At 63.9% G+C, this 57,671-nt stretch carries 42 protein-coding genes (1 of these 42 running past the window's edge); 13 read left to right on the top strand and 29 right to left on the bottom strand.

The window, feature by feature from the left end; genetic code table 11:
- A partial coding sequence (locus GSQ75_RS18285) for a protease pro-enzyme activation domain-containing protein (RefSeq protein WP_216840710.1) occupies positions 1–1,962 on the bottom strand: 1,962 nt, incomplete at its 3' end.
- A gap of 878 nt (positions 1,963–2,840) precedes the next feature.
- Here GSQ75_RS18285 and GSQ75_RS18290 point away from each other — a divergent pair.
- Positions 2,841–4,076 (top strand): TIGR03862 family flavoprotein, encoded by a 1,236-nt coding sequence (locus GSQ75_RS18290; protein ID WP_158756318.1) that lies wholly within the window; start codon positions 2,841–2,843, stop codon positions 4,074–4,076.
- Positions 4,077–4,094: 18 nt separating this feature from the next.
- Here GSQ75_RS18290 and GSQ75_RS18295 read toward each other — a convergent pair whose 3' ends face one another.
- The 8 genes from GSQ75_RS18295 to GSQ75_RS18330 form a co-directional block, all read right to left on the bottom strand.
- A complete protein-coding gene (locus tag GSQ75_RS18295; protein WP_158756319.1) occupies positions 4,095–5,549 on the bottom strand; it encodes an efflux transporter outer membrane subunit in 1,455 nt (484 codons plus the stop codon).
- Positions 5,550–5,551: 2 nt separating this feature from the next.
- Entirely contained in the window at positions 5,552–8,857 is a 3,306-nt protein-coding gene (locus GSQ75_RS18300) for an efflux RND transporter permease subunit (protein WP_158756320.1), read from the bottom strand.
- Entirely contained in the window at positions 8,854–11,973 is a 3,120-nt protein-coding gene (locus GSQ75_RS18305) for an efflux RND transporter permease subunit (protein ID WP_158756321.1), read from the bottom strand. Before GSQ75_RS18305 ends, GSQ75_RS18300 begins: the two co-directional genes overlap by 4 nt.
- Positions 11,974–11,990: 17 nt before the next feature.
- Positions 11,991–13,259, bottom strand: a complete 1,269-nt coding sequence (locus GSQ75_RS18310; protein ID WP_158756322.1) for an efflux RND transporter periplasmic adaptor subunit — start codon at positions 13,257–13,259, stop codon at positions 11,991–11,993.
- 227 nt (positions 13,260–13,486) lie between these two features.
- Positions 13,487–14,269, bottom strand: coding sequence for a glutaminyl-peptide cyclotransferase (locus GSQ75_RS18315; RefSeq protein WP_158756323.1), 783 nt, complete (start codon positions 14,267–14,269; stop codon positions 13,487–13,489).
- 46 nt (positions 14,270–14,315) lie between these two features.
- The gene (gene dbpA / locus GSQ75_RS18320) at positions 14,316–15,695 is read right to left on the bottom strand and encodes an ATP-dependent RNA helicase DbpA (RefSeq protein ID WP_158756437.1); all 1,380 of its coding nucleotides are present in this window, start codon (positions 15,693–15,695) and stop codon (positions 14,316–14,318) included.
- Positions 15,696–15,710: 15 nt separating this feature from the next.
- Complete coding sequence (locus GSQ75_RS18325; RefSeq protein ID WP_158756324.1) at positions 15,711–17,156, bottom strand: DUF2867 domain-containing protein; 1,446 nt, start codon at positions 17,154–17,156, stop codon at positions 15,711–15,713.
- Positions 17,157–17,193: 37 nt separating this feature from the next.
- Positions 17,194–17,514, bottom strand: a complete 321-nt coding sequence (locus tag GSQ75_RS18330; protein WP_158756325.1) for a metalloregulator ArsR/SmtB family transcription factor — start codon at positions 17,512–17,514, stop codon at positions 17,194–17,196.
- Positions 17,515–17,713: 199 nt separating this feature from the next.
- Between GSQ75_RS18330 and folB the strand changes: the two genes are divergently transcribed.
- The gene (gene folB / locus GSQ75_RS18335; RefSeq protein ID WP_158756326.1) at positions 17,714–18,073 is read left to right on the top strand and encodes a dihydroneopterin aldolase; all 360 of its coding nucleotides are present in this window, start codon (positions 17,714–17,716) and stop codon (positions 18,071–18,073) included.
- Positions 18,073–18,561, top strand: a complete 489-nt coding sequence (gene folK, locus GSQ75_RS18340) for a 2-amino-4-hydroxy-6-hydroxymethyldihydropteridine diphosphokinase (protein WP_158756327.1) — start codon at positions 18,073–18,075, stop codon at positions 18,559–18,561. The genes folB and folK overlap by 1 nt, the downstream gene beginning before the upstream one ends.
- Before the next feature lie 31 nt (positions 18,562–18,592).
- On the opposite strand, the gene GSQ75_RS18345 is transcribed toward folK, so the two are convergent.
- Together GSQ75_RS18345 and GSQ75_RS18350 are read right to left on the bottom strand one after the other, a co-directional pair.
- Positions 18,593–19,339: a pteridine reductase gene (locus GSQ75_RS18345; RefSeq protein WP_158756328.1), complete on the bottom strand. Its 747-nt coding sequence runs from the start codon at positions 19,337–19,339 to the stop codon at positions 18,593–18,595.
- 72 nt (positions 19,340–19,411) lie between these two features.
- Complete coding sequence (locus tag GSQ75_RS18350; RefSeq protein WP_158756329.1) at positions 19,412–20,197, bottom strand: hypothetical protein; 786 nt, start codon at positions 20,195–20,197, stop codon at positions 19,412–19,414.
- A 210-nt stretch (positions 20,198–20,407) separates the two neighbouring features.
- Between GSQ75_RS18350 and GSQ75_RS18355 the strand changes: the two genes are divergently transcribed.
- On the top strand, positions 20,408–22,573 hold the full coding sequence (locus GSQ75_RS18355) for a TonB-dependent receptor (RefSeq protein ID WP_158756330.1): 2,166 nt from the start codon (positions 20,408–20,410) through the stop codon (positions 22,571–22,573).
- 134 nt (positions 22,574–22,707) lie between these two features.
- Positions 22,708–23,901, top strand: a complete 1,194-nt coding sequence (locus GSQ75_RS18360; RefSeq protein WP_158756331.1) for an SAM-dependent methyltransferase — start codon at positions 22,708–22,710, stop codon at positions 23,899–23,901.
- A 9-nt stretch (positions 23,902–23,910) separates the two neighbouring features.
- Here the strand turns inward: GSQ75_RS18360 and GSQ75_RS18365 are convergent, their stop codons facing one another.
- From GSQ75_RS18365 to GSQ75_RS18375, 3 genes are all read right to left on the bottom strand, one after another.
- Positions 23,911–25,527: a hypothetical protein gene (locus GSQ75_RS18365; RefSeq protein ID WP_158756332.1), complete on the bottom strand. Its 1,617-nt coding sequence runs from the start codon at positions 25,525–25,527 to the stop codon at positions 23,911–23,913.
- 236 nt (positions 25,528–25,763) lie between these two features.
- Positions 25,764–27,992 carry an LTA synthase family protein gene (locus tag GSQ75_RS18370; RefSeq protein ID WP_254058648.1) on the bottom strand — a complete coding sequence of 743 codons (2,229 nt, stop codon included), beginning with the start codon at positions 27,990–27,992 and terminating at the stop codon, positions 25,764–25,766.
- Between the two features lie 74 nt (positions 27,993–28,066).
- Complete coding sequence (locus GSQ75_RS18375; RefSeq protein WP_158756333.1) at positions 28,067–29,302, bottom strand: multifunctional CCA addition/repair protein; 1,236 nt, start codon at positions 29,300–29,302, stop codon at positions 28,067–28,069.
- A 132-nt stretch (positions 29,303–29,434) separates the two neighbouring features.
- Between GSQ75_RS18375 and GSQ75_RS18380 the strand changes: the two genes are divergently transcribed.
- Entirely contained in the window at positions 29,435–30,022 is a 588-nt protein-coding gene (locus tag GSQ75_RS18380; protein ID WP_158756334.1) for a flagellar basal body-associated protein FliL, read from the top strand.
- Here the strand turns inward: GSQ75_RS18380 and GSQ75_RS18385 are convergent, their stop codons facing one another.
- Together GSQ75_RS18385 and GSQ75_RS18390 are read right to left on the bottom strand one after the other, a co-directional pair.
- Positions 30,023–30,961 carry a complex I NDUFA9 subunit family protein gene (locus GSQ75_RS18385; RefSeq protein WP_158756335.1) on the bottom strand — a complete coding sequence of 313 codons (939 nt, stop codon included), beginning with the start codon at positions 30,959–30,961 and terminating at the stop codon, positions 30,023–30,025.
- Between the two features lie 24 nt (positions 30,962–30,985).
- On the bottom strand, positions 30,986–33,031 hold the full coding sequence (locus tag GSQ75_RS18390) for a transglycosylase SLT domain-containing protein (RefSeq protein WP_158756336.1): 2,046 nt from the start codon (positions 33,029–33,031) through the stop codon (positions 30,986–30,988).
- Between the two features lie 132 nt (positions 33,032–33,163).
- On the opposite strand from GSQ75_RS18390, the gene GSQ75_RS18395 reads away from it, so the two are divergent.
- Complete coding sequence (locus tag GSQ75_RS18395; protein WP_158756337.1) at positions 33,164–34,762, top strand: glycoside hydrolase family 17; 1,599 nt, start codon at positions 33,164–33,166, stop codon at positions 34,760–34,762.
- On the opposite strand, the gene GSQ75_RS18400 is transcribed toward GSQ75_RS18395, so the two are convergent.
- The 5 genes from GSQ75_RS18400 to GSQ75_RS18420 form a co-directional block, all read right to left on the bottom strand.
- On the bottom strand, positions 34,706–35,116 hold the full coding sequence (locus GSQ75_RS18400) for a hypothetical protein (RefSeq protein WP_254058649.1): 411 nt from the start codon (positions 35,114–35,116) through the stop codon (positions 34,706–34,708). The two genes, GSQ75_RS18395 and GSQ75_RS18400, sit on opposite strands and share 57 nt — an antisense overlap.
- A complete protein-coding gene (locus GSQ75_RS18405) occupies positions 35,113–35,922 on the bottom strand; it encodes an endonuclease/exonuclease/phosphatase family protein (protein WP_158756338.1) in 810 nt (269 codons plus the stop codon). The genes GSQ75_RS18400 and GSQ75_RS18405 overlap by 4 nt, the downstream gene beginning before the upstream one ends.
- 138 nt (positions 35,923–36,060) lie before the next feature.
- Entirely contained in the window at positions 36,061–36,711 is a 651-nt protein-coding gene (locus GSQ75_RS18410) for a thiol:disulfide interchange protein DsbA/DsbL (protein WP_158756339.1), read from the bottom strand.
- Between the two features lie 69 nt (positions 36,712–36,780).
- A complete protein-coding gene (locus GSQ75_RS18415; protein ID WP_158756340.1) occupies positions 36,781–37,656 on the bottom strand; it encodes a thiol:disulfide interchange protein DsbA/DsbL in 876 nt (291 codons plus the stop codon).
- Positions 37,657–37,764: 108 nt separating this feature from the next.
- Positions 37,765–38,544, bottom strand: a complete 780-nt coding sequence (locus GSQ75_RS18420; RefSeq protein WP_158756341.1) for a c-type cytochrome — start codon at positions 38,542–38,544, stop codon at positions 37,765–37,767.
- Positions 38,545–38,660: 116 nt separating this feature from the next.
- Here GSQ75_RS18420 and yihA point away from each other — a divergent pair, with 116 nt between their 5' ends.
- Complete coding sequence (gene yihA, locus GSQ75_RS18425; RefSeq protein WP_158756342.1) at positions 38,661–39,320, top strand: ribosome biogenesis GTP-binding protein YihA/YsxC; 660 nt, start codon at positions 38,661–38,663, stop codon at positions 39,318–39,320.
- A gap of 15 nt (positions 39,321–39,335) precedes the next feature.
- On the opposite strand, the gene GSQ75_RS18430 is transcribed toward yihA, so the two are convergent.
- Positions 39,336–39,827, bottom strand: a complete 492-nt coding sequence (locus GSQ75_RS18430) for a GAF domain-containing protein (RefSeq protein WP_158756343.1) — start codon at positions 39,825–39,827, stop codon at positions 39,336–39,338.
- Between the two features lie 118 nt (positions 39,828–39,945).
- Here GSQ75_RS18430 and bioD point away from each other — a divergent pair, with 118 nt between their 5' ends.
- The 5 genes from bioD (at position 39,946) to GSQ75_RS18455 (ending at position 46,558) form a co-directional block, all read left to right on the top strand.
- Positions 39,946–40,623: a dethiobiotin synthase gene (bioD, locus tag GSQ75_RS18435; RefSeq protein ID WP_158756440.1), complete on the top strand. Its 678-nt coding sequence runs from the start codon at positions 39,946–39,948 to the stop codon at positions 40,621–40,623.
- A 52-nt stretch (positions 40,624–40,675) separates the two neighbouring features.
- Positions 40,676–41,023: a hypothetical protein gene (locus tag GSQ75_RS18440; RefSeq protein WP_158756344.1), complete on the top strand. Its 348-nt coding sequence runs from the start codon at positions 40,676–40,678 to the stop codon at positions 41,021–41,023.
- A gap of 114 nt (positions 41,024–41,137) precedes the next feature.
- Positions 41,138–43,351, top strand: a complete 2,214-nt coding sequence (gene dcp / locus GSQ75_RS18445) for a peptidyl-dipeptidase Dcp (protein ID WP_158756345.1) — start codon at positions 41,138–41,140, stop codon at positions 43,349–43,351.
- Positions 43,352–43,499: 148 nt separating this feature from the next.
- On the top strand, positions 43,500–45,332 hold the full coding sequence (locus GSQ75_RS18450; RefSeq protein ID WP_158756346.1) for a monovalent cation:proton antiporter-2 (CPA2) family protein: 1,833 nt from the start codon (positions 43,500–43,502) through the stop codon (positions 45,330–45,332).
- 98 nt (positions 45,333–45,430) lie between these two features.
- Positions 45,431–46,558 carry a glycosyltransferase family 9 protein gene (locus GSQ75_RS18455; protein ID WP_158756347.1) on the top strand — a complete coding sequence of 376 codons (1,128 nt, stop codon included), beginning with the start codon at positions 45,431–45,433 and terminating at the stop codon, positions 46,556–46,558.
- Here the strand turns inward: GSQ75_RS18455 and GSQ75_RS18460 are convergent.
- From GSQ75_RS18460 to GSQ75_RS18490, 7 genes are all read right to left on the bottom strand, one after another.
- On the bottom strand, positions 46,534–49,989 hold the full coding sequence (locus GSQ75_RS18460) for an ankyrin repeat domain-containing protein (RefSeq protein ID WP_158756348.1): 3,456 nt from the start codon (positions 49,987–49,989) through the stop codon (positions 46,534–46,536). The genes GSQ75_RS18455 and GSQ75_RS18460 overlap by 25 nt on opposite strands.
- Positions 49,990–50,063: 74 nt before the next feature.
- Complete coding sequence (locus GSQ75_RS18465) at positions 50,064–50,357, bottom strand: YcgL domain-containing protein (RefSeq protein ID WP_158756349.1); 294 nt, start codon at positions 50,355–50,357, stop codon at positions 50,064–50,066.
- An 84-nt stretch (positions 50,358–50,441) separates the two neighbouring features.
- A complete protein-coding gene (locus GSQ75_RS18470; protein ID WP_158756350.1) occupies positions 50,442–51,857 on the bottom strand; it encodes a coniferyl aldehyde dehydrogenase in 1,416 nt (471 codons plus the stop codon).
- Between the two features lie 90 nt (positions 51,858–51,947).
- Positions 51,948–54,452 carry a TonB-dependent receptor gene (locus tag GSQ75_RS18475; RefSeq protein ID WP_158756351.1) on the bottom strand — a complete coding sequence of 835 codons (2,505 nt, stop codon included), beginning with the start codon at positions 54,450–54,452 and terminating at the stop codon, positions 51,948–51,950.
- A gap of 64 nt (positions 54,453–54,516) precedes the next feature.
- A complete protein-coding gene (locus tag GSQ75_RS18480; protein ID WP_158756352.1) occupies positions 54,517–55,671 on the bottom strand; it encodes an SO2930 family diheme c-type cytochrome in 1,155 nt (384 codons plus the stop codon).
- A 17-nt stretch (positions 55,672–55,688) separates the two neighbouring features.
- Positions 55,689–56,927 carry a parallel beta-helix domain-containing protein gene (locus GSQ75_RS18485; protein WP_158756353.1) on the bottom strand — a complete coding sequence of 413 codons (1,239 nt, stop codon included), beginning with the start codon at positions 56,925–56,927 and terminating at the stop codon, positions 55,689–55,691.
- A 129-nt stretch (positions 56,928–57,056) separates the two neighbouring features.
- Positions 57,057–57,671, bottom strand: partial view of an AraC family transcriptional regulator gene (locus tag GSQ75_RS18490; protein WP_158756354.1) — the 3' portion only. The gene runs 465 nt beyond the window's last position; only the last 615 of its 1,080 coding nucleotides appear in the window; its start codon lies beyond the right edge, outside the window; it ends in the stop codon at positions 57,057–57,059.

The following is a 57,671-nucleotide window of genomic DNA, read 5'->3' on the forward strand; positions in this document are numbered from 1 at the left end:
GGTATCGGTGAAGTTGGCGGTCGGTGTGCCACCCGTGGCGCCACTGGAGACCGTTACCGATTGGGTCGAGGAACTGGTCTTGCCGCTGACGCTGTCGGTGACCGTCTCGGTGACGCTGTAGGTACCGGCGGCGGCGTAGGTGTGGCTCGGGCTGGCGACAGCGGAGGTGCTGCCGTCACCGAAGGTCCACGCGTAGGTGCCGATGGTGCCACCCGAATCGGTGGACGTGTTGGTGAAGGTCGCCGTCAGGCCGCTGGTCGTATCGGTGAAGCTGGCGGTCGGCGTGCCGCCGGTGCTGCCGCTGCCGCCAACGTTGCTGGACAGCCCACTGACGATGATGCTGCCCCAGCCGGTGGTGTAGTCCCAGCCCACGGCGGCCGTCTCACCGTCATTGTTGCCGGAGGTGATGTCGTGGAAGTCCGTCGCATAGTTGGCAGCGGCGGCCTTGTACAGCAGCGGAGCCTCGAAGCCGAGTGCGCCGCCATTGGCGCCCTGGATGCGCGCCCATGAGCCAACGTTCAGCGGCGAAGCGAGGCTGGTACCGCCGATCTGCTGGTTCGCCTGACCGTCGACGATGACCAGTGCGCCGGAATCCGGGCTGGCGTCGAAGGCAATGTCGGGAACGCCACGATACTTGGAGGTGCCGTTCTGGCCCACGCCTACCTGCCAAGTCGGAATCGGCTCGAACGTGCTGGGGCTGCCGCCGGTGGCACCCTCGTTCTCGCTGAGGTTGTTCCACACCGTCTCGCTGGTCCAGGTGGTGGTGCTGGTGGTGTACAGCTCGGTGCCGCCAGCCGCGACCACATACTGCGAGCTGGCCGGCCAGCTCGGGGTGATGCCGCTGGTGCATTCGTTGGCGCCGGAGTCACCGGCGGAGACCGAGAAGGTCTGACCCTGTGCCACGGCCTGCTTGAAGACGGCATCTTCTGCGGTGGTCGTACCCGCCGACTTCGCATCGGTTTCGCACTCGCCCAGCGAGACGTTGATGGCAACGGCCTTGTCATCAGTCACGGCCAGGTTGTAGTCCGTGGTGAGGGCGGCGTCGGAGAGCGAGGCAGCATCGTAAAGGATCAGGCTTTTCAGGCCGCCCGACATCGCAATGATGTCCTGGGTGTCCAGATCCCATTCGCCGTCGCCGCTGGCCGAGACGGAACCGGTATTGCCGGTGCCTTCGATGGTCGGGACGAGGGACGTCAGGCCATTGGTGCTCTCGAAAGACTTGATGTCACTGAGCACATCGCTCATCTGGCCCGAAACCACGTTGCCGATCGTGATCGACGTGGCGGCGGGAAGGCTGCTGGCGCCGTAGATCTTCGGGAAATCGAGCGGGTTGTGACCCACGGCCGTGCCGCTGGCCATTGGATGGGCAATGTTCGTCTTAGCCCGGCGCGCGAAGATGTGCGACATGTGCACCGTATCCAGACCCACCACGGACTTCACGATGCCCTGCAGCGAGGCGGGAATCATCGCGTCGGTGGTGTTGCGGAAAGCATTGCGGCCGTCGTGGGTGCGCACAAGCTCGAATGAGGTGTTGAATGCAGCGCGCGCCGAGTCGGCGGTGGCGTCAGCCGTCACCAGCAAGCGGTTCGGGGTGATGGTGACATTCTTGAAACCGGCCTTGGTCAGGTAATCCGCGACTGCCTGTGCCTGTGCCTGGGTCGGCGAGTACTGCGCGGCGAATTGTGCCGGGCTCATCGAGCGCTCGGCCGCCGGCGTATCGTGCTGCTGGGCCTTTGCGATAAAGCTGTCCAATTGCGATTCGTTGCGGAAATTGAGCGCGACCACGATCTGCATCGGCTGTGCGGCGGGCAGGGCGCCGATGGCGGCGTCGCCGTTGCGCAGTGGATTGGCATGCTGCGCCGGTAGCGCGACGAAGGCGCTGCTGGCAGTGGCGGAGACCGACGCGGCAGCGGCCATGCCGATGGCTGCAACCAGTAACTTGAGACGAAAATGGCTTGGCATTTAGAACTCCCAAAGTTTTTTGAGGACGCACAAAGCCACTGGGGCCGCATGGGACCTCATGAATGAAATACCGTGGACAGACACGGCATCACTAAGTTGTGTTGGATTTCTCTGCGATCCTGCGAGTACTGCGGCTCACCTTCCCCATATATCCCTCAGGGCTTGCACGCAGTTTCACCGGTAACGTCAAAACAGGATTTTCATGACGTTGTGACAGGATCATTCGTCAAACTCCCAATCGACGAACCAATCGACGGTATGGCCCATGACAGAGGAGCGTCAATAGGACTTTTTGAGGTGACCGGTGATTGCAGTCACATAATCAATAAGGCCGGACTTGATAGGCTTGCCGCAATTATTTTCGGTGGCCGTGGCGCTGGCGCAGTGGAGTGAATGCATGTGCACATGACCTTGCCGCATTCGCAAAAATTGCCATTTATTACAATCAATATCAATTACATAGAAAATTTTTCCAGACAGAATTGGGTCGCTCCGGCGCGGTGGTTCTGCCGAACAGAAATGTCACCAGCCGCAGCCGAGGCAACTTGCGCATAACGCAATTGCATGCGTTTAGAACGAGATTATCTCGCCGCGCGCCGCAATATATTGCATGCGATTATGTGAAGTGAGTGCTTCCGCACTGCCTGAAAATCGGTTGTGACGGATTTACCCGGTTCATTTTTAATTCAGCTGCTCATGGTCCACCATGAACGGAAGAGGATGGCAAGACAGATCATCTGGCCGACCCGTTATTCCGGCAGCCGCGTTCTGGTGGGCATCCGATGGATGCAGGCGGATCAAGGCGGGGCAGCTGATCCAGCGTGACGGTGAGCCGGCGCCCCGCTCATTCCGAGCAGGCGGCATGCGACCATGCACTGATGACCCGGACTACCCATCCCCGACTGGCGATCATTGGCGGCGGCCCGGCGGGCCTGATGGCGGCCGAAGCTTCGTGCGCAGCGGGCGTGACCGTCGATCTGTACGATGCGAAGAGTTCGGTCGGGCGAAAATTTCTGCTGGCTGGCAAGGGCGGTCTCAACCTCACCCATGGTGAAGCGCCGGCGCGCTTTGTCGAGCGTTACGGTTCACGCCAGACCGAGATCAAACAATGGCTCGATGCGTTCGATGCGGAGGCATTGCGGGCGTGGGCACGTGGACTGGGCGTGGAGACGTTTGCCGGCAGCTCCGGTCGGGTATTTCCGAAAGACCTGAAGGCGGCGCCCCTGCTGCGCGCCTGGCTGCATCGCCTGCGTGTTTCCGGAGTGGGCTTCCACATGCACCATCGATGGCTGGGCTGGCAGGCGCACGGTGCCTTGCACTTCGCCACGCCGCAGGGCGAACGCGTGGTGCCGGCGGATGCGGTGCTCCTGGCGCTGGGTGGCGCCAGCTGGCCGCAGCTCGGTTCCGATGGCGCTTGGGTGACCCCGCTGCAACAGGCCGGGATCGACATCGCACCACTGCAACCGGCGAACTGCGGGTTCGAGCTGGCGTGGAGCGAACACCTGTCCAGTCGCTTTGCGGGCGCACCGCTCAAGCCGGTGGTGGCGCACTGGACAGATCGCCGCGGCGTGGCCCATGCGCGCCAGGGCGAGTGCGTGATCAGCGAATACGGCATCGAAGGCAGCCTGGTATATGCGATCGGTGCCGAACTGCGCGAGCAGATCGCCGAGCGTGGCGATGCCGTGCTGAAGCTGGATCTGGTGCCGGGCTATACCGAACCCGTACTTGCCGATCGCCTGGCAGCTCCACGCGGCAAGCACAGCATCGGTGACTGGTTGCGCCGTCGCGCCGGACTTGATCCGGCGAAGTGCGCGTTGGTGTTCGAACTGATCGCGAAATCGATCTTGGCCGATCCAGTAGCGCTGGCAGCGCAACTCAAGTCATTGCCTTTGCGCCTGCGTGCACCGCGACCGGTCGCCGAGGCGATCAGCACGGCCGGCGGTGTGCGGCTGGAGGGGCTGGACGACAAGCTGATGCTGCGCATGCGCCCCGGGGTATTCTGCGCGGGCGAGATGCTGGACTGGGAGGCACCCACCGGCGGTTACCTGCTCACCGCCTGCTTCGCCAGCGGACTGATTGCCGGCCGCGGCGCGGCGCACTGGCTGGGAAAGTAGTCGGCACGCGTGCTGTTCTCAGTGCTGGGTGGATGACGTCAGCGAGGACTTCGGTGGCTCGCCAAGTTCGCTGGCCGACCAGCCGCCACCCACATCCCCGATCAGCGACACCGCATCAAGCAGGCGTTGCTGCTGCACGCTGAGCGCGCTCTGCTGCGTGCTCAGCTGGATAGCCCGGGCAGTGGCTGCGGTGGTGTAGTCCACGGTGCCGGCCTGGTACTCGTTGAACGCGATCTCGGCGCCGCGGGTGGCGTCGTGTACGGCCGTGTCCAGCACCTCGGCCTGCTGGGCGAGAATGCGCAGACCGGAAAGGTCATCCTCCACATTCTGGAACGCGGTCAGCACGGTGCCACGATAGTTGGCGACTGCGGCTTCGTAGTTTGCCTTGGCCGCGGCAACCTCGCCATGGCGTGCACCGAAGTCGAACAGGGTTTCGCTCGCGTCGGCGCCCAGCGACCAGACATGGTTGGCGATGTGCAGCAGGCCCGCCAGCGGCGATTGCGAGAAACCGTCGGCTGCCGACAGCGAAAGGCTCGGGTAATAGGCGGCAATGGCGATGCCGATCGCGGCGTTCTGCGCGGCCATCTGGCGTTCGGCGATCGCGATATCCGGGCGGCGCTGCAGCAGGGTCGAAGGTACGCCGGCCGGAACCGTGGGCAGCGTCGGCAAGGTCGTGCTGTGCGGAATGTCGAGTTCTTCCGGGTTCTTGCCGACCAGCACTGCAATCGCGTGGGCGTACTGCGCACGGGCGACGCCAAGCGCGAGCAGACTGGCCTGCGCGTTCTCCAGTTGGGTCCGCGCACTGATGACATCGGAAGGCGCGATGGTGCCGGCGGTGCCCTGGTTGGCAATCACGCGCAGATATTCCGTATAGGCATCGACGGTCTTCTGCAGCAGGTCGATGTTGGCGTCGCTCACACGCAGTTCGATGACTGCCGTGGCCAACGCGGTTTGCTCGGACAGGGTGGCGTTGGCCAGGGTCGCCTCGCTGGCCTGGGCGGTCGCCTTGTTCTCCTCGATGGTGCGACGGACCTTGCCCCACAGATCCGGCGCCCAACTGACATTGCCTTCGAGCGAGCCGGCGCTGCTGATCGATCCGTTGCCGTTGTTGCCGAGACTGCTGCTGGCGCTGCGCTGCCTGGTCGCCGAGCCGGTGACGCCGATCGTGGGAAACAGGCTGCTGCGTGCCACCTGCACCTCGGCGAGCGCAGCCTGATAGTTGGCGTAGTCCTGGCGCACGGTCTGGTTCGAGACCGATACCATTGGCTCGAGCTGGTTGAGCAGCGGATCGTTGAAGCCGGTCCACCAGTCGCCCTTCGGCGCTTCGGCCGCCGGCGCCGCCGCCGTCCAGCCGGGCAGTTCCTTGTATTGCGGCGGTGTCGCCACCTGCGGGCGATGGTAGTCAGGGCCGACCATGCAGCCGCCGAGCAACAGTGCCAAAGAGGCAGCCATTGTGGTGTGGAGAATCTTCATGTTCATGCGCTCGCGTCCGATCTGTTCCACGGCAGGGTGGCGGACCACTTGGCCAGTCTGGCGCGCAAGCGGTCGAGGTAGATGTAGATCACTGGCGTGGTGTACAGCGTGAAGACCTGACTGAAAATCAGACCACCCATGACGGTAATGCCCAGAGGTTGTCGCAACGATGCGCCCTGGCCGATGCCGATGGCCAACGGCACCGCGCCGAGCACGGCAGCGGCGGTGGTCATCATGATCGGCCGTAGACGCACCACGGCCGCGTCGTGAATGGCTCTCTGCGGCTCATAGCCTTCGTCGCGCTGCAGGTGAATGGCGACGTCGATCATCATGATCGCGTTCTTCTTGACGATGCCGATTAGCAGAATGATGCCGATCATCGCGATCACCGAGAACGGCGTACCGAAGATCAGCAGCGCAAGGGTGGCGCCGATGCCTGCCGATGGCAGTGTAGAGAGGATCGTGATCGGATGGACGGTGTTCTCGTAGAGCATGCCGAGCACGATATAGACGGCTGCCAGTGCGGCGAGGATCAGCAGTGGCATGGTCGACATCGACTGCGCGTAGACCTGCGCGGCACCCGCGAAGCTACCGTGGATGGAGGCGGGTAGTCCCAGCTGCTGCGAAGCCTGGTTGATTGCGTCCGTGGCCTTGCTCAGCGAACCGCCAGGCGGCAGGTTGAAGGAAATCGTGGCGGCGACCAGGCCGCCCTGATGGCTGACCTGGGTGGCCGTGTGATTGCTCGTATATGTCGCCAGCTGCGGGAATGGCACCAGGGTCTCGCTCGACGTGCTGTCTGCGCTGCCGCTGGAGCTGCCACCTTTGGCATTGGAGATGGCGTTGGTGAGCTGGTTGGCCTCGGCATTGGCGTTGAGCGCATTGGACGAGGATGTGCTGCCTTGCGTCCCGCTCACCGCTGTCACCTGCTGGACCGGCTGCACGAGGCTGCTCGATATCTGCGTCTGCTGGGTTCCACTCGCATTGCCTGCAGCGGTGCTGAAACGCATGCGGTCGAGCATCTGCGGGTACTGCCAGTATTTCGGCGCGACCTCCATCACCACGTAGTACTGGTTGAGCTGGTTGTAGACGGTCGACACGGTGCGCTGGCCGAAGGCGTCGTACAGCACGCTGTCGATCTGGTTCGGTGCAAAACCATAGCGAGCGGATGTGGCGCGATCGAAGTTGACATAGATCTGCAGGCCGTTCTGCTGCAGGTCCGAATTCACGTCCGTCATCTGGGTGCGGTCCTTGCCCAGCGCGGTCACCAGTGCGGGCACCCACTTGAACAGCGCGGTGGGGTCGTCGCTGGTCAACGTGTACTGGTATTCGGCGGCGGACGAGCGGCCGCCAATATGCAGATCCTGCGCTGCCTGCAGAAAGAGCTTTGCGCCGGACACTGCATTGAGTTTCGGGCGCAGGCGATCGACCACCTGCGCTGCGGACAGCTTGCGCTCGGCCAGCGGCTTGAGTTCGATGAACACATTGGCGGTGTTGAGTGCACGACCACCGGTAAAACCCGCCACCGAGGCGACTGCGGGATCCTTCTGCACGATCGCCTGCAACTGCGCGAGCTTCTGTTCCATCGCTTGGAACGAGATGCTCTGGTCGGCAATGATCTGGCCCATCAGGATGCCGTTGTCCTGTTCCGGGAAGAAGGTCGAGGGCACCAGCTTGATCAGCAGGACATTGAGCACGATCAGGCCGATCAACGTAAGTCCGACCAGCAGCGCATGATCGAGCACGGTGGTGAGGGAACGGGAATACGCGTTCTTGAAGCGCTCGAACTGCCGTTCGTACCACAGTGCCCAGCGCGCCTTGGAGTGCAGCGTCTTGCGGTTGAGTACATAGGCCGCCATGGTCGGCGTGACCGTGAGCGAAATCACCAGCGAGAGCAGGATCGCGATCGACAGCGTCACCGCGAACTCGTGGAACAGCAGGCCGACGATGCCTGGCATCAACAGGATCGGCAGGAACACCGCGATAAGCGACAGGCTCATCGAGATCACCGTGAAGCTGACCTCGGCGCTGCCGCGCAGGGCCGCCTCGCGCACGTCCATGCCGGATTCGACGTGGCGCACGATGTTCTCCAACACAACCACCGCATCGTCGACCACGAAACCGGTGCCGATGGTCAGCGCCATCAGCGAGAGGTTGTCGATGCTGTAGCCGAGCAGGTACATCGGCCCGAACGTGCCGATGATCGACAGCGGCAGCGCCACCGCCGGCACCAGGATCGCCCGCGGCGACTGCAGGAAGATGAAGACCACGCCGATCACCAGCAGCACGGCCATGAACAGGGTGCGCTCGGTGTCGTTCACCGCGGCGTTCACCGATTGCGAGCGATCGACGGCGATGCCGATATGGACATTGTGTGGCAGCGTCGCCTCGATCGATGGCAGCACCTTGCGGATCTGCGCCACGGTCTTGACGATGTTGCCACCCGGCAGCGGATAGACGATGACCAGCACCGCATCCTTGCCGTTGTAGAGGCCGGCGTTGCGGATGTTTTCCGCGGAATCCTCGACGTCGGCGACGTCGCGCAGCAGCACCGGCGCATTGTTGCGATAGGCTACCACCAGATCGCGGTACGGTGCGGCCGTGTTGATCTGGTCGTTCGAGGTGACCTCGAAGCGCTGGTCGCCCTGATCGATGTGGCCCTTGGCACTGTTGGCATTCGCCGAGCTGATCGCGGCGCGCACGTCCTCCAGGCCGATGCCGTAGCTGTTGAGCTGATCGGGTTGCAATTCCACCCGCACCGACGGCAACGCGCTGCCGCCCAGGGTGATCTGACCCACGCCGTCGACCTGCGACAGCTGCTGCTGGATCACCGAATCGGCTGAATCGTAGAGTTGCGCGCGGGTCAGCGTGTTCGAGGTCAGCGCCAGCACCATGATCGGTGAATCGGCCGGGTTGTACTCGCGATAGGTCGGGTTGTTGCGCAGCGTCGAGGGCAGGTCCGCGCGCGACGCCTGCAAGGCAGCCTGGACATCGCGGGCAGCGCCATTGATATCCCGGCTCAGTCCGAACTGGATGACGATGTTTGCGGAGCCGACCGAGCTTGTCGAGGTCATTTCGCTCACGTCGGCAATCGAACCCAGGCGCCGTTCCAGCGGCGCGGCCACGGTGGACGCCATGATGTCCGGGCTGGCACCCGCCATGCTGGCCTGTACCACGATGACGGGATAGGTGACGTTCGGCAGCGGGGCGACCGGCAGCTTGAAATATGCCAGTGAACCGGACAACAAGATGGCGACCGCCAACAGGGTGGTCGCCACCGGTCGCTTGATGAACAGTCCCGGGATACTCACGGCGTGCGCTCGGACGCCTGTTCAGACGTCGGTTCGGGACGCTTGCGCTGGAAGCGCTGCGCCAGACGGTCAAAGAGCAGATAGATCACCGGCGTGGTGAACAGCGTCAGCACCTGGCTCAGCGTCAGGCCGCCGATGATGGCCAGACCGAGCGGGCGGCGCAGCTCCGAGCCGGTGCCAGTGCCCAGCAGCATCGGCAACGCACCGAGCATCGCGGCCAATGTCGTCATCAGGATTGGCCGGAAGCGCAGCAGCGAGGCTTCGAAGATCGCCTCCTCGGGCGGCTTGCCGTGCTCGCGCTCGGCCTCGAGCGCGAAGTCCACGATCATGATCGCGTTTTTCTTCACGATACCGATCAGCAACACGATGCCGATGATGCCGATCACGTCCAGGTCGCTGCCCGCAATCATCAGCGACAGCAGCGCGCCGATGCCGGCCGAGGGCAGCGTCGAGAGAATCGTCACCGGATGGATGAAGCTTTCATACAGCACGCCGAGCACGATGTAGACGGCGACCAGCGCGGCGATCAGCAGGTATACCTCGCTCGACAGCGAATCCTGGAAGGCCTGCGCGGCGCCCTGGAACGATGAGGTGATCGAAGGTGGCAGATGCACGGCTTGCTCGGCCTGATTTACCTCGTCCACCGCCTTGCTGAGCGAGGCGTCCTGGGCCAGGTTGAACGAGATGGTGACCGCGGGGAACTGGGCCAGATGGCTGATCACCAGCGGCGACTTGGTGACCTTGATCGTGGCGATGCCTTTCAGCGGTACCTGGCCGCTGCTGCTGGTCTGGCTGGGCAGGTACAAGTTGCCGAGCGACTCGATCGTCGGCAGGCTTTCGGGCTTGGCGACCAGGATCACGCGGTACTGGCTGGATTGATCGAAGATCGTCGACACGATGCGCTGTCCCAGCGCGTCGTAGAGCGCGTTGTCGATCGTCGCCGCGGTAATGCCATAACGTGCGGCGAGTTGACGATTGACCTCGACGTCCACGCTCAGGCCATCGTTGTTCAGATCGCTGGTGACGTCGGTGATCGAGGTGATCTTTTTCATGCGCGCGATCAGGGCGGGCACGTATTGCATGAAGGCTTGCTGGTTTGGTCCGCGCAGCACGAACTGGTACTGGTTCGGTGACACCGTGGTATCGAGGGTCAGGTCCTGCTCGGGCTGCAGGTACAGCTGGATGCCCGATACGTTCGTTACTTCGGTCTGCAGGCGCCGGGCGATTTCGGCCGCTGTCGACGAGCGATCGTCACGCGCCTTCAGGTTGATCAGGAAGCGGCCGTTGTTGAGCGTGGTATTGGTGCCGTCGATGCCGACGTACGAGGTCAGCCCGGTGACGTCCTGATCCTTGAGGATCGCGTCAGCCAGCGCCGCCTGGCGTTCCACCATCGCGGTGTACGACACCGAGTTGTCGGCGACGCTGATGCCCTGGATCACCCCCACGTCCTGCGTTGGGAACAGACCCTTGGGGATCGTGATGTACAGGATCACGGTCAGCGCCAGGGTCGCCAGGAAGATCAGCAGGGTCAGCGTCTGGTGCTTCAGAACGACACGCAGGCCACGCTCGTAGCCAGCCAGGGTCTTGTTGAACAGGCCTTCGCTGATCCGCTCGAAGCGGCTCGGATGCCGGTCGGCCTGTGCCCGCAGCAGGCGTGCGCAAAGCATCGGCACCAGGGTCAGCGAGACCACGCCCGAGAGCACGATGGTGACTGCCAGGGTGACCGCGAACTCGCTGAACAGGCGCCCGATCACGCCGCCCATGAACAGCAGCGGGATCAGCACCGCGATCAGCGAGACGGTCAGCGACACGATGGTGAAGCCGATCTGCCCGGCACCTTCCAGTGCCGCTTCGAGTGGTGTCTTGCCTTCCTCCAGGTAACGCACGATGTTCTCGATCATCACGATCGAGTCGTCGACGACGAAGCCGGTGGCGATGATCAGCGCCATCAGCGAGAGGTTGTCGATCGAGTAGTTCAGCTGGTACATCACCGCCAGCGTGCCGATCAGCGACACCGGCACGGAAATGCTCGGGATGATCGTGGCCGGTATGTTGCGCAGGAACACGAAGATCACGAGCACCACCAGCACGATCGCCAACACCAGTTCGAATGCCGCATCGGAGACGGACGAGCGGATCACGCCGGTGCTGTCGGAAACGACCTCGACCTTCATCCCCGCCGGCAGCGTGGATTCAAGCTGAGGCAGCTCTTTCATGATCTGGTTGACGGTGGCGATCACGTTCGCGCCAGGTTGGCGCTGCACATTGAGCACGATCGCCTGCGTCTTGTTGAACCAGGCGCCTTGCTCGGTGTTCTGCGCGGACTGGGTGACCTTGGCGACGTCGCGCAGGTAGACCGGCGCACCGTTCTGGTAGGAGATCACCGTGGCCAGGTAATCCTCGGGATTCTCGATCTGGTCGTTGCCGTTGATCGTGTAGTCCAGTTTCGGACCGTCGAAATTGCCCTTCGGCTGGCTGACGTTGACGTTTGCGATCAACGAGCGCAGATCGTCGATATTGAGTCCGTAGGCGGCCAGCTTCTGCGGGTCCGCCTCAACCCTGACCGCTGGCACGTTGCCGCCGGCCGGGGTGACCAGGCCGACACCGGACACTTCGGAAATCTTCGCGCCCAGTCGGTTGTTGGCGACGTCCTGCAACTGCGGCAGCGACATCGAGTTGGAGGTAACCGCCAGGGTAAGGATCGGCTGGTCGGCCGGGTTCACCTTGGCATAGGTCGGCGGTGCCGGCAGTCCCGTGGGCAGCAGGCTGTTGGATGCGTTGATCGCCTCCTGCACGTTCTGTTCGGCGATGTCGAGGTTGAGCGAGAGGTCGAACTGCAAGGTGATGACCGAAGCCCCGGCGGAACTGTTCGAGGTCATCTGCTGCAAGCCGGGGATCTCGCCCAGCTGCACTTCCAGGGGCGCGGTCACCGTGGTCGCCATCACCGTGGGGCTGGCGCCGGGGTAGAAGGTCTGCACCTGGATCGTCGGGTAGTCGACGTCCGGCAACGACGACACCGGCAGGAAACGCACCGCGACCAGGCCCACCAGCACAAGGGCGATCATCAGCAGTGACGTAGCCACCGGCCTGAGTACGAACAGGCGGGAAATGTTCATCGGGTCGTCGCCGCCGCTTACGAAGCTTGTGAGGCGGAGGCGGTACCGTGGGTCCGCTTCCTGCCTTGTTGCGATGTGCTTGCCGCCGAAGAAGCGGGCGCCGGGGTGCTGCCTGCTTCTGCCGGCTTGGCCGATTTCGCCGCGGCGAGCTTGACCTTGGCGCCGTCGCTCAAGCGGTCCATGCCGTCGGTGACCACGACCTGGCCAGCCGCGAGGCCCGACAGGATGACCGTATTCTTGCCGTCGCTGGGGCCCTGGGTCACCTTGTGCACGGAGACGGTGTTGTCAGCGTTGACGAGGTAGACGTAATCCCCTGGCGCGCCGCTCTGCACGGCGGGCGTCGGCACCAGTACCGCGTTCTGTAGCGTGTCGACCAGCAGTTTCACGTTGACGAATTCACTGGGAAACAACGCCTCGTCGTCGTTGGGCACGGTCGCACGCAAGCTCACCGTACCGGTGCTGGTGGCCATCTGGTTGCCGAGTGCGTACAGCGTGCCGGTGGCGATCTGCTTGCTGTTGTCGCTGTCGTAGATCGTGACTGCCAGCTTTGCGTTGGGGCTGTTGAAGCGCTGCAGCACTTTCGCCAGCGAGTTCTGCGGCACGGTGAACTGCACCGTGGTCGGCTTCATGGTGGTGATCGTCACGATGCCCGGCGAGGTCGACTGGGTAACGTAATTGCCTGGATCGACCAGGCGCAAACCGACCCGCCCGGCAACCGGTGCGGTGATGTGGCAGTAGACGAGGTCGAGGTCGAACTGCGCGATACTTGCCTGGTCGGCCTTGATCGCAGCTTCGTCCTGCTGGACCGTGAACTGCTGGTCCGCATAGGTCTGCTCGGCAATCGACTTCTGCGCGTGCAACTGCGTGTAGCGGGCCAGATCGGCGCGGGCCTGGGCCAGGGTCGCCTGGTCCTTGGCCAATTGCGCCTGGGCCTGCTGCTTGTCGATTTCGTACTGGCGTGGATCGATCTGGGCGAGGAACTGCCCCTTGGTGACATCCTGGCCTTCCTGATAGCCGACCGCAGTCAGGTAGCCGCTCAATTGCGGCAGTACGTTGACGGTGGCGACCGGGGTCACCGTGCCCAGCTCGCTCAAGGTTTCCGGCATGCTGCCCAAGATTGCAGTGGCCGCGCTCACCACTTGCGCTGGCGTACCGACTTTTGCCTTCTTGCTGTTGAGGAGATGGAACACGACCAGGGCAACCAGCAGAACGATAACCACCACAGTGATCAGCAAGCCACGCCTTTTGTACCAGTGTTCGTTTGCTTTCGGTGTGTCGGCACTCATAAACCATCTCCCGGGTGCTCAATACCCGTTACTAAAGCACTTTCATTTGTCAAAGCAACGTCATCCCGGACGGCAGAGCCACCGTCAGCATAACTGGCAGAATGGTTTGTAACGGTTTGCCGTGCGTGTGGTTGACGCAAGAAGCTACAGCTTGCGGCTGGTGAATCCACGTATGGCGGCTTCAACGTGTCGCCGAGTTGTCTTGTTCGCGCGGCGGTCGTTGTGTCTCATGGCACATGCTGCTTCACCAGCTTGATCTCGAACAGCTTCGGCCAGCGCTTGCCGGTGACGAACAGACGATCGTGTTCGGCGTCGTAGGCAATGCCGTTGAGTACATCATTACCCGGATCCGGCAGCTGATTGACGTCGAGCAAACCCGTGAGGTCGATCCAGCCCACGACGTGGCCGGTGGCCGGATCGATCCGCGCGATCCGGTTGGTCAGCCAGACGTTGGCATAGATCTCGCCCTTGACCCATTCCAGCTCGTTGAGATTCGTCACCGGCTCGCCGTCGGCCATCACCATGATGCTGCCGGTCGTGGTCAGCGTCTCCGGATCGAGGATACGCAGTACCGCCGAACCATCGCTCATATACAGATGATGGCTGTCGCGGGTCAGCGCCCAGCCTTCGCCCGGATAGGCAAACGTGTGTTGCAGCTTGAAGCTGGCCATGTCGTAGACAAAACCGGTCTGGTTCTTCCAGGTGAGCTGCACCAGATGGTTCTTCCAGTCGACGATGCCCTCGCCGAAATACTCTGACGGCACGTTGTAGCGCTGTACCACTTCACCGGTTTTCAGTTCCACCTTGCGCACGGTCGATTCGCCGGCCTCGCCGGTGCTTTCGTAGAGGTAGCCGTCCTTGTAGAACAGACCTTCGGTATAGGCGCCGGTATCGTGCGGATAGACGTGCACGACCTTGTAGCCGTAGACGGGTATCGCCGCTTGGGCAGCGGCACTGCCCAGCAAAAGGGCGAGAGCGAGGATCGAGGTGAGGCCGGGCAATCGGGTCATCGGTCAGATTCTTCTGAAGGAAGTCATGTCGAGGCCGTGCACGTTATCAGCCCAGCGGTCGTACGCGGAAGTTGCGCCCCTTGATCTTGCCGGCGCGCAGGCGCTCCAGCGCCTTGTTCGCCAGTGCGCGGCTGATCGCCACGTAGGCGCGGGTGGCGAACACGTCGATCTTGCCGATGTCCTTTGCGTCGAGCCCGGCATCGCCGGTGAGCGCGCCGAGGATGTCGCCGGGGCGCAGCTTGTCCTGTCGCCCGGCATCGATCACCAGGGTCTTCATCGGCGCGAGGTGCAGGGTCTTGCCTCGTGCTGGCGCGATCTTCAGCGGGCGCCACGGCAGTGGTACGCCACCCAGTTCTTCGATGTTCGTCGCCTTCGGCCGCTCGCGCGGCGTGCACAGCGTGATCGCGAGGCCGGACTGCCCGGCGCGGCCGGTGCGGCCGATCCGATGCGTGTGGGTTTCCGGGTCGTGCGGGATGTCATAGCTCACCACCAACGGCAGCGCGGCAATGTCCAGCCCGCGCGCGGCGACGTCGGTGGCGACCAGCACCGCACAGCTGCGGTTGGCGAAACGCACCAATACCTCGTCGCGGTCGCGCTGCTCCATGTCGCCATGCAGCGCGAGTGCGGAGAAACCGCGACGATCGAGTTCCTGCGCCACCGCATCCACTTCGCGGCGCATGTTGCAGAACACCAGCGCATGCTCGGCGCGGTCGCCGCTCAGCAGCTGCGCCAAGGCATCGATTTTCTGCGCCGGATCCACTTCGTGGAAGCGCTGCTCGATCGCCGGCTTTTGCTCGATCGGCGCATCCACCGTCACCTCGACCGGGTTGCGCTGCACGCGCTGGCTTACCGCGCGAATCTCATCGGGATAGGTCGCCGAGAACAGCAGCGTCTGGTGATGCTTGGCGATGCGCCCGATGATGTCGTCGATCGCATCGGTGAAACCCATGTCGAGCATGCGATCGGCCTCGTCCAGCACCAGCACCTTGATGCCGCCGCCATGCAGGCTTTCCCGCTTCAGATGCTCCTGCACGCGGCCGGGCGTGCCGACCACGATGTGCGGGTCATGCGTGAGTGACGCCAGCTGAGGCCCCAGCGGCATGCCGCCGCACAGCGTCAGCAGTTTCACGTTGGGGATGTTCGCCGCCAGCTTGCGGGTCGCCTTGCTGACCTGGTCGGCCAGTTCGCGGGTCGGGCATAGCACCAGCGCCTGCAGCCGGATCGTGTCCACATCGATAGCCTGCAGCAGGCTCAGCCCGAACGCCGCGGTCTTGCCGCTGCCAGTCTGCGCCTGCGCGATCACGTCGCGACCTTCCAGCATCGGCGGCAGGCTTTGTGCCTGCACGGGCGTCATCGTGGCGTAACCGAGCGTTTGGAGGCTGGCGAGCAGGGCGGGTTTGAGCGGGAGCGAGCTGAAGGCGGTCATCTGCATATGATCGCATCAATGCATGGCGGCTGTCGGAAGTGGCGGGTGCAACATGGTTGCCTGTCTGCCACCGGCAAGTTGCGACAGCGGAAATGCGTGCTCGACCGCCATGCGCAGCATGGTCGGCGTCACGTAGGAACGGTGCGCGTGTTGAATGATTGCCATGTAGAGCCGACCGAAAATATTCTTGCAGTGCACACGTGTGCCAAGGGTAATGTCCACGCGCTGATTGCTTAGCACTTGTACGCTGACACAGGATCGGAAGATCAGGTGCTTGTCATTGGCACCGAGAATCACTTGCGCATGCACATCATCCTGGTCGATGGCCTGATCAATCACGGGATAGCGCTGATCAAACAGGCTGCCCCTTGCTGGCGACAATAGCGACGACACCGGGCAACCAAGCGGTGACGTGCGCAAGCCGATGGGTTTCACCAATAGATTGCGCAGCGCCATCATGCGCGATACACCGGCAGGCGGGTTGCTCAGGAAGCCGTCCAGCACACTGCTGAGCAGGAAAGAGGCGCTTTTGACGCCGGCATCTTGACCGGTGATGCTTATGCAGAACATGTCTTCGTGATGGCAATGGTCATCGGTCAATTGATGCACGAGCAGCGAATCCGCCGGCAAGTGGTCGAGTTCCGTGACCGTGTAGCCGCCACTTTCAAACAGGAAGCCGGTCGAGCGCCTCCATGCGGCCCAGGCGCCGCGAATCATGCCTGCAGCACAACGTGTGGACGTGCACAGCAGGCTATGCAATGTTCCCGGCGGCGCATCCAGTGAGAGATAGGTGGTCGGGACATGGAGGTGATCGGACGACGCATCGTGCAGCATTTTGCTAACGCAAGTAGGCAGAAGCACAGTGAGTGAAGGGATGCTCGCCTCGTCCGCAAGTACTTTCTCGCGTAGCGCCTCCGGGAGATCTCCGCCGAGTTCGTTGGTATGGCATGACAGTGCGAAGAATGCCGGGTGCTGCGAGTTTTTCGTGAGTGGCGCGAACTGATGCCAGGTGTCACCTCCAAAGCGGACGGTAAACAGACAATCAGGCGGGATGTTGATGTAGTGAAGCGCCTGGATGAAGCTTGATGGGTCCGTTTCGATCTGCTCGGCATTGGCGCTGGAAAAGCGCAATTGAGCACCGCCGCTGCCGGAGATTGCTGTGAATACGCGGTGGCCGGCATGCCGATGGAATGGATGGCCTTTCGCGCCGACCGCAAACGAATACAGCGAAGTGGCATCGCCTTTGGAAAGATCGGTACTACCGAGCCGGGCAGAGGGCTCATCCAGTTCATCGACAAAATCTTCATGTGCCTGCTGTCGCGCCAGCACACTTGCAAACAGGTGGTCGCCGGAACCGTGGCCGAGCTGCGCGATAAGCGAGACTTCTACTGGCAGACCACCCGACGAAGATGGGATACATGCCGTCGGAAATGTTCGAGTGACTCTCGCGTGCATCGACATCGAATCGCTCCAGGTGCCCGTACTATTGCTGGCTTGGTCAAACGCCTTGTTTCTTCGTGGCCAGCTTGCGTGATTCGCGCTTGAGCGGTCCTGCAGCAGGACAGATCTCCAGCGCGAAACCGGTAAGTGTGTTCACCAGGCTGTCCTTGTTGAGGCTGTAGAAGATGAATTGGCCACGGCGTTCACTGTCCACGAGGCCGGCAGCCTCCAGTACCGATAAATGCCGCGATATGGCTGGCGCACTCATCGCGAAACGGCTGGCGATCTCACCTGCAGTCAACTCATTGGCTGAGAGATAGGCGAGGATTTCGCGCCGTGGGCGTGAGGCGAGGGCTTCAAAGATACGGTCGACGGCCATAAACATTTAGATATTTAAAGTAATAGTTAAATATAAACATGGAGAATTTCCGAAGTCAAGCGGCATGGGCAAAGCCAGCCAGAAAATAGAAGTCAGTGGAGTACCGACTGCCCATGACTGCATGCAATGTATCGTGGCGACTTGCATCTGGCAGCCAGCTCGCCGACCCTGTGCGGCTATCGCCTCAGTGATTACCACCATGGATATCGTTTTCATCGAAGACCTGCGCATCGATACCGTCATCGGTATCTACGACTGGGAGCGCCGTGTGCGCCAGACGCTGTCGTTCGATATCGAGATGGCGTTCGACAATACGGTGCCGGCAGCAAGCGACGACATCGCGCTCACGTTGAACTACAAGGACGTCTCCAAGCGCCTGATCGGCTATGTGAGCGAGTCGAGCTTTGGCCTGGTCGAGACACTGGCCGAGCGTTGCGTGGCGATCATCCGCGAGGAGTTCGGGGTCAGCTGGGTGCGTCTGAAGCTGTCCAAGCCCGGCGCGGTGCGCGGCGCGAAGGCGGTCGGCGTGCGGATCGAACGCGGCACGCGGCCGGACTGATGGCGCGGGTTTACCTGAGTCTGGGCTCCAACCTCGAACCGCGACGCTACCTCTCTGCGGCGATCACTGCGTTGCGCGAGCGCTTCGGCGTGATCGCGGTATCGCCGGCGTATCGCAGCAAGTCGGTGGGTTTCGACGGCGCGGATTTCATCAATCTAGCGGTGGGACTGGATACCGACTTGTCGCCCGAAGCACTGAACGAGTGGCTGCATGCGCTGGAGGACCGTCACGGTCGCCGCCGCGACGGGCCACGCTACTCCGACCGCACGCTGGACATCGACATAGTGTTCTATGGAGCGCTGGTGCTCGATGGGCCAGGACATTTGCAGATTCCACGCAAGGAGCTGAAGCACGCCTTCGTGCTGCGGCCGATCGCGGATATCGCACCGACGCTCCGGCATCCGCTGAGTGGCCTCAGCATGGCCGAGCTATGGGCGGCGTTTCCGGCGGAACATGAGCCCCTGACTGTCGAGTCGTTGCCGGACTGACCAGCACGGATTTTCCGCGCCGAACGGGGCATCACACCGACAGCGTGCGGCCGCCGTCCACACGGATGATCTGGCCGGTGACGAACGGCGCGTCACGCAGCAGCCATAGCACGGCGCCGGCGACATCGTCCGGTGTGCCTGCCCGCTGCAATGGCGTGCGTGCCAGCATCGTCTGCTGGTCGGCATAGGGTTTGCCGTCGCTGGGCCATAGTACGGCGCCGGGAGCCACGCCGTTGACGCGCACCTCGGGTCCCAGCTCCAGCGCCAGCGAGCGGGTCATCGCGGCCTGTGCGGCCTTCGCCATGCAGTACAGCGTGTGCTGATCCAACGGGCGTTCGGCGTAGATGTCCAGCAGGTTGACGATGCCACCGCGCGCCGCGCGCAATGCAGGTATCGCCGCCTGGCTGAGGAAGAACGGTGCCTGCGCATTGGAGGCGAACAATTCGTCCCATTGCGTTGGCGTCGCCGCACCCAGCGGGGTGGGATAGAACGCCGAGGCGTTGTTGACCAGCGCGTCGAGCCGGCCGTAATGCGCCAATAGCTGCTCGACCAGCGCGGGTAGAGCAGGGATGTCGGCCAGTTCGGCCTGCAGCAGCAAGGTGCTGCCGCTGCGCTGCTGTTCCAGTTCGTCGGCCAGGGTATGGGCATGCTCGACGGAGCGGCGGTAGTGCAAGGCCAGGTCGTAGCCCGCTGCGTGCAGCGTGCGCGCGATCACCGCGCCCACGCGGCGACCGGCACCGGTAATCAGCGCGACGGGTCGGTCATGGCGTGGCTTCATGCGTAGGCTCCTGCGGCAATCCAGCGGACAGCTTGCCGCAAAGCAATGGGTGCGTCATCCGTCGGCGAGCGATCAGTCCGTCTTTGGCTTGCGCGGTTTCCGGCTGGCGACCTTGCGTGCGGCACTGGCGACCTTGCGGGCAGCGCCGGTCGTCGCTTTGTCGACCAGCTTGTCCATCGCGCGCCGCACCGACGATGCCTTTTTGCGGGGCGCTGCCTTGGCGGGTTCCGCGGCGGCAGCTCCGTCGCCTTCGTTTTCCATCACGATGTCGCCACTGAACAGGGCGATCGCGGTACTGGCGACTTGCCCCGTGTCGTAATACGCATAGGCACCGACGCCGAGTGCACCGATCACCGGCAGCCAGCGCGACAGGCCTTCGCTCACCGTGCGCTGGGTGAGCTTGACGCCAATCTGCTTCGCCACGCGTTGCGCGACACCATAGGACATGCGTCGGAACACTAGCCGGTCGCCCATCTGCACGACCAGGTCGCGGAACGCCTGCGCCGCGGTATGCCGGAACAGGCACCACAGCATCTGCTCGCGGCCCAGCGTGTGATTGCGGCCATAGGCGGCGGCGATGTCGCTGACCATCTGGCCCTGGATCTTCCAGATCGCGATCAGCTCCGGCAACAGCGTCAGCCAGCCCAGCGGTCCTGGTGGCAGCGCCAGCGAGCCGGCGGTGAGCGCAGCTCGCTGGGCTGCGCGGTTGGCCAGGCGACGTGCCTCCGTGGCGGGATCCTTGCTGCTGCCGACCTTGCTGTCCGGCACCTTGCTGACGAAATCGAGGATCGCCTGGGTGACCCGGTTGTGCTCGACCGGTGCGATGACGGCAGGAACTTGCTCGCTGTGCTTGGCCATGCGGGGCTCCATGGTGGGCGCGCCACGAACTGGCGTGCGTCCGAGCAGTCTAGAGGAGCCGCGTGAAGCTGGACTCAATGGCCGGTGCAGGCGGTCCCTCGACATGGTATCGGCCGCAGGCATGACTTCTGGCTCAGGTGGGCAAGACGAGATGTCAGTAATGTTATAACATTACACACAGCCTCTCACTTGTCCTTGCTGGAACCCTTGATGAAACGATCCCTGCTTGCCTTGAGCCTTGCCGCTGCGCTGGCCACGACTGCTGCGCATGCCACCGATACGCCTGCAGCGCCCGCCGCTGCCACAACAGGCACGGATAACACGACGGATACCAGCAACCAGCCGCAGACGCGGGATCTGAGCGCGATCGACGTGTCGGCCAAGCTGGACAAGGCGCGCAACACATTGTCGCCGGATACCGGCAGCAGCCAGTACGTGATCGACCAGAAGGCGATCCAGGCGTTGCCGCTGGGTGCGTCCACGCCAATGAACCAGGTGCTGCTGCAGGCGCCCGGCGTGGTGCAGGATTCCTACGGCGGTCTGCATGTGCGCGGCGACCACGCCAACCTGCAATACCGCATCGATGGTGTGATCATTCCCGAGTCGATCTCCGGCTTCGGCCAGAGCCTGGACGCGCGCACGATCCAGAGCGTGAGCCTGCTCGACGGCGCGTTGCCGGCGCAATACGGCCTGCGCACGGCGGCGGTGGTCGATATCACCACTAAGAGCGGTAGCGCGTTGGGCAATGGCGGCAGCGTCGGCATGACCACCGGCTCGTTCGGCACGTTCAATCCGAATGTTTCGCTGTGGGGTAGCAGCGGCCCGTGGAGCGCATTCTTCACCGCGAACTACACGGAAGACAATGTCGGCATCGAGAATCCGACGGCCAGCCGCACGCCGATCCATGATCACACCAACCAGGTGAAGGCGTTTGGCGATGTCAGCTACCTGATCGACAGCGATACACGCCTGAGCTTCCTGTTCGGTGTGGCGAACAACCACTTCCAGATTCCGAACAACCCGGATCAGACGCCGCAGTTCGGTTATCTGGATGTCACCAATTTCAACTCGGCCAACTTGAACGAGCAGCAGAACGAGCAGACCCGCTTCGGCGTGCTGGCGCTGCAGGGCAAGCTGGGCGCGACCGATTACCAGGTCTCGCTGGGTCAGCGCTTCAGCGGCCTGCAGTACATGCCGGACGACATCGGTGATCTGATGTTCAACGGCGTCGCCGGCGCGATCAACCAGAGCGATCGCGCCAGCACGCTGCAGGTGGATTTCTCCACGCCGATGGGCGACAACCATACCCTGCGCTACGGTTTGTACGGCAGCTTCGACCATGCCAGCACCGACACCAATTCGCTGGTGTTCCCGGCCAATCCGGACGGTAGTCAGGCCAGCACGGTGCCGTTCAACATCTTCACCAGCGATCGGATCACCGCCAAGACCTGGTCCGCCTATGTGCAGGATGAGTGGAGCATCGGCGAGAACTGGACGGTGAACTACGGCCTGCGCGGCGACCAGTACCAGGCGTTCGATACCACCGCAAGCCAGCTGAGCCCGCGCCTGGGCATGGTGTGGCAGGCCACCAGCACCACCACCGTGCACGCCGGCTACTCGCGCTACTTCACGCCGCCGGCGACCGAGCTGATTTCCTCCACGGATCTCGCCGCGTTCGCCAATACCACCAACGCGGTGAAGAACTATGGCGACAACACGCCGCTGGCCGAGCGCTCCAACTACTTCGACCTCGGCGTCTCGCAGAGCCTAGGCAGCAACTGGACGCTGGGCCTGGACACCTATTACCGCACGGTGAGCCGTTTGCAGGACGAGGGCCAGTTCGGCACGGCGCTGGTGTATTCCACCTTCAATTACAAATACGGTCGCGTCGATGGCGCGGAGTTCACCGCGAACTACAGCGCTGGTCCGTTCTCGGCCTATTTCAACTTCTCCTATACCAAGGCGATGGGCAAGGATGTGATGACCAGCCAGTACAATTTCAGTCCGGTAGACCTGGCCTACATCGCCAACAATTACATTTACCTCGACCACGACCAGAAGTTCACCTCATCCGGCGGCCTCAACTACGCGTTGAGCGATACCACCAAGCTTGGCGCCGACTACCTGTTCGGCACTGGCTTGCGCAAGGACGGCAGCGTGCCGAACGGTGGCACCCTGCCGGACTACTTCCAGCTCAACCTCAACATCTCGCACGACTTCACGTTCGATCATTTCGGCCAGCTGCACACCCAGCTGGCGCTGATCAATGCGCTGGACCGTACCTACGAGCTGCGTGACGGCACCGGCATCGGCGTCGGTGCGCCGCAGTACGGGCCGCGCCGTGGGCTGTACCTGAGCCTGCAGAAAGATTTCTGATCGAGACAAGATTTCTGATCGAGACGCGGCTGGCGTAGGAGCGCACAAGGTGCGTTCCTACGGAAACACGTGAGGGACGCGCGATGCGCCCCTTCCGCTATGCTTGCCGCGGTTTTTCACTACCGGCAAGCCCCATGCCTTCCCGCCTCCCCGATCCGAGCGCCGACGAGCGCGCGCATTCCGACCATCTGCTGCAGCTGCTGCGTGAGCAGATCGCCTCGCACGGGCCGTTGCCGTTTTCGCAGTATATGGAGCGTTGCCTCTATGCGCCGGGGCTGGGTTACTACAGCGCGGGCAAGACCAAGTTCGGCGCGGCCGGCGATTTCGTCACCGCGCCGGAGTTGGGCGAGCTGTTCGCGCGCTGTGTGATCAATGCAGTGCAGCCAGTGCTGGCGATGCTTGGCGACGAGGCGGATTTTCTGGAGCTAGGCGGTGGCAGCGGCGCGTTCGCCGAGGTGGCGCTTAAAGCGTTGGCCGCTGGTGGTGCGTTGCCGCGGCAATACTTGATTCTCGAACCCAGCGCCGATCTGCGTGAGCGGCAGCGCGAACGGCTGCGCGCGCATCTTCCGGCCGAGCTCAACGCCCGCGTGCAATGGCTGGATCGTCCACCCGAGCAGGACTGGCGCGGCGTGCTGTTTGCCAACGAGGTGATCGATGCGTTGCCGGCCACGCGCTTCGCGATGCGCGCTGGTGAGGTCTACGAGGAGTATGTAGCGCTGGATGGCGAAGGTCGCCTGTTGCGCGTCGATCGTCCGGCCGATGCGCTGGTGGCCGGAGCGGTGCGCCATGTCGAACGCGACCTCGGCAGCGATTTCAGCGAGGGCTACCGTTCGGAAATCCTGCCGCAGCTGCCGTACTGGATCCAGGCGATAGCCGGTTCACTGACGGCCGGCTTGATGCTGTTCGTCGACTACGGTTACGTGCGCCGCGAGTTCTACCTGCCCGAGCGTGACGACGGCACTTTGATGGCGCATTACCGCCATCACGCGCACAACGATCCGCTGTATCTGCCTGGCCTGAACGATCTCACCGCCTCGGTCGATTTCACTGCGCTGGCCGAAGCGGGCAACAGTGCCGGCTTCGGCGTGGCCGCCTATCTGCCACAGGCACAGTTCCTGATCGGTGCCGGCCTGCAGGACATCTTCGAAATCGAGCAGGCAAAGATCGCCGACGAGCACAGCCGTTACCGGCTGGCGCAGCAGGTGAAGAAGCTCATGCTGCCCGATCAAATGGGCGAACGGTTTCAGGCGATGCTCTTCGCCCGCGGCATGGATGCGCTACCGCTACCCGCCGAGCTGCTGGCATCGGATCAGAGCCAGCGGCTGTAGCGTTGGGCACTATGGCGTTTTCTCGACGGCGCATATTTGCAGCGCTGCCGTTCCGTCGCGTTCGATTTCCAGATTGGACGAGATGGGTCGACAGTTCGCAAGCCGATGATCCGGAAGATAGGCATCGAGAATCTTCTTGCCGTTGTCCGGGTCAGCGCGACGAAGTGCATAGAGCGGACCTTTGTGCTGAGTGACATATTGCTGTCTGAGTTCAGAGTATCGGTAGCCTGCTACGGTACTGTCGAATCGGGAAAGGCTAAGGCCGATGAAATCGATATTTTCCGTGTGTGCGAAGAAAGGCACCACATAGGCCTCCGCTCCGCTAACCAGCAGAACCATGCTGCCTGGTTCGACTTCGATGGGATTTATTTTGAACATCGTCTTTGAAAAGCTGACGTGTCCCCAGTCGGGATAGCGGGTACATCCTGCGGTCACCAGCAGGATAACCAGCATTGCCAATCCGGCACAGCGATCTTCTCTGCTGTCAGACGGCAGGGAACAAATCACCGTACGCACGGCGCTCAGCATCAGAAGACCGGTGAGCGCCTCGATGGGCACGGCGTAGCGGAGGATCGAAAAAAGCCCGAGCCACGCTACGTAGGCGACAACGGCAAAAGTTGACAGCAAGCCGCTCGGCGACCCGTGGATATTTTTGCAGCTTCTTGCCGACTGGAACACGTCAAGAGTGGCCGTGATCATTACGGCAAGCATCGCCAGCGCATAACGCGGATCAGCGAATTCCAGTTCGGTAACGAGACCGCTGTTTTTCTTGGCCCAGTAGAAGGGATAAAACAGCCATTGGGCAAGATCTCGTGGTCGAAACCGTGGATCGGTGCCACTGACTGTGCCGATCCAGTCTGAGCGAAACAATTGATTGAAGTAGGGGAAGCTCAGATTGCCGGTGAGTCGATACAGATGCCATCCCCACCAACCGTAACTCACCAGAAAGGCGAGGACGGATCCGGTGGTATAGATGAGCGCAAGCCTGAGCGCATCTCCGCGCGGTCTCAGAGTGACCAGCAGGGAGAGCGCCATGGCAGGGATGTAAATCACGGCTGTAGGCTTCAGCCCAGCGGCCAGCCCGCAGCAGATGCCAGCCACGCATGCACTGCGCGCCTTGGATGCAAGGTCGGCGCCGTACAGTGGCAACAACTGTAGCAATCCGAGGAGAACGAGGCAGGCGAGCAGTATCTCGTTCGTCGTACTCCCGGCCTGCGATACCGCCATGGTGCCGCTTGCACCTACAGCAACCGCAAGCAAATCGGGCCAACCAGGCGAACGCCCCTGCAGCTTCGTCAGCGCAATGGCTATCTTGCACAAGATGAACAGCAGCAGGCCATACCAGAGTCCCTGAAAAGCAGCCAGGACAATGGGCCAGCCGTTCAATACTCCAGTGCCTAGCGCGTAGTACGGAAGGTCGGGCAAGGGATTGAAAAAGCTCTGCGACCCCGCGGCACCGAAGTCGTGCGCACTGCGATCGTGCAAAAGTGCCCATGCGTTGTAGATGTGATAATTCTTTAAGTCAAAATTCGCGTCCTGGCCAAGGAAGACGCTCAGGGCCGCGCCGACCGCCAGGCAAAACGGTAATAGCATCCGCGAAAGGAGAGTGCGCTGCGCAAGATTCATGCGTGGTCGCCTTGCCGCGACCGGATGTCATGAGGGTCGTGCGCTGCGGGGTGAAAGGACTGGACCGTGCGGGGATTCGCGTTCGGACACGTGCTTGCTGGTTCTGGAGAGGGAATGCGAAAAATCCATGTCAAAGTCATAGCGCCGATTCGGCAAAACGCGCGTTTGCGCAAGTAATGAGGGTGTCGACCGACGGCAGAATGCCTAAGGACACTTCATGATGGCTTGGCGGCAGCTCAGCGTGTCGTCCTCGTACTACTGGCTGGTGCTGGCATTGAGCTGCTGGGTGCAGGTGCCGAGCTGGCCGGCGCAGGTACCGATGACGCGGCAGCGGGCAAGGGCAACGGCTGCACCGGTGTCGCGTCACTGGGGCGGCGTACCAGCTGACCACGTTTGAACAGATCGCTGGAGACTTGGTAGTAGGCGATCGCCTGGTCGACCAAGGTCTGGTCCACCGGCTGGATCGGCGTGGCATCACCAGTGGTGTAGTCCGGCTTGAACTGCTCCAGCTTGCGGCGCGGTTCCAGCACGGTGAGCACGTCGTCGCGCAGGTAGCCGAGCTTCTCGTAGGTGCCGGGCATGGCATGGCCGCCGCCTGCTGGCAGCTGGAACACGTCCTGGCCGAAGAAGCGCGTGCGGTAGCTGAAGTTGAGCATGCCGAGCAGGGTCGGCGGGATGTCCAGCTGCCCCATCAAGGTATGCACGCGCTGCGGCGGGAAGTTCTTCGGCGAATAGATCCACAGCGGGATGTGGTAGTGGATGATCGGTATGGCGGTCTTGCCGGCGCTGGAGGCGCAATGATCGGCGGTGATCACGAACACGGTATTGTCGAAGTACGGCTTGCTGCGCGCTCGCTCGATGAAATCCTTGATCGACCAGTCGGTATACGCCACTGCGCCGGGACGCGACGGCGCAATCTGTGACACCCGGCCGGCCGGGTAGGTATACGGCCGGTGGTTGGAGGTGGTCATGATGTGCAGGAAGAACGGCTTGCCGGCCGCCTGCGCGTCATCCATCTGCTTCAATGCCAGCGTGTACAGATCCTCGTCGGAGACCCCCCACACGTTCTGGCTATGGATCACCGCATCCTTGGGGATGTCGCCCCGGTCCACCGTCTTGTAGCCGTTGTGGCTGAAGAAGTAGTTCATGTTGTCGAAGTAGCCGTAGCCACCGTAGACGAAGTCCGACTGGTAGCCGCGATCGTTGAAGATGTCGGCGATCGAGAACAGGTTTTCGTTGTTGTGTTCGCGGATCAGCGAATCGCCCGGCGTCGGCGGTACCGACAACGCCAACGCTTCCAGCCCGCGCACGGTGCGCGTGCCGTTCGCGTACATGTTGTCGAAGAACACACTCTGGCTGACCAGCGAGTCCAGATACGGCGTGAGGTTTTCCTTGTTGCCGAACGTGCCCAGGTAATCGCCGGACAGGCTCTCCACGCTGATCAGCACCACGTTGAGATGCTTCTCCGGCCCCACGTGGGTGATCGCGCGGGTGAGATCCTTCGGATCGTCGCTGACGAAGCTTGCGTTCGGTGCCTTCACGTTGTCGCGCAGGATGCGGAACGCCTGATCTTCCGGCAGGGTCTGGTAGAACTTCGCGTAATCGAGATGGCTGCTGCGGAACGCGGCAAAGAACTGATAGATGCCATTGCCGGCCAGCTCGTCGACGTAGCTGTTGCCGGTACGATCCTTCATGCCGCTGTTCACCGCGAACAGCGAGAGCACGGTCAGCACCAGCCACACCAGCGCCAACTTGCTGCGCTGCCAGAACCGGCTGCCGTCATCGCGCGTACGCAGGCCGCGCTTGGTCAGTACGAACACGACCAGCGCGGCCACCATCAGCAGCGCAAGCCATCGGCCGATCGGGTAGGACTCCTGGATATTGCCGATCACTTCGTTGGTGTAGACCAGATAGTCCACCGCGATGAAATTGAAGCGCACACTGAACTCGTTCCAGAACACCAGTTCGGATGCCGCCACAAAGAACAGGCCGTACAGCAGCACCAGGCCCATCACGTACATCGCCCACTGGCCGCTGCGTGCCGAATACGCCAGCGCCGGCATCGGCAGGAAGAACAGGAACAGCACGATCAGCGGCCACGACTCGTGCACATGCACATGCCACAGCAGGAACACCAGGCCGAGGCAGGCTGCATACAAGAGCGCCATGCCGAGCAGGTACAGCAGCCACAGGCCGAGGCCGGAAATCGGCGCGCGTCGTGCCGGTACCAGCCACAGCATCAGCACCATTGGCCACGCCACGTAGATGAAGGTGACCAGGTCGTAGCCCAGGCCCACGCCGAAGGCGTACAGCAGGTTCAACGGCGTGTGCGGTATTTCCTGGCCGGACATGACCAGCAGCGCCACGCGGGTGATGAAGGAGATCAGCACGAAGGTGATTGCCAGCCACCAGAGCGGACGGAAGCGCTGACGCAGGGGTGAGACTCGGGTGAATGCGCGGGGCACGGGCAGCTCCAGCAGAACGTGAGATCGACGGATGCCCGCTGCGGGCAATCTTTATCGGGGCTTTATACCGCGGATCAGCTTGGCGGATGGTTAGTTTTTACGGCGGCGATCGCGTCGGTGCGCGCTGTTGCCATGGCCGCGCCGATGGCCGGGCCAGCCAGACCCTGTTCGACAAACTCACTCGCATCCACGGCTGCCGCCGCGGCAAGCGCTGCGCGCAGGTATGCCGCCTGCGGGTAGGCATCCTGCTCATGCCCCAGCCGGCCGCGCTTGTCGGCCTCGCAGGCGGCCAGGAAGGCGTCCAGCCGCGCAGGGCGCCGCAGTGCATCGAGCGCGCCGAGCAACTTCAGCACGGTGGCCGGCTTCAGCTCGAACGCGCGGTGCGCATTCAGATGCTCGCGGCAGACCAGTTCGGCCAGCGCGGCGTGTTCGGTCGGTACCTTCAGGCGCGCGGCCAGCACACGCAGCGGCGCCACGCCGCGGTGTTCGTGGCCGACATGGCGCGGCAGTTCATCGATCGGCGTCAGCGCCTTGCCGAGGTCATGCGTGAGCGCGCAGAAGCCGACCAGATCGTCGCCCGGCGCCAGCCGCGCCGCCGCGTCCAACACCATTTCCAGATGCACGCCGGTGTCGATCTCGGGATGGAACTCGGCGCGCTGCGGCACGCCGTATAGCGCATCTAGTTCCGGAAAGAGCACCGCCAGCGCACCACATGCGCGCAGCACCTGCAGGAATGCCGACGGCTGCGGTTCGCCCAGTGCCTTGCGCGTTTCCGCCCACACCCGTTCGGGTACCAGGTGGTCCACTTCGCCGTCGGCGACCATTTGCTGCATCAACGCCATCGTCTCGGCGGCCACCGTGAAACCCAGCGGCGCGAAGCGCGCGGCGAAGCGCGCCACCCGCAGTACGCGTACAGGGTCTTCCACAAACGCGGGCGAGACATGCCGCAGCACGCGCGCCTCGATATCGTGCACGCCGCGATACGGATCAGTCAGCGCGCCGTGTGTGTCCTCGGCAATGGCATTGATGGTGAGGTCGCGCCGCGCCAGATCCTGCTCCAGCGTCACCGAAGCATCAGCCTGGAACACGAAGCCATGGTAGCCGCGTCCGGTCTTGCGCTCGGTACGCGCCAGCGCGTATTCCTCACCGGTCTTGGGGTGAAGGAACACAGGGAAATCCTTGCCCACTGGCTTGTAGCCCAGCGCCAGCAGCTCCTCGGGCAGCGCGCCGACCACCACATGGTCGTGATCGACCACCGGCCGCCCCAGCAATTTGTCACGGACCGCGCCGCCGACCAGATAGATGTGCATGCCGGGATTCTGCCATGCGCTCGCTCACCGGCGCGCATCACATCGTCGCTTTGGTATCCATTCAGCCCCGTGGCCATGATCACGTGATCGCGCTGATATTCTGGCGCGCACTCTCCATATGGAATCCGGGTCATGCAGATACGCAAACTTATCTGGGTGGTGTTGCTATGGCCCATGCTGGTGTCCGCGCACCACGCCGACAAGGACACGCGCGGTCTGCGCGATGTCACCGTGCTGATCATTCGGCACGCCGAGAAACCCGACCAGGGCAATGGCCTCAGCCCGCGCGGCGAGCAGCGTGCGCAGGCTTACGCCAGCTATTTCGATCCGTTCCAGCTCGATGGCACGGCCTTGGTGCCGCAGCGCCTGATCGCCACCAGCGACAGCAAGGCGAGCATGCGCCCGCGGCTTACCTTGACGCCGTTGGCCGCGCGTCTGCAGATGCCGATCGAGCAGCCCTGGGCCGACGATCAGGTCGACGATCTGGCAAAGGAGTTACGCAAGAAGAACGAGGCGCCGGTGGTGCTGATCGCCTGGCATCACGGCCATATCGTGAAGCTGATCGAGGCCTTGGGCGGGGATGCCAAGCAGTTGCTGGGACGCAAGACATGGCCGGGTGATGTCTACAACTGGGTGGTGGTGCTGCACTTCGATGATCAGGGGCGGTTGAGCGAATCCACCAGCCGGCTGGTGCAGGAACATCTGTTGCCGGGTGATTAATCAGCGCCGCGCTGCCCGTGCCTGATCCAGTCGCCGTTGCAGCGGTGAACCACCAAGCAATCGTGGCAACCACGGAATAAACGGCTGCGGCACGATGCCGAACGCGGCGTAGCCGTCCGTTTTGCCAACCGAGTCGGTGCGCAGCGAGCGGAAGTTGTCGAGCGAAAATGGCGTGCCTGGCAGCAGGCCAGCGACCTGTGCCTGCAGCTGGCCGAGACTGTCGGGTAGTGGGATGACCGGTGTGCGCAGGCCGGCAGTGTCGCGGACCGCTCGCACGATCTCACCGAGCGTCAGTATGTCTGGACCGTACAGTTCGAAGCAGCGACGCTGGCCGAGCTTGTCGCTGCCGACGCAACGGGTGATCGCCTCGGCCACGTCGCCGACCCAGGTGGGTGCCATGCGCGCCTTGGTTCGTGCCAGCGGCAGCATTGGCAGGCGCCGCAGCAGCGCGGCGAAGCGGCTGACCAGGCCATCACCGTCGCCGAAGATCACGCTGGGCTGGTAGATCGTCCAGTCGAGTCCGGAGGCCTTGACCAGCGATTCCGCTTCGCCACGCGTCTTCAGATACTGCGACAGGCCCTGACCGGCTTTCAGCGAGCTCATCTGGTGCAGTCGGGCGACGCCGCTGGCATGGCAGGCCGCGATCAGGCGCCTGGTCAGATCCACATGCGCGCGCTGGAAGGTGTGCTTGCCACTCGGGTTGAGAATGCCGATCAGGTTGATCACCGCGTCGGCGCCCGCGAGCTCACGGCGCAGCACATCATCGTCGTAGACGTCGGCGCTGCGCACGCGCACCTGCGGCAGCACGCCCAGCTCACGGTGCTGCTCGCGGTTGCGGCTGAGCAGCACGATGCGATGGCCATCGGCGGCAAGCCGCGGCACCAGATGGCTGCCGACGAAACCGGTGCCGCCGAGGATGACGAGTTGCTGTGCGGCCATGCGGATCGATCCTTGGGTAGAGTCCTATGGTGAAGCGTGGGGCGTGGAGGCGGCGTTAGCTGGCGCGCTGACCGCTGCGGGCGGCGGGCAGTCGGTCATCCTGCGTACTGTGCTGGCGTCTGGCAGTCCATACGGCTGGCCGATCGCGGTCAGCCGCGTGCTCAGCAGTACCGCGTTGCCGTGCAGGCGCCAGTCGTACATCACGCTGAAGTCCATCACGCGCGCGACGTATTCGCGGGTTTCCTTGAACGGGATGGTGGCGACGAACAGGTCCGGCGCCAGCTTGCTGCGTGCGGCTACCCACTGGTCGACGCGGTTGGGTCCGGCGTTATAGGCCGCGCTGGCAAGCCATGGCGCGCCGTTGTAGCGTTCGGCCAGCTGCGCCAGATAGCGCGTGCCAAGGGTGATGTTCACGGTCGGGTCGTACAAGGTGTCGCCACCGCCCCAGTTCAGGCCATTGTTCCTGGCGACCAGTTCGGCGGTTGCCGGCACCAGCTGCATCAGGCCGCGCGCGTCGGCACCGGAGCGCGCGTCGCTCACCCAGGCGCTTTCTGCGCGCAGGATGCCGTAAGCCCAGGCGGGGTCGATGCCCGCTTGCCCTGCCTGCGCTACCAGGCCGTCCTGGCTGGCGAGCGGGAAACGCAGTGTGTAGTAGCGCATCGCCTCGTCGTGGTTGAGGGTGAACGCCGCGCGGTCGTACCAGCCGCGGGCGTCCGCCAGTTCGACAGCCAGCACCTGAGTGCGTTCGTCGGCGCCATCCAGCGCGCGCGCCCATTCGCGACGTGCCAGCTTCGGCAGGTCCACCGCGAACAGCTCGAACGCGCGCTGCAGGCTGGGTTGCGCGAGTAGCATCTGCTCCTGCTGCGGGTCGTCGATCGGCGCACGTGGGCAGATTGCGTAAGGTTGTCCGAGCTGGTCGGCGGCGAGGAAGCCGAAGAACGTGGTTTCCCTGGCGAGGCTGGCATACAGCGCCTGTGCCGGTCCGGTCTGGCCGGTGGTGGTCAGCGCGCGGGCGCGGAAATAGCGCCACTCGCCATTCTGCTGCAGGCTGGGTGGCATCGCGTCGATCGCGACCAGCACCGCGGGCCAATCCTGCTGCGCCAGCGCTACACGCACGCGCCATTCGCGGCTGGTATCGGTTTGCGCGGCGGCCGGCAGGGCGATCAGCCGGGCCAGTGCGCCATCGTCGTAATCGGTGGCATGGAACAGCGCCAGCGCATACAGGATCTGGTCGCGCTGCGGCTCGCTGAAGCTGAAGCGGGTCTGCAATTGCTGCCAAGCGTAGTCGGCACTGTCGGATTGGCGCCGTGCCAGCCGGCTCAGCGCCAGTGTGACAGCCTGCGTATAGCGCGGAGTATCGGGCCAGTTTGCCGCCGCCGCCGCGGCGCTGGCCGGATCGCGCAAGGCCAGCGCCAGTTGCTGTGCGGAGGCGCGGTCGTCTGTTGGCAGCCAATCGGCCAGGCTGGCGATGGTGCCGCCCTGGCCGGCGTCCGCGGCGCGATCGATCCGCGTCCACACCCGGGCGCTGGTGAGCAGGCCTTGGTCATGCGCGGCGCTCAACACCGGGGTGCAGGCGCCGGGCAGGTTTGGCTTGGCCCACAACGTCGCCAGGTCCTTGTCGAAATCCAGCGTGCCGCCATTAGCCAGTCGTGCCTGCAGCGCATCGCAAGTCAGCGCGTCGCTGAGGCCCGGTTGGTACATCGCGAGAAAATTGTTCCAGTCCTGCCGCCGTGCCAGTTCCAGCAGGAAGTCGCGGCGCAGGTCGGCAGCGGGAATCCAGTCCGGGTATTGCTTGAGGTACGCCTCCACCGTGGCACGATCAGTCTGCTGGATATCGTGCTCCAGCGCGGCGGCCTGCAGGTAGGGATACAGCGGATAGTCGCGCAGTCCGCTAGCCAGGCTGCGCCAGCTGTCGCCGCCCTGCTGCGCGGCGGCATAAGCCTGCTTGAAGGCGGCACGCTGGGCGGCCGTGGGTTCGCTGGCCGGTGCGCTGGTGGCGGCGAGCAGCCAGCCGGCGGTCAACAACAAACCGGCCAGCAGCGTGCGCCGCGAAGGTGAACGAGAAAACATGCGAACTCCTGCGGTCGATCCTCTGCCAGTTTAGTTCAAGCCTCCGTGGCCCCAGGTGAACGCGGGTCTTCGGCGCACTCGGATACGCCTGTTAAGCTGACGCGCTTCGTCGTCAGCATCTACGGAACCGGCATGTCGTCAGCTTCTTCGCCCGTCAATCACCGGCACGGATTCGCGTGGCTGGTGTTGACCTTGCTGGCACTCGCCGGCGCGTACTGGTGGTGGGCGATCGGTCGCCCGGTGATGCTGCCTGACGCACCATCGGCGCGGATCGCCTGCGTGTCGTACGCGCCGTTCCGCAAGGCGGGCGAGACGCCGCTGGATCCAAACGCGTTCATCAGCCCTGCGCGCATCGATGAAGATTTGCGTGCGCTGTCGCAGCGCTTCGATTGCGTGCGCACGTATTCGCAGGGACAGGGCCTCAGCGCGGTGCCGGAAATCGCCAGCCGCTACGGCATGAAGGTGCTGCTGGGTATCTGGCTGGGCAGCGACAAGAAGGCGAATGAGCAGCAGGTCCAGCTTGGCATCGCCATCGCGCACAAGTACCCGCAGGTGCTGCGTGGGGTGATCGTCGGCAACGAGGTGCTGTTGCGCGGCGAATTGTCATCGGCGCAAGTGGCCGGCTATCTGCATGAAGTGCGCTCTGCCGTCAGCGTGCCGGTGACGTATGCGGATGTGTGGGAGTTCTGGCTGCGCCATCCCGAGCTGGCCGGTTCGGTCGACTACCTCACCATCCACATCCTGCCGTATTGGGAGGACACGCCGGTGTCGCCGGAGCGCGCGGTGCAGCATGTCGCGACGGTCTACGCGAAAGTGCAGCAAGCGTTTCCCGGTCGCCGCGTGATGATCGGTGAAACCGGTTGGCCCAGCGCGGGGCGGCCGCGCCAGGCGGCCAGCGCCAGCCTGATCAACGAGGCGCGCTACTTGCGTGAATTCCTGCGCTACGCGGCCACGGTGAACATGCCGTACAACGTGATCGAGGCGTTCGACCAGCCATGGAAGCGCGAGCAGGAAGGCACGGCCGGCGGTTACTGGGGCATCTTCGATGCGCAGGCACGGCCGAAGTTCGCGATGCAGGGACCGGTAACCGAGGAACCGCGCTGGTGGGCCGGCTGGGTGGCTGGCGTGGCGGGCGCGTGGCTGTTCGTGCTGGTCGGCGCTTGGCGTCGTGGTTGGCGCGGCTGGCTGGCCTTGAAGCTGACCGGGTTTGCCAGTGGCTGTGCCTTGGCGTGGCAATACCGGCAGATGTTGTTTGCCTGTCGCGATCGATGGGAATGGACGGCGTCGCTGCTCGCCTGCGCGTTCGCACTGGTGACGGTGTTGTTGCTGGCACGCTGGATCGCAGCAAGGCTGGCTGGTATCACCCAACCACCTGTGCCTCCGGCATGGTTGCGGTTCGGATGGCTGTTCGTGCTGGCGTTTTACGGTCTGCTGTTGGTGTTCGATGGGCGCTATCGCGACTTGCCACTCGGCCTGTTCGAACTGCCTTGTCTCGGCTATGCGCTGGTGTACTGGTTATCCAGTGAACAGGTCGTGCGGATGCCGGCGCTGGAGGAGCGTTTCCTTGCGGCATGGCTGCCCGTATTGGCAGCAATCGTGGTGCTGCAGGAAGCCGGACTCACGCCGGTGGCGTGGCTATGGTTGGGACTGAATCTGTTGCTCGCGGTGCCGGTATTACTCGGCTGGCGTCGTGCGCGGCAACACTTGCGCCTGTATCCGCAGCAGGCTTAGGCAGCCGATCAGCAACGCCAATGCACCGGGCTCGAAGCAGTACAGCTGCAATGCAAATGCGCCCAGCGCCGCGGCCAGCCACGCTGCCGATGGCCGTTTCCACAGCAGTGCCAGCGCCGCCGCGGCCAGTGCGGCTACGCCGTAGAGGCTGATGCCGTAGGCGTGGTGCTGGAAGCCCAGCACCAGCCATAAGCGCCACTCGCACCATGTCGGGCTGTGGCTAGCGCCGCACAGTTCCCCGATGTCGCTGGGTTCGATCAGGTCATAGCGCAACCATGCTGCAGCCGCGCCGACGGCGACCAGCAGCAGCCAAGGCGGGGCGTGGCGCCAGCGAGTCGTATTTATCGGCATCATCGGCGGCGGCTTCGCGAAGTGCCGCCGACATGCGCCGGCAGGCGGATTTCAGCGGCCAGTGGCAGGTGGTCGGAAAACGCCTGCGGCAGCGCCCATACCTTGTCCAGCTGGATCGCGGCCGAGGTCAGGATGTGGTCCAGCGCGCGGCGCGGTTTCCAGCTGGGAAACGTCAGCGTCGATTGCTCGGGCGGCTGCAGGTTGCATTTGGCGAACAGGTGGATCATCTCGGCGCTGTGCGGTTCCGTGTTCAGATCGCCCATCAGGATTGCATGGGGGAAGTCGTGCAGCAGTTCGGCGATGAAACCGAGCTGGCGCGTGCGCGCCGGTGCGCTCAATGACAGGTGCGCGATCATCACGGCCAGCGCGCTGTCGCCCTCGCCGAACTGGGCCAGCAGCGCACCCCGGCCCGGGATGCGGCTGGGCAGCGGGTAATCCAGCACCGAGTGGGGTTTCAGTCGGCTGATCAGGCCATTCGCCGAATGTGCCAGTCGCGCCATTGCGCGGTTCGGCTGGTGGCTCCAGTAAGGCATGCCGGCGGTTTCGGCGAGATAGCGGGTCTGGTTGAGGAAACCTGAACGCAGGCTGCCGGCATCCGCTTCCTGCAGGCCGATCACGTCGAACTGCGGCAGCACTTCGGCGAGCCGGTCGAGGTTGTCCATCTTGTTGCGCCCCGGCAGCACCGCATTGATGCTGCGGGTGACGTATTCGCTGTAACGCTGCACGCTGGCACCGGCGAGGATGTTGCAGCTCAGCAGGCGCAGACGGCGCTCGGCAGGGGCGGCTTGTGAGACAGCGGCGCGGGTCATCGCAACACACTACAGGGGAAGGGGATGCCAGCGGTCATGGTGATCGGGCAGTGGCCGGAGACAGGCCAATGAGCATGATCTAATGGATGTGAACATCGCGCCAGCGCAGCGACCGGCGCCGTTGCATCGAGGGCTGGCTTATTGAGCGTTCAGTTCGCGCTTGGCCAGCCACAAGGCCACCGCCGCCATCTCGTCCAGCGTCTGGACGTTGGCGACCTTGTACTTGCCATCGACCACGATGCTCGGGGTGCCATCCACGTCCCATTTCTGAATCAGTGCGAAGTCATCCTTCAATTTCGCGGTGGTTTCGTCGGAAGTGGCAATGCGCAAGAAATCTGCCCGGTTTACGCCATGGCCCGCATAGAAGTCGGCCAGTTCGTCCATCGAATTGATCGGGTAGTTCTGCCCCCACTTGGCGTCGAACAGTTGTTGATGGGTGCGATCGACCACGCCGAGTTGCTTCGCCGCGTAATAGGCGCGTGCGAACGGCATCCATTCGTTATTGAACGACGCAGGTACCAGCTTGAACACCGCCCCAGCCGGCAGCTCCTTGCGCAACTTTTCGGCGATCGGCGCGAAGTGCGCGCAGTGGATACAGGCGTACGAAAACACCTCGACCACTTCCACCTTGCCCGTGCTGCTGTAGCGCTGAGGCGCCCCGGGTAGCGTCACATATTCCTTGCCTTCGGTGTACGGCGCCGGTGTGCCGGATTGGGCGCTACACGCACTGGCCAGCAGCAGGCCACCGAGCAGGGTGAGCAGATACGGACGGGCAAATCGCTTGAACATGGGTTTTCCTCAATCGTGCGAAGACCGGCAGGGTGCTTGCCGTGAGTGACGGAGCACGGCACCGGCGACTTATTTGCCGGCGGCTTCCTTCGCCACCAGCCACTTGGCCAACTGGATCGACTTTGCCGGGTCGCCAAGCTTGAGCGGGCTGAAGCGGTACTTGCCATCGATGATCAGGGTCGGCGTGCCATCGACGCCGTAGGCCTTCATCAGCTCGTCGGCGCGCTTCATCTTGGTGTTGATGGTGAACGAGTTGGCGACGGCGGCAAACTCCTTCGGGTCGGCGCCGAACTTCGCATAGACCTTGGCGATGTCGTCGATCGTGGGCAGCGCATCCTTGGGCTTCAGACCAGTGCCATCGGCGTTCTCCGAGCTCAGCTCGCGCGTGCCCCACACGGCGGTGTACATCGCGTCGTTCGCCTTGTCGGCCACACCCAGCGCCTGTGCGGTGAGGTAGGCACGCTGCAGCGTCACCCAGTTTTCCTGCGGCATGAACGAAGCGGGCAGGAAGGCTGCCACGGCGTTCGACGGCAGCTCCTTGACCAGCTGATTCATCGTCGGATGGTAGGCATTGCAGGCCGGGCAGCCGTAGGAAAATGCCTCGACCACCTCGATCTTGTCGGTGCCGGTCAGCTTCGGCTGGGCCGGATCGATGCGCTCGTAATCCTTGCCTTCCACCCAGGTACCGTCATCGACGAAGGCCGTGGCATCCGCCGCCGGCTTGCTTGGCGCAGATGCGGCGGTGGCCGTGCTTGCGCTGGCAGCTGGAGCGACGCTGGCGGTCGGCGCGGGAGCCGCACTGGCCGGTGCAGCCGGAGCTGCCGCAGGCGCCGTTGCGGCCGGCGCGGGGGTCGCCGGCTGGACGGCGCTGTTGTTGCCACTGTTCTGGCTGCAGGCGGCAAGCGCGAGCAGGGCGGCACACAGGATCGGCAGACGCTTCAACATGGCTAACCTCGGGGATGGGATCTGGGTCGGGCTAATTTTAATCGGGCTGATCTGATCGGGCTGAAACCGACAGCGCCGACCTTTCGGTCGGCGCGTGGATCGATCAGATTAGGGTGTGGCGGCAGCCGGCTGGCTGTCGGCGCTGTGCAGGCCTTCGATGTAGCTGGCCAGTGCGGCGATATCGTCGGCATCGAGCTTCTGCGCGATCGACGGCATGATCTGCGAGTGCGGGTCATCGCCCCAGGTGGTGCCGTCATGCCAGGACTTCAGCGTGGCCTGGATGTACTGCGCGTGCTGGCTGGTCAGCTCCGGATACATGGCGCCCGGATTGCCGCGACCGTCGATGCTGTGGCAAGCCATGCAGGCAGGAATGTCACGCTTGGTATCGCCTTCGCGGAACAGCTGTTCGCCGTGCGCCACCAGGGCCTGGTCGGCCACGCCGGGCAGCGGGGTCTTGCTGGCGAAGTAGGCGCCGATGTCGTGCATGTCCTGCTCGGACAGTGGCGTGGCCATGCCCAGCATGATCGGGTTCTGCCGCTTGCCGGCCTTGAAGTCGGTCAGCTGGCGCACGATGTACTGCTCGCTCTGGCCGGCCAGCTTCGGGTACTGCGCGTCGCTGGAGTTGCCATCGAGGCCGTGACAGGCGCCGCAGACGGCAGCCTTGGCCTGGCCGGCGGTGGCGTCACCCGGCTTGATCGCGGCTTCGGCAGTCGGCACGGCCGCCGTGCTGGCGGTGCTCGCCGGCGTTGCAGCGGTGCTGGCGGCAGCGGGTGCGGCGGTTTTCGGCTGGGCATTCTGTGCCATCAGCGCACTGGCAGACAGCGCGAACACGAGGGCCAAGGCAGACCCGAGAACAGCGGGTCGAAAACCAGCGGAGCGAAAACTCATACACTTGACTCCCGAAAGACTTGCAAACACTGCCGTCGATTGCAGCCATCAGGCCTGCAGCAGGCAGAAACCGAAGAATTATCCCTGCGCCACCGTACCTTGGTCAAACCATTCCCATGTCGAATCCCCTGCAAGGCGCGCAGTTTGTGCTCGCCGCTCACCGCATCAGCCAGTTGCCCGCCGATCAAGGCGCCGAAGTGGCGTTTGCCGGCCGCTCCAATGCCGGCAAGTCCAGCGCTTTGAATGCACTGACTGGCCATAAGGGCCTGGCGCGTACCTCCAAGACGCCCGGTCGTACCCAGCAGATGGTTGCTTTCAGCCTGCCGCCGCCGGTCCAGATCGATGGCCAGCCACCGATCGATGTGCGCCTGATCGATCTGCCCGGCTACGGCTACGCCAAGGTGCCGCTGGAGATGCGCGAGCACTGGAAGCTGGAGATCGACGCCTATCTGCATCAGCGCCGCAGCCTGCGCGGGCTGGTGCTGATCGTCGATATCCGTCATCCGCTGAAGGAGTTCGACCGGCTGATGCTGGAGTTCTGCTTCGCCACCCAGTTGCCCTGTCACCTGTTGCTGACCAAGGCCGACAAGCTGTCGCGTGGCCAGGCCACCCAGGCACTGGCGACGTTGCGCAAGCAGTTCGCAGCAGAAAGCCTGCATGCTACGGCGCAGATCTTTTCCTCGTCTGCCGGCACTGGCGTGGATGAGGCGCGACAGGCGGTGATGACGCTGCTGCGCCAGCCGCGTGATGGTGCGCATCAAGGACGCGAGCGCTGAACGACAGGCGCGGTTCTAGCCGCGCATCGCTTCCATGAACACCGTGCACAGTGCTTGCATGCCTGCGCGGTCATCCTCGTCGAAGCGATCGATGATCGGGCTGTCCACGTCCCACACGCCGAGCAGGCTGCCATCCGCCTTGATCAGCGGCACCACGATTTCCGATTGCGAGGCGGCGTCGCAGGCGATGTGTCCGTCGAACGCATTCACGTCGCGCACCAGCTGGGTCTGGCGCGTCTGCGCGGCGGTGCCGCAGACGCCGCGACCGAGCGCGATGCGGATGCAGGCCGGCTTGCCCTGGAACGGGCCAACCACCAGTTCGCTGCCGTCGTACAGATAGAAGCCGGCCCAGTTGAGATCGGGCAGGCTGTGGTAAACCAGTGCGCTGAAATTTGCCGCGTTCGCGATCAGGTCGCGCTCGCCGGCGAGCAGGCCGCGGGCCTGCTGCACCAGATCCTCGTAGTGTTCGCGCTTGCTGGCGGGAACATGTGACTTCAGTTCGAACATGACGTGATCCGTAGTCAAAGTATTTATTATGCGCCGGGTGATCCGAGGCCTGTGCGTGGCGATGTAAGGAACGGATCGCCAAGGAATTTCACCTCACATGGGATTGGACTTGTCCGAGATCAACCGCAGTGTCTTCATCGCCGGCACCGATACCGGCATCGGCAAGACCCACGCTGCGTGCACGCTGTTGCATGCGTTGCGGGTGGCCGGGCATACGGCTTGCGGCATGAAGCCGGTGGCCAGTGGTTGCGTGGAGACGCCGGAAGGCCTGCGCAACGACGATGCGCTGGCGCTGCAATCGGCTGGCAGTGCCGTGCTGCCGTATTCGCTGATCAATCCGGTCGCGCTGCGCGATCCGTTGTCGCCCCATCTGGCGGCGGCGCATGACGGCGTGGAAATTTCACTGCTGCCGATGCGCCAGGCGTTTGATCAACTGGCCGGCCGCCATCATCGGGTGGTGGTCGAAGGCGTCGGTGGCTGGCTAGTGCCATTGGCGCCGGGGTTGTTCGCGGCAGATATCGCGAAGCAATGGCAATTGCCGGTGATCCTGGTGGTCGGCTTGCGGCTGGGGTGTCTCAACCATGCGCTGCTCAGTGCGCGAGCGATCGAAGCGGACGGCTGTCGCCTGCTCGGCTGGATCGGCAACTGCATCGATCCGCACATGGCCGCGCTGGCAGAAAACCTGATGACCCTGCGTGAACTGTTGCCGGCGCCGTGCTTGGGCGTGCTGCCACATGGTGTGGCGCCTGCAGCTGCAGCGGCGCAGCTGCAGGCTGCGGTCGCAGCCTTGGGCTAAGTTTCACATCCGCTGTGCTTGGATGGCGTGGATTCCCATCGCCGGAGGCCACATGGCCCGCAACCATTACTACCTTTCCATCGCCGATCTGGCGCATGCGCGTGGTGCGGACCCGCGCTTTGCCTACGATGGCGCCGGTCCAAACGACTTCGCTGCCGCATTGCAGCAGGCGCTGCGCGACGACAGCCTGTTCCAGCGCTGGTGCGCGGTGCAACCGGATCCGGATGCAGTGGATACCACGCTGGGCGCCACCGATCCCGCGGCGCAGGTGAGTGCCAGGGTGGCGGACCTGCACACGGAGGTCGATCTGGTGACCGACCTGCCGATGAGCGTGGTACGGCACCGGCTATATCTGCTGATCGGCGCGGCATGGCAGCTGCGCGACATGCGGGCCGCCTGAACCAGGGCATCACTGCATGACTTGTGGGCTTGGAGAAACCCCCCGGGAGTGGGTACAGTCGGAGGTTCCGACTTACTGTGTCCGACCATGGACGCGCCACTTGGGGAAGCCAGAATGTTACGTCTCCGCTTGATTGTGATTGCTACCACGATGGCCCTCGCCGCCTGCTCGCAGCAGCCGAATGGGGCCGCCACCTCACCCGCGCCGACCGCCTCGGCGGCCCCCGCCAGCAGCGCCGCACCGGTCGCCACCGCCATGACCAGCAACCCGTTCTTCACCGCCAGCACGTTGCCGTACCAGGCGCCGCCGTTCGACAAGATCCATGACGGCGATTACCAGCCGGCGATCGATGAGGGCATGAAGCAGCAGTTGGCCGAGATCGAGAAGATCGCCGACAACCCGGACGCACCGACCTTCGAGAACACCTTCGTGGCGATGGAGAAATCCGGCGTCATGCTGTATCGCGTGATGGCGGTGTTCGGTGCAGTCACCGGCGCCAATACCGACGACGCGCTGCAGAAGGTGCAGGAAGATGAGGCGCCGAAGCTGGCTGCCCATGAAGACGCGATCTACCTCAATGACAAGCTGTTCCAGCGCGTCGAGGCGGTCTACAACCAGCGCGACACGCTCAAGCTCGATCCGGAATCGGCGCGTCTGGTCGAAGTGGTCTACAAGAATTTCGTGCATGCCGGCGCCAAGCTGTCCGAGGCGGACAAAGCCAAGCTGAAGGATCTCAACAAGGAAGAGTCCACGCTCAGCACGCAGTTCACCAACAAGCTGCTCGCCGCGACCAAGGACGCCGCCGTGGTGGTGGATGACAAGACCAAGCTGGCCGGGCTGTCCGACGCCGAACTCGCAGCCGCCGCGCAGGCGGCCAAGGATCGCAAGCTCGCCGACGGCAAGTACGTGCTGACCTTGCAGAACACCACCCAGCAGCCCGAGCTGCAGGACCTGAGCGACCGTGGTACCCGCCAGGCGGTGTTCGAGGCCTCCTGGAACCGCGCCGAGAAGGGCGACGACAACGACACCCGCAAGATCATCGAGCGGCTGGCGCAGATCCGCGCCGAGCAGGCCAAGCTGGTCGGTTTCCCGAACTATGCGGCGTGGAAGCTGGACGACCAGATGGCGAAGACGCCGGAAACGGCGATGGCCTTCATGGACAAGCTTGCACCGGCCGCGGTGGCCCGCGCGAAGACGGAGGCTGCCGACATCCAGGCGCAGATTGACAAGGACCAGGCCGCACTCAAGCAGCCCAGCTTCAAGCTGGAGCCGTGGGACTGGAACTACTACGCCGAGCAAGTGCGCAAGGCGAAGTACGATCTGGACGAAAGCCAGATCAAGCCGTACTTCGAACTCGACAACGTGCTGCAGAACGGCGTGTTCTATGCCGCCAACCAGCTGTACGGGCTGACCTTCAAGGAACGCCACGACATCCCGGTGTACCAGCCCGACGTGCGCGTGTTCGAGGTGTTCGACAAGGACGGCAAGTCGCTGGCGCTGTTCTACTGCGATTACTTCAAGCGCGACAACAAGAACGGCGGCGCCTGGATGGACAACCTGGTTGGCCAGTCGAAGCTGCTCGGTACCAAGCCGGTGATCTACAACGTCGCCAATTTCAGCAAGCCGGCGGCAGGCCAGCCTGCGCTGCTGTCGCTGGATGACGTGATCACCATGTTCCACGAATTTGGCCATGGCCTGCACGGCATGTTCGCCGACGAGCAGTACCCGACCCTGTCCGGTACCGCAACGGCGCGCGACTTCGTCGAATTCCCGTCGCAGTTCAACGAGCACTGGGCCACCGATCCGAAGGTGTTCGCCAACTACGCGAAGAACTACAAGACCGGCGAACCGATGCCGCAGGAACTGGTCGACAAGATGAAGAAGGCCGGCAAGTTCAACTCGGGCTACAACATGACCGAGCTGACTGCTGCCGCCCTGCTCGACATGAACTGGCACATGCTCGGTGCCGATGCGCCGCTGCAGGATGCCGATGCCTTCGAAACGGCTGCGCTGAAGAAGGACGGTATCGATCTCAGCTACGTGCCGCCGCGCTACCGTTCCAGCTACTTCCAGCACATCTGGGGCAACGGTTACGCCGCCGGTTACTACGCCTACTTGTGGACGCAGATGCTGGCTGACGATGCCTTCGTGAACTTCAAGGATCACGGCGGCCTCACCCGCGAGAATGGCGACCACTTCCGCAGCATGATCCTGTCACGAGGCAACACCGAGGATCTGGCGAAGATGTACAAGGACTGGCGCGGCCAGGATCCGAGCCTCGAGCCGATGCTGGAAAATCGTGGTCTGAAGGAAGTGCCGAACAAGTAAGCGCTGCAAGCCTCTACGGACGAGGCAATCGTCCATGACGAAGAACAGGCCCGCCGCGTGCGGGCCTGTTCTTTTTCCGGTTGTCGTGTTCCGCACGCAGCCTCAGCGCGTGGAATAATTGGAGCTCCCCGATCGGAGTCGCCCACGCGTGGACAGCCAGCACTTCCTGAAGACCGCGGTGGTGTTCCTGCTGGCGACGGTGATCGCGGTACCGCTGACCAAGCGCTTCCGGCTGGGTTCGGTGCTGGGTTACCTGCTGGCCGGCATGGTGATCGGGCCACAGTTGCTGGGCCTGATCAGCGATACCGAAGGAGTCGCGACGATCTCCGAGTTCGGCGTGGTGCTGATGCTGTTCGTGATCGGTCTGGAACTGTCGCCGCAACGACTGTGGGTGATGCGTCGTTCGGTATTCGGCACCGGCCTGCTGCAGGTGCTGAGCTGCAGCGTGGCGATCGGCGCGGTGGCGTACTACCTGTTCGGCCTGTCGGGCAATGCGGCGGCGATCGTCGGTGGCAGCCTGGCGCTGTCATCCACCGCATTCGGCCTGCAGATCCTGGCCGAGCGCAAGGAGGCCGGCTCCGCATATGGCCGCCAGGTGTTCTCGATCCTGCTGTTCCAGGACCTGGCCGCGATCCCGCTGATTGCCGCGGTGCCGTTGCTGGCATCCTCGACGGGCGCGCACAACTTCGATCTGTATGCCGTCTTGCGCACGGTCGGAGTGATCCTGGCCGTGGTGGTCGGCGGCCGCTATCTGCTGCGGCCGGTGTTCCGCTTCGTGGCGCGCGCCGATTCGGTGGAGGTGTTCACCGCCACTGCGCTGCTGGTAGTGATGGGCGTCGCCCTGCTGATGGAGCTGGCCGGAGTCTCGGCGACGCTGGGCGCCTTCCTCGCCGGCATGCTGCTCGCCGACTCCGAATATCGGCACGAGATGGAATCGAACATCGAGCCGTTCAAGGGATTGCTGCTTGGCCTGTTCTTCATCAGCGTCGGCATGTCGATGGACCTGTCACTGCTGCTGCATCGACCGGCCCTGGTATTCGGCCTGGTGGCAGCGCTGTTGATGCTGAAGGGCATCCTGCTGTGGCCGTTGGGGCGTTTGCTGGGCGGCCTCAATCGTTCCGATACCCTGCGCCTGGTGGTGCTGCTGGCGTGTGGCGGCGAGTTCGCATTCGTGGTGCTGCGCCAGGCCGCCGAACAGGGCCTGATCGACATCGGCCAGCGCGATGCGCTGGTGCTGGCGATCACCCTGACGATGGCGCTGACGCCGCTGCTGGTGGTGCTGGCGGCGAAAGCGCTGAACGTGAAACCGAGGAAACCGGCGCGCGAGTTCGACACCATCGACACCGCTACACCGCGAGTGATCATCGCCGGCTTCGGACGCGTGGGGCAGATCGTCGCCCGCGTGTTGCGTGCACAGGGTATTCCGTTCGTGGCGTTGGAGCATTCGGCCGAGCAGGTGGATTTCTCGCGCCGCTTCGGTAGCGTCAACTTGTTCTTCGGCGACCCGGCGCGACCGGAACTGCTGCGTGCGGCGCAGGCCGACAAGGCCGAGGTGTTCGTGCTGGCCACCGATGACCCGGAGGCGAACCTGCGCACCGCGGAGCTGGTCAAGCGGCAATACCCGCATCTGAAGATCGTGGCGCGGGCACGCAACCGCCAGCATGTATTCCGGCTGATGGACCTGGGCGTGGACGATCCGGTGCGCGAGACGTTCCATTCCAGTCTCAAGATGACCCGCAAGACACTGGAGGCATTGGGCCTGTCGCATGAGCTGGCGGCCGACCGGGTGGAGCGTTTCCGTCGCTATGACGAGGATGTGCTCAGGAAGCAGGCGCTGGTCTATGACGACGAAACCAAGCTGATCCAGAGCACCCGCGACGCGCTGGTCGATCTGCAGCAACTGTTCGAGGCGGATGCCGAGCCGGGCGCCGAACGTCAGCGCCGGCGTGATGCCGGGAAGCCGCTGGCCGGCGACGACTGACTGAGCCAGTCGGATCGGTTCGGATCGATCCGGCAGGTTCGTGCAGGACCGGAGTACGCTGGGTCAACCGGCTACCGGTTCCGGCGTTGTTTGGAGTCATGCCTACGATTCACTGCCCTGCCGAGACCGGCCCCGTCGTCATCCGCTTCGGTCGGCTCGGTGACACCATCCTGTTGCAGCCGCTGTTGCGCAAATTGCACATGCGCTTTGGCCGGCCCTGCCAGTTGCTCGCGTTGGGGGACTGGTCGCCGGCGCTTTACTCAGCGGAACCGGAGGTGGCCGACTGCATTCCCCTCAACTCGCAGTCCGGGCCGCTCTGGATGCATCCGCAGCGGTGGCGTGCCGTGCTGGCGTTGCGGCGCCTGCGCGGGGCACCGTTCTACATCAGTGAACCGGTGGAGCGCACGCGCACCAAGGTGCGACCGATGCTGGCGCTGGCCGGTGTGCCGGCCGACCACTGCACCTTCATCGAAGACATCCCGCTGATCGAGGACGAGCACTGGGTGGACTTGCTGTTGCGATTCGGCGACACCACGCCGGCCGCATTCCGTACAAGCATCGCGCCGACGACGTCCCCCGTGGCCGCCGCGCCGAAGATGCACGTCAGTGCGAGCGAGCGAGCTGACCGCGAGGCATGGTTGAGCACCCAGGGCATGACCGGGCGCCCGCTGGTGCTGCTGCAGCCAGCCAACAAGCGCACCATGCGCTGGAGTGGGATTCGTGCCGCCGAAGATGACGACAAGTCCTGGCCGGCGGAGCGCTGGGCCGCGTTGGCACGTGCCATCAGCAACCGGCTGCCACAGGCGCAAGTATTGTTCTGCGGCTCGGCCGCCGAGAGAGGCTATCTCGACACGCTGCTCGCGGTCACCGATGCGAAGTCATCCAGGATTGATGCTGCCGTGTTGCCGATCGGCCGCATGAAGGCGCTGCTGGAGATCGCCCACAGCATGGTCTCGGTGGACACCGGTCCGGCCCACCTTGCCGCCGCCATGGGCTGCCCGTTGGTGGTGCTGATGGGTTCCCGCTCACCGCAGGTATGGACACCACGCAGCGGGTACGGCAGTGATGTGGTCGTTCTCGGTGGCCTGCCGGCGATTCGACGGGTGGATGAGATCGAAACGGCACAGGTGGTGAGTGCATGGCGCGCACTGCGATGGCGCACCGTGGCGACTGCGCCGGAAAGCGGTGCCGTGACGATCGCTTACTCGGCTGGCTGCGCCGGCTGACGCAGGGTCTGGCGCACGCTTGGTATCGCGCCGCTGCGGCTGGCCAGTTCGTGCGCGATATCGACATAACCCAGTTGACGCGCCACGTCGGCAGCGGTGCGACCGAACGCATCGACGGCACCGCGGTCGGCACCGCGTGACAACAGGACGCGTGCAGGTGGCAGCAAGGCATGCATCGCGCAGGCGTGCAGCGCGGTGACGCCGCGCTGGTCGGCGTGTTCGACCTTGGCGCCGGCCTCCAGCAGCAAGGGCACCAGCGCGCCGATATGGGTGGCATCGCAATCGCTGCCGGGGCGCAGTTCCGCACCGAGCAGCAACAGCAGCGGCGTCTTGCCTTCACCGTCCGCATGGTTGATGTCGGCGCCGTGCTTGAGTAGGCCATCGAACAGGCGTCGCGCGCGCAGGCTGTCGTTGTGTTCGAAGCCGAATTGCGCGGCGGCATGCAGCGCGCTGCGTCCGCCCGCATCGACCGCATTGACGTCGGCACCGGCATCCAGCAATTGCTCGACGATCTCCGGATAACCCATCGCGGCGGCGGCCATTAACGCCGTGGCATCGTTCGGCAGGCGCTGGTCCGCAGCGACCTGGTGTTCCAGCAGCAAGCCAACCAGCGCCTCACGCCGTGCGGCAACCGCCGCAACCAGCGGTGTCACGCCGCTGCGTGCGGCCAGTGAGGGATCGGCACCAGCATCAATCAGGCAGGCGGCGACCTCGCGATGGCCGGCGCCACAGGCGCGCAGCAGTGCGGAGGCGCCCTGATCGTCCTGCGTATTGACGGCGAAACCCAGCTCCAGAAGACGCTGTACCGTGGCCAGTGCGCCGGCAGCGGCGGCGGCGGGCAGGTCATCGGCGCGTAGCGGGCGCTGCGGCCGTGGCCAGTCGCGCCAGTCCAGCCAACGTTCCACGGCCGGATGTTCCAGTGCCAGCCCCAGGGGGGTTTCACCGTTCGCGTCGGCGGCTTCCGGGTTGGCGCCGTGGGCAATCAGCGCACGCACCAGCGGCAGCGCCTGCGCGCCATGTTCGAGCGCGGCAAACAACGGGGTACGACCGTCGCGGTCACGTGTGTTCGGATCACAGCCGCGAGCCAGCAGGGCCTGCAACAACTCGGGTTGTGCATTGACCACGGCCAGATGCAGCGGCGTGCGTTCGCGCGCGTCGGGGCCGAACGGATCGGCACCGCGCTCAAGCAGGTTCAGCGGCAACGCGGCGCCTTGCGCTGCACCGTTCAGACGCGACAACGCCAGCGCCAGCAGGTTGGCACCGGCTGGGCTGGCACCGGCCTGCAGCAAATCCTCCAGTGCTTCGGTCGAGCTCGGCAGTTGCTGTAGCAAGGCATCGAACAGGCGCCGCCCCAACGGTGGCAGCGCCGGCGCTTCGCCGGTTTCGGCGTCGTCCAGTCGCGGGGCCTCCAGTCGCGTCTCGGCATCAAGGCCGTGTTCGAGCAGCCAGCGGCGCGCGGCCGCGAGGCCCGGGGTGGCCAGATCGAGATACAGCTGTGCCAGTTGTGCCGACGGCCATTCGCGCGCGCGCTCAGCAAAACCCGACACGATTGCCCAGTGCCCGAAGCGTAGTGCGTCGAGCAGGTGCGTCGGCGTATCCGCGCCCTCGCTCAGCAGCTCACGGCTAAGGCTGGCTGGCAGCGGTGTGTCCGGATCAAGCAGTGCGACCAGATCCCAGCGACCGGCGGCAGCGGCGTGATCGAGCGCGCTACGGCCATCGCTGCCGGGTGTCTTTGGCTCGGCGCCCAGCGCGAGCAACGCGCGAACGGTTTCACCTTGCGCATGCGGTGACTGGCAGGCCAGGGTCAGTGCGTCGCGGCCATGCTGGTCGCGCACGCGCGCATCGGGCTGCGCCACGGCCAGCAGTTGAACGATTGCGCCCGCGCCGGCGCGCGCCGCTTCCATCAGCGCGGTGCTGCCGTTCTGGTCGGCCAGATTGACATCGGCGCCGGCGGCGCACAGCGCGCGGGCGATCTGTTCGTGGCCTTCGGCGGCAGCGCCCAGCAGGGCATGCCGATGGCGTGCGTCGACCGCGTTGACCGCAGCGCGGTGCTTGAGCAGCAGCTTGACGCCAGCGACATCGTCGTCGGCGATGCCGGCGGCGGCGACCAGCGCCGGCTCGCCATCGGCCGGCGCGGGCTTGGCGCCATGTTCCAGCAGGAATTTCGCCAGTGTCCAGTTGGCCGCGCGACAGGCGGTGGCCAGCGGGCTGATGCCGGCCTGGTTCAGTGCATTTACCGGTGCGGCGGCATCCAGCAGCATCGCCGCCACGCCCGGCTCGGCACTCAGCACGGCGCCATGCAGCGGCGTGTTGCCTTCGGCATCGGTGACCAGCGGGCTGGCGCCGTTGGCGAGCAGGGTCAACACCGCCTCGGCGCGGCCGTGCCAGCTGTCACGCGTGGCAGCCAGCAGTGGCGTGAGACCGCCGCTGGTGCGGTTCACATCGGCACCCTTGGCGATCAGTGCGCGCAGCAGGCGGGTGTCGGGCAGCAGCGCGGCCAGCATCAAGACCGGGCGCTGGTCGCGGTCTCCGGCAGCGGGTGCGGTGTCGGGATCGGCGCCGGCTTCGATCAGCGCCAGCGCACGTTCGATATCGCCATCGCGGGTGGCAGCCAGCAAAGCCTCCGCTTGCTCGGGTGTGCCGGCAGTGCGCTCCTCTTCGCTCAACACGGGGCGCGGGATGCTTGCGGCTACCTGCGTCGGCAGCCCGGTGTTGTCAGTACGTCGACGCGGCTGGTGGTGTCGCTCGCACAGCAGCGCACGCAGCGTGCGATTGGCAATGACCAGGCAACCCAGCGGCAGCAACACGATGCCGTACAGCACCAGTGCGGCGATGCGTGGCTCGGACGGCAGCATGCCAACCAGGCCGGTCAGTGCGATCGCGCCGAAGGCCAGCACCAACAGGGCCAGCGCGGCGGGCAGGAAGTGGCTGAAGAAACGCTCCTCATGCGACAGGTGACGACCAAACGCGATGCTGCGCAGGGTGGCTGTGAAGATCCATGAGCCATCGCGCTGGGTCGGATAGGCGTCGTCCCACACGAACACCAGTCCGAACGCCGGCCACAATCGCCACAGGGCCACCAGCGCCAGCACCAGTGCCGCGGCCAGCAGCAATGCCATACCGAGGCTGGGCGCCTGGCTCAGCTGCAGCATCGGCCACGCGACCAGCACGAACACCAGTGCGGTGTAGCCGGTGAACATCACCAGATGCGCGGCGCCGCGGCGCAACACGGTGCGGCCGAAACGTGGTTCGGGATCGAAACCGATCGCGTGGCAGATCGCCGCCATGGTCAGTGCATTGGCCAGCAGCAGCGGAATCAGCGTCAGCGGATGGGTCGCCAATCCGGCAGCGGCGACCGCGATGAGCCCCGGGATGAACCAGGCGAGAGCTTGCAGGAAGGGCGGGCGGCGGCGCGATTTGGGCTGGGTCATGGCGACAGTATAGAAATCGTTGGATGTGCAGACGGTAACCAAGTGTTAACGCGAGCGACTTAAATGTGCGCGATTCACTCGCCGCGTTCACCTTGCGGGGAATGCGTGTAGGCGAGGTGGTTTGCTGTGGCCAGCGTTTCATTTGGCGGCAACTGCAGGTGCCAGCCCTGTGTGCGCAGATGCTCGAGTACCTGCTCGGTATCCTCGATCGGCAGCTTGCGCTCTTCGTCGAGCGACACTTCCATCACGAAGCGCAGTTCGCCCAGCAGCAACACCAGCGACTCGGGCAGCACGTCAAACGCGTCACGCCGCGCCAGCCACAGATAACTGCCGTGCTTGCGCTGGCTGGCATAGACAAAACATTGCATGGCGATACCTGTCGGGATGCATGACTGGGGCGGCGCCCCAGTGCATTCGCGAGGGTAGCAGGAGCGTGGTTCAGCCGCGCCGGTTCAACCGCGTTTCAACAACAGGCCTAGCATGCGTTTGAAGCGTGCACCGTACGGTGGGTTGAGCAGGCCGACGCCGTTGAAGCGCGCCTGCCGGAACACCGGCTTCAGATGCGAGAACGTGTGGAAACCGGCTTCGCCGTGATAACCACCCATGCCGGAGGCGCCGACGCCGCCGAACGGCAGGCCATGCTGGGCGATGTGAAACAGGGTGTCGTTGAGGCTGACGCCGCCGGCCACGGTGCGTGTCAGCACGCGGTCGATCAACGCCTGATCCTGCTCGAACAGATACAGCGCCAGCGGATGCGGATGCGCAGCGACATAGGCGATCGCCTCGTCCAGGCTGTCGTACGGCACCAGTGGCAGCAACGGGCCGAAGATTTCTTCCTGCATCACGCTCATCGTGTCATTGACACCGGTCAACAGCACCGGCAGGAGCCGGCGCGGTTGCGTGTTGCCTGTGGCTTCGTCACCCAAGGCTACGGCACGCGCGCCGGCGGCTACGGCACCGTCACGTAGCGCCGCAATACGCTGGTATTGGCGGTCGGAAACAATGGTGGTGTATTGCTCGTTCTCACCCAGCTTGGGATACAGCCGGCCAGCGGTAGCGCGAGCCGCAGCGACGAAATCGGCCACCTGCGCACGGGGCAGCAGCACGTAGTCGGGCGCGATGCAGGTCTGCCCTGCATTGACCAGCTTGCCGAACAGGATGCGTTCCACCGCATGTTCGAAACGCGCGCCGGGTCCGATGATCGCCGGCGACTTGCCGCCCAGTTCGAGCGTCACCGGAGTCAGGTTGGCGGACGCTGCGCGCATCACATGGTGGCCGACCGCGGTGGAACCGGTGAACAGCAGATGGTCGAACGGCAGTGCAGAAAAGGCCTGTGCTACGGTCGCATCGCCAGTCACCACGGCTACTTCGTCGGGCTGGAAATAGCGCGCCACCTGTTCGGCGAACAACGCCGAAAAGCGCGGCGTGAACTCGCTCATCTTCAGCATCGCGCGATTGCCGGCGACCAGCGCGTCGACCAGCGGGCCGACCGCCAGATACAGCGGGTAATTCCAAGGCACGATGATGCCGATCACGCCGAGTGGCTGCGGGCGCAGTTCGGTGCGTGCCGGCAGGAACGCCAGGCCGGCCAGCCGACGCCGCGGCTTCATCCAGCGTCGGCCGTGACCGAGCGCGTGGCGGACTGCGGACAGGCTGGGGAAGAGTTCCAGCAGATCTGTTTCCTCGCGCGGGCGGCAGCCGAAGTCGGCATTGATCGCCAACGCAAAAGCCTCGCGCTGTTCGAGCAGCATCTTCTCCAGCGTACGCAGCCTTGCGGCGCGCGCTGGCCAATCCGGCATCGGCTCGGCACGCTGGGCAGTGCGCAGGATTTGCAGGCGCTGGCTGAGGTCGGTTGTGGAATCGGTCATGAGGGTCACTTGTGTTAAGGCATGCAGCATGCGCTCATGCATCGGAAATATGCGTGAGGACGGGCTGTGTGGCTGCGCCGGCCGTCGGCGTCATAACTTCGCGCGCAGCTCCACGCCCCACGTGCGTGGTGGCGTGATGTTCGCGTAAGCCGAGCCTAGTGGCGCCGCAGTATTGTCGACGCCGGTGACGTAGCGCTTGTCGAGCAGGTTGCTGACAAAGATGCCGACACCCCAGTGATCGCCCGGCGCATTCCAGTCCAGCCGCATGTCGACGCTCTGCTGCGAGGTGCCGACGGGGAAATTGGGACTGACCTGGCACGTGCCCTGGAATCCCGAATCGGCGTTGCAGCGTGTCTTGCCGCGAAAGCCGTAGGCGGCGTTATAGACCAGACTGCCGTTGAATACATCCGGCACGGTATAGCTGAGGTTGGCGGCACCGGAGAAGGAGGGAGTACCGGTGGGTTGGCCGGACAGGTTTTTGTTGTCCGTAGAGATGTAATGCGTGTAGGTCGAATCGATATAGGCGCCATTGAGACCCAACTGCAGATTGTCAAATGGTATCCACTGCAGCTCGACCTCCAGTCCATGAGCGTGCTGGTCGCTGGTGGATATCACGTATTCCGGAACGCCATTGGTACCCGCGGGTGCCGGCTGGAGCGACAGTCCCTGCAGGTTGTCGTAGGTGTAGTAGTACCCGGTCACATTGAACAACAGGTGCTGATCCGGGAACACGGTCTTGACGCCACCTTCGTAGTTGGTCACGTGCTCCGGCGCGTAGGTTCCGCCGACCTGCTGGAAGTTGAAGCCGCCGGCCTGGTAGCCCCTCGTCACGGACCCATAGGCCATCACGTTCGGGGTGAAATGGTAGTCCAGCACCACGCGCGGGCTGACGTTGCGCCAGTTGTCGCGCTTTTGTGTCAGCACACCGATAGGACCGGCGGTCTCGGGGGTGAATATGAGGTTTTGCTCGAACTCGGGAAGAACAAGGGAGTCAAAAATGGGATTCCCTGACGGAGGCAGCGCGGCCAAGGTGGCATCGAGCTGGGGTGCGTATCGTGGCGGGATGAACCAACTATATTGTTTCTGATCGAGGGTGAAACGCACGCCGGTGGTGAGGTTGAGCTTGTCGCTGAGGTGCCAGATCACGTCGCCATAGGTCGCGTACGACGTGATGGTCTGGCTGTTGCGGACCTGTTCGCTCCAGGGGTCGCCGAGCAGGGAGGCCAGCTGCGGCATGGTTGGAATGAGGCCATCGACCAGTGGCCATCCCACCTGGCTGGCAAAATTGTTGAGGATCAGCGTAGTCACGGAGTTGGTGTTGACGTCGACTTGGCTGGTTTGATGCGACTTCTCCAAGTAGAAGCTGGTGCCGGTGACCCAGTCGATAAGGTCGGTGTTGCCCGATAGCTTGAACTCCTGATACCAGCTGTTGTTGTGCTCGATGTTGGCTGTATCGAGATAGATGTTGTAGTTATTTGTGCCGTCGTAGTCGCCAAGGTTGAACGTGTCGAAGTTGCGCCACGCCGTGGTGGACGTGAAGCTGCCCCAGCTGAAGGTATGGTCGACGGTCAAGGTGGCGCCGTCAAAACGGCGCGTTTCGGCGGCACCGACGGCGTCGTTGTATAGCGGCGAATGCAAGGGGTCGAGGTAGGTCGCCGGATTGGCCGGGTATGGCGGTATGGTCATGCTGTTCAGTGGTGCCGGGAGCTGCATATAGCTCGACGGCGGAATCAGCCCGAATGCCGGATGCGGCGCCTGCTTGAGTTGCTCATGGTCCCAGGCCAGAAGGACGCGGGTATCAGGCGTGATGTTCCAGCGATACACGGCCCGCGTGCCCCAGTCGTCGTTCCCGCCGTAGTGCTTGCCGCTGGCGGCGTCTTTGACCCAACCGTCGCTCTGGTTGTCCAACACGCTCACGCGCAGTGCCATGTCCTGGTTCAACGGGATGTTCACCAGCGCATTGCCATAGCGCTCTCCGTAATTGCCATAGCGAAGAGTGCCCGTTGCCTCGAACTTGTCACTTGGTTCATTGGTAATGATGGAGATCGCGCCGCCAGCGGAATTGCGACCGAACAGAGTGCCTTGTGGACCTTTCAGCACCTCGATCCGAGCGATGTCGTTGAATGCCAGCAATGCGCCGCCGGTACGGGCGGCGTAGACACCATCCACATAGACACCGACCGCGGATTCCGTGCCGGCACCGAATCCGCTGCCACCGATGCCGCGCAGTTCATACGAGGGCTGGGTCGGCTGGTCGGCACTGACCACCAGGCCGGGCACGAAGATGTCCATCTTGCTGATGTCGGTGGCGGCCAGCGTCTGCACCTGTTTCGCAGTGATGATCTGCAGCGGGATCGGTACCGACTGCATCTCCTGCGAGCGGCTTTGCGCCGTCACGGTGACGTTGCCGAGCAGCTTCGCCTTGTCAGCACTGGCGTTCTCAGGGCTGGCTGGCGTGCTGCTGGCGGCGGTGGCTGCATCCTGCGGTGCATTGTCGGCGGCGAGCGCGAGCAGTGGGCTGCACAGCAGCAGGGTGCCGCCGCCGAACAGCAGGCGATGCAGTGCGGAAGAAAGTGGACGTTGACGCATGCTCATGCCGTGCTCCCCATGCATGGTGTGGCCGCACCTCACTGGCACGGCTCTGTATTGGTATCGGTTCTCAATGCAACGTCACACAGCTCCCCGGCTGCGCGGCGATCCACGCCTTGATCAGTGCCACGCCTTCGCGATGCACCGTACTGCGGCCGATCTCCGGCATCATCGTGCCCGGTTCGGTGGACGACAGTCGATATGGAATGATCGAGTCGTCCGGCCGGCCTGGCACGATGTCGAACAAGTGATCGCCGGTGCCCTGGCCAGCGGCGGTCGGCGGTTTGCAGATGCCGAGGTGACGATCTTCCGGCGTGTCGTAGGTCAGCGACAGCCCGGTGGTATTGGCCGCGCCGTGCGGGTTGTGGCAGTGGCCGCAGTTGATGTCGAGGTAGGCGCGTGCGCGCGCATCCAGCGGCGTCTGCGGATCGGCCCAATTCGCGTCGCGCGGTGTCGCAGCGGATGCCGGCGCACCGCTGAGGTAGTCCACCTGCATCAGGTGCTCGAGTTGGTTCTGCTCGCCGCTGGCATAGTGGTAATCCTTGTTGATGTGGCGTGCCTTCAGGCCGATCGGATGGATCTTGCGATCGATCCAGTCCTGCGCGTGGCAGCTGGCGCACTGGCTTTCATCCGGAACCACGTAGTTGAAATCCTCGCGGGCAGGTATGGTGTCGGTGGGTGTGGCATCGACCAGGGTAAGCGGCAACACCGCGCCGGTGCGGGCGAGTGTGGCCTCGGTCTGCGCGTCGTTCCACACGTACGGCATCGCCGCCCAGCCGTCCTTGCGCCGCACCAGGATGCGCGTCTCGACCAGATGCACGTGTGCCATGTCGAGACCCTGGCCGGCGAAGTCGTGCGAGTAATCGTCGGTGCGTGCGATATCGCTGAACTTGCCACTGGCGCCGCGCGGGTAATAGAACGTCTTGCTGATTACCGTGCCGACCGGGAAGTCAAAAGTATCGCTGGGGTTGTACTTCGCCGAGGTGCCCTTCGGCATCCAGATCGTGCGCAGCTTGTGCGCGTAGTCAGTGAACAGTGGCGTATTGAGATCGTACGGCACCACGCCGTCGTTGAGCTCGAGCTTGCCGTCGCGCACCTCGACCACGTGCCAGTCACTGAGTTTTGGCGGGCGACCGTCGGCGTGGAAGGTCACCGGCGGCATGCCGTGCTGGCATGCCGTCAACAACAGGGCGAGCAGCGGCAACACATGTCTGATCCACTTCATCCGCACTGACGATACCCTCACACCTTCGGCTCCGGATTCAGCACCACCGGCGGCAACTTGGACAAGGTGCACTGATACGGCTTGGTGTCGGTGCTCGGATTCTTGTAGTCGTGCGCGCCGTCCGCATTCAGCACACCGTTGACGTCCTGGATGCAGATACGGTCACCCGCTGGCGGCAAGCCGTTCACCAGATCCTTCGGGTCGCTGTAACCATCCCACAGCACGTCCGGGAAGTGGCCGCTGAGCCCGTAGACCGCGGTCTTCAGGGTCTTCAGCTTGAGCCCGTCGGGCGAATCGCCACCGCCGGTGAGGCGGTTGCCGTAGATGTAGATGCCCTTCGGGTACGGGTTGTAGTCGGGGGCCACGCCGCGGGTGTTGTAGTAGTTGGTCGAGAAATAGCTGGCGACAATCAGGTTCGCGGTCTGGTTGTCGGCGATGTCGTTGTCGAAGATCTCCACCTTGTCGTTGGAGTTCACCACCACGCCGGAGCCCGCCGGCACGCTGGCCACCGCGGCGCCCTTGGCAGCGAAGTTGCCGGTGTTGTTGGCGAATACCTTGTTCTTGAATACCCGCGTGGCATGGCCAGCCTGCGACAGGTTTGGCATGTTGAAGACCAGGATGCCGCCGGTGTTCTTCGTGGCGGTGTTCTCGTACACGTCGGCGTTGATCGAGTTCTCGATCTCGATGCCGGCCACGTTCTGCTCGGCGCGATTGCGCCGCACGATGATGTTCTGCGACTGGCCGACATAGATGCCGGCGTCGGAGGCGCCGATCACCACCGAATCCTCGACCAGCACGTTCTGCGTCTTCACCGGATACAGGCCGTAGGCACCGTTGGTGGTTTGCGGGCCGGCGGTCCACTCGATGCGCACGCCGTGGATGGTGATGTTCTTGCCCTGGTTGATCTTCAGCGCGTCGCCCTTGGTGTCCTCGATCGCCAGGTTCTCGATGGTGAAATCGTTGGCGTTGACCAGCAGACCTTCAGGACCAACGACCTGGCCCTTGAACGACAACACGGTCTTGTCCATGCCGGCGCCGCGGATGGTGACGCCGTCGGTGCGCAGGCTGAGGCCGCGCTTGAGCGAGTAATGGCCGGCCGGTATCTCGATCACGTTGCCGGGTTTGGCGTCGAGCAGTTGCTGCTGCAACTTGCTCTCGAAGCTGGCGTCGGACTGGCTTTGCGCGGTGGGCGTCTGGCTGTTGCTGCAGCCGGCAAGGACGGCACCGAGCGTGATGGTGATGAGCAACTTGCGCATGATCGTTGAACCCCAATTCGAACGGCATCTGCAGAGGGGTTCACTGTCACGCAATCGGCCGCGACTGGGGAGGGTAAATCGGCCAACGGAAGGGGGGCAAATCGGCCAGTATGACGACAAGTTGACAGATCAGGCTGCCGCGCGACGGGCTTCCTGTGGGGCCATGCCGGTCCAGCGCTTGAACGCGCGCCGGAACTCGCGCGGATCGCTGAAACCGACCTCGCTGCCGATCTCGGCCACGCTCAGGTTGCCGCCCTGGAGCAGTTGCAGGGCGCGTTCGGCGCGTACCCGGTCGTGGATCTCGCGAAAGATCCGCCCACTTTCGGCCAGCTTGCGGCGCAATGAGCGCTCGCTGAGGTTGAGCGTGCGCGCCACGTCATGCAGTTTCGGCGGTTGCCGCAACTGGCCACGCAGCAGACGTTCCACCGCGGCGACAATTTCCTGGTGCACGCTGCTGCCGCTTGGACGCTGCTGCATGCACAGCGCCAACGCCTGGCGTGCGGTGAGTGGGTTGTGACCGGGCAGTTCCTGCCCCAGCCATTGCACATCCACCAGCACGCGGTTGAGCGGCATGCCGAACTGCACTTCACACTGGAACAGGTCGGCATAGGCCTGCCGATACGCCGGCTGCGGGTAGCTCAGTTCCAGTCGAGCGGGATTGAACGATGCGCCTAGCAACTGGCGTGCGATCGCTAGCGAGCTGGCGAACAGTTCCTCGCACAGGAACGGCAGCAACGCCGCGTC

The sequence above is a fragment of the Dyella sp. S184 genome, from assembly GCF_009766065.1.
Lineage (GTDB): Bacteria > Pseudomonadota > Gammaproteobacteria > Xanthomonadales > Rhodanobacteraceae > Rhodanobacter.

Bases quoted from the DNA above. Each gene is read 5' to 3' on its own strand.
- folB (WP_158756326.1), top strand. From the start codon at position 17,714: ATGGATATCGTTTTCATCGAAGACCTGCGCATCGATACCGTCATCGGT.
- GSQ75_RS18380 (WP_158756334.1), top strand. From the start codon at position 29,435: ATGCAGATACGCAAACTTATCTGGGTGGTGTTGCTATGGCCCATGCTG.
- yihA (WP_158756342.1), top strand. From the start codon at position 38,661: ATGTCGAATCCCCTGCAAGGCGCGCAGTTTGTGCTCGCCGCTCACCGC.
- GSQ75_RS18430 (WP_158756343.1), bottom strand. From the start codon at position 39,827: ATGTTCGAACTGAAGTCACATGTTCCCGCCAGCAAGCGCGAACACTAC.
- GSQ75_RS18395 (WP_158756337.1), top strand. From the start codon at position 33,164: ATGTCGTCAGCTTCTTCGCCCGTCAATCACCGGCACGGATTCGCGTGG.
- GSQ75_RS18375 (WP_158756333.1), bottom strand. From the start codon at position 29,302: ATGCACATCTATCTGGTCGGCGGCGCGGTCCGTGACAAATTGCTGGGG.
- folK (WP_158756327.1), top strand. From the start codon at position 18,073: ATGGCGCGGGTTTACCTGAGTCTGGGCTCCAACCTCGAACCGCGACGC.
- GSQ75_RS18415 (WP_158756340.1), bottom strand. From the start codon at position 37,656: ATGTTGAAGCGTCTGCCGATCCTGTGTGCCGCCCTGCTCGCGCTTGCC.
- GSQ75_RS18345 (WP_158756328.1), bottom strand. From the start codon at position 19,339: ATGAAGCCACGCCATGACCGACCCGTCGCGCTGATTACCGGTGCCGGT.
- GSQ75_RS18330 (WP_158756325.1), bottom strand. From the start codon at position 17,514: ATGGCCGTCGACCGTATCTTTGAAGCCCTCGCCTCACGCCCACGGCGC.
- GSQ75_RS18385 (WP_158756335.1), bottom strand. From the start codon at position 30,961: ATGGCCGCACAGCAACTCGTCATCCTCGGCGGCACCGGTTTCGTCGGC.
- GSQ75_RS18485 (WP_158756353.1), bottom strand. From the start codon at position 56,927: ATGCGCAAGTTGCTCATCACCATCACGCTCGGTGCCGTCCTTGCCGGC.
- GSQ75_RS18350 (WP_158756329.1), bottom strand. From the start codon at position 20,197: ATGGCCAAGCACAGCGAGCAAGTTCCTGCCGTCATCGCACCGGTCGAG.
- GSQ75_RS18420 (WP_158756341.1), bottom strand. From the start codon at position 38,544: ATGAGTTTTCGCTCCGCTGGTTTTCGACCCGCTGTTCTCGGGTCTGCC.
- GSQ75_RS18390 (WP_158756336.1), bottom strand. From the start codon at position 33,031: ATGTTTTCTCGTTCACCTTCGCGGCGCACGCTGCTGGCCGGTTTGTTG.
- GSQ75_RS18315 (WP_158756323.1), bottom strand. From the start codon at position 14,269: ATGACCCGATTGCCCGGCCTCACCTCGATCCTCGCTCTCGCCCTTTTG.
- GSQ75_RS18455 (WP_158756347.1), top strand. From the start codon at position 45,431: ATGCCTACGATTCACTGCCCTGCCGAGACCGGCCCCGTCGTCATCCGC.
- GSQ75_RS18305 (WP_158756321.1), bottom strand. From the start codon at position 11,973: ATGAACATTTCCCGCCTGTTCGTACTCAGGCCGGTGGCTACGTCACTG.
- GSQ75_RS18400 (WP_254058649.1), bottom strand. From the start codon at position 35,116: ATGATGCCGATAAATACGACTCGCTGGCGCCACGCCCCGCCTTGGCTG.
- GSQ75_RS18355 (WP_158756330.1), top strand. From the start codon at position 20,408: ATGAAACGATCCCTGCTTGCCTTGAGCCTTGCCGCTGCGCTGGCCACG.
- GSQ75_RS18290 (WP_158756318.1), top strand. From the start codon at position 2,841: ATGACCCGGACTACCCATCCCCGACTGGCGATCATTGGCGGCGGCCCG.
- GSQ75_RS18480 (WP_158756352.1), bottom strand. From the start codon at position 55,671: ATGAAGTGGATCAGACATGTGTTGCCGCTGCTCGCCCTGTTGTTGACG.
- GSQ75_RS18365 (WP_158756332.1), bottom strand. From the start codon at position 25,527: ATGAATCTTGCGCAGCGCACTCTCCTTTCGCGGATGCTATTACCGTTT.
- GSQ75_RS18360 (WP_158756331.1), top strand. From the start codon at position 22,708: ATGCCTTCCCGCCTCCCCGATCCGAGCGCCGACGAGCGCGCGCATTCC.
- GSQ75_RS18405 (WP_158756338.1), bottom strand. From the start codon at position 35,922: ATGACCCGCGCCGCTGTCTCACAAGCCGCCCCTGCCGAGCGCCGTCTG.
- GSQ75_RS18295 (WP_158756319.1), bottom strand. From the start codon at position 5,549: ATGAAGATTCTCCACACCACAATGGCTGCCTCTTTGGCACTGTTGCTC.
- GSQ75_RS18310 (WP_158756322.1), bottom strand. From the start codon at position 13,259: ATGAGTGCCGACACACCGAAAGCAAACGAACACTGGTACAAAAGGCGT.
- dcp (WP_158756345.1), top strand. From the start codon at position 41,138: ATGTTACGTCTCCGCTTGATTGTGATTGCTACCACGATGGCCCTCGCC.
- GSQ75_RS18325 (WP_158756324.1), bottom strand. From the start codon at position 17,156: ATGTCGATGCACGCGAGAGTCACTCGAACATTTCCGACGGCATGTATC.
- GSQ75_RS18440 (WP_158756344.1), top strand. From the start codon at position 40,676: ATGGCCCGCAACCATTACTACCTTTCCATCGCCGATCTGGCGCATGCG.
- GSQ75_RS18410 (WP_158756339.1), bottom strand. From the start codon at position 36,711: ATGTTCAAGCGATTTGCCCGTCCGTATCTGCTCACCCTGCTCGGTGGC.
- GSQ75_RS18475 (WP_158756351.1), bottom strand. From the start codon at position 54,452: ATGAGCATGCGTCAACGTCCACTTTCTTCCGCACTGCATCGCCTGCTG.
- GSQ75_RS18470 (WP_158756350.1), bottom strand. From the start codon at position 51,857: ATGACCGATTCCACAACCGACCTCAGCCAGCGCCTGCAAATCCTGCGC.
- GSQ75_RS18465 (WP_158756349.1), bottom strand. From the start codon at position 50,357: ATGCAATGTTTTGTCTATGCCAGCCAGCGCAAGCACGGCAGTTATCTG.
- dbpA (WP_158756437.1), bottom strand. From the start codon at position 15,695: ATGACCGCCTTCAGCTCGCTCCCGCTCAAACCCGCCCTGCTCGCCAGC.
- GSQ75_RS18460 (WP_158756348.1), bottom strand. From the start codon at position 49,989: ATGACCCAGCCCAAATCGCGCCGCCGCCCGCCCTTCCTGCAAGCTCTC.